This is a genomic window from Clostridiales bacterium, from assembly GCA_030016385.1.
Taxonomy (GTDB): domain Bacteria; phylum Bacillota; class Clostridia; order Clostridiales; family Oxobacteraceae; genus JASEJN01.
Map to the genome: position 1 here is coordinate 1 of JASEJN010000016.1, position 56,004 is coordinate 56,004.

Sequence of the window (56,004 nt, forward strand, 5' to 3'; positions counted from 1 at the left end):
TGGGGTTTTTCATTCGCAATTTTTACCAGTAAAAAAGCTAGCACAACGAGTTAAATTAATTAATGTATGTTGTAATATATAGCACTTATTCCATTAGTTAATTGCAATAGTATTTTTTATCAATATTGCCATTAATATTCATTTATTTTAAGAGGCCGTGAGATATGATGACATTACTTTTGCAAATACCGGTACGATATAAGCTTCTATAAGGCTTCCAGCTATTGAAACCAGTAAAAAAATTATGATTATCATACTATATGAAAAAAACTTTTGCCAGTAATTATGTGTCCACTTTTTTGTTATCTTGTTTTTTATCACCATGCGGGAAAAACTTATGGATACCACTCCAATTGCCACTATACACGGGATTATGATAAGATTTTGCGGGAGTATCGCAAGCGCCGAAAAAAGCACGCCCTTTATCCCCATGCTGTTTATTAAGAAGCTGACCGTGAACCCCAGTATGAATCCTCTAATTGCTACGATAATAAGAGTAAGAGGTATGCCCACAACGCTTATGCCAAAAATCCATATGAGAAACCCTGTAAGCATATTATTTTTGATTGATTGCCCTAAAACGCCGTAGCTGTCCACATCCTTTTTTAAAAGTACCTGAAAAAAATCCTGCATATATTCGATCAAAGACTGCCTCTGCGTTCCGTCTAATGCCTTCACTGAAAAAGCTCCCGTTGCAATGCCTATTGCAAAAAATGTGAATACCAGAAAATACAAGCCTATATTAGCGTTTATGTGCTTTATAATAGCTTCACGTATTCCATTTCTTTTTAACAATACATTTTCCCTCCTTAAATATTTTTTCATATGCTTCTAAGAAGATTTTATGCATAGGTAAAAAGCTATATGATTAAAAAATGAAACAAGCCCTGAAAGAAACTTAATAAATGAGGTAATTAATATAAATAAACCTACATATAATAACGTAAAAGCATGGCTTGTATTTTTTATATTTGAAGATAACAGGAGATGATGAAAGCATGATGAAGTTTGATAAAAACGGGATATATTATTATGGAACAAACAGGGAGTTTATCATGTCTTTAAAAAAAGTATCCTTCGTCGATATTACTATAAAGGAGCTGTTAAGAGCAAAATGCAAAACCGGCCTCCGCCAACGCCCCGAAATCGATATAAGCTATGGCAGGATTTGATATTATTGATCCAATGCGCTCGCGGTTTTAGTCATGAGAGGTTCAGAAGATATGACGCAAATACTGGAGCCGCACCGCATGACATGAAAAACTCTTTGTCCTCCTTAATGCTCCTGCCCATGGTAGTTGGGTTCATGTTATAGAACTTAAGGGCATCGAATACGATATCGGATTTTATATACTCTATCAGATGGTATCTGCATAGTTCTGCATCTTTAATCTGGGATAAAATATATTCCATATATTCTTGCTCAAGTATGGGAAACACAACATGTGCACTGGTGCAGCATACGTCCTTTAGTACCGTAATCGTATGGTGGCTTATGCCGAAATGGCGTTTTCTTTTGTCTTTGAAGCTTATCCTCGGTATAAATACGGATATGCCATTCAACTTGTTGACACAATCGATTATGCTTCCCTGCTCGATTCCGCTAAATCCATACTTCGTACCGGTTCCGACGGAGCCCGGACCCATCGTGACTATTGCTGCGTCTCCATGGAATACTTCCTTTGCAATTGCCAGTGCATCAAATATATTTACAGCTTCGGCGTCGCCTCCAAGTGCATTTCCATATGTAACAGCATATGAAATTATTTTTTTATCCTTCAATTCTCTTACGGTATGGCTGAATCCCGCCTCAAGGCACCCGCCGTCCGTCATGATGTATATGATCCTCATATCACTGTTCAAAAACTTTAATGTACATGCCGCAGGAGCCAGCATGCTGTGAAGTTCCCCTGAAATCACTATCATATTATCCAGACTTTTAAAACCCTTTATCATCTCGTGGTATTTGCTCTGCTGCTCAGATGTGCACATGCAGTTCACCTGATATGGAGTGTATCTTAGCTTCATGATATGCCCGGGCTCAGTTATTTCAATAATTTTCCTTGACGATTCGTTTATTATTATGAAATCGTACCCGCCCGTACCCAGATGAAGGTATCCGGCTGTTGTATTTATATATACGACGTCTCCCTTATTTATTCTGCCACTTAGCAAATTATAATTTACTGCCTTATGTATGGTACCATCATAGCAAACACGCGCTAACGCAATTGAATCATCTTCATATATTATATCCATTACTATACCTTTTCTTATCCTTATCATTTATACTTTTCTCCCCAGGCGATCTATATATTTTAATATGCTGCTTTTTTCTATCAGCGCGCTTATGGATTTTCTGTCTCCATAAAATTCTATTAACAGCAGCAGCAATAAAATTACAGTTTTTATTATAATATTGTCTGAAGATATCAAACTTAACCCCGCCAGCATGCCTATTGTATTCGATCCTGTATCGCCCATGATGCATATCTCTTTGAACTCATATGGCACATAAAATAAGAGCAGCAGCATGAAGCCGGAATTCACTCCCAGATAAAAGGCATCCGCCCTAAGGATAAGTAAAAATAAAAAAAAGACTCCATACACCTTTATAGCCCTTCCGGGCCGCAGATCCATCATATTGAAAAAATTCTGTGACAGGCACAAGAGCACAACGTTCAATATAAGGCTGATGCCCCTAAACCCTGAAAAGGCGCATATTGTAAATGAAATCAGGATGCAAAACATTGCCTTTAAAAACCCTGAAGTAACTTTGCCATTCAATGCAGCGCCAATATGCTGCCTTATACCTTTTCTTCCATCGGCAAAGCCATCATCGATATGCCCTGCAAGGGCTGCCGATAATGTTCCGGTACATATTACCAGGATACTTGCCTTTAAAGAGCGATAATCATACTTCATCATGGCTGCAAGCTCCAGCGCTGCGCTTGCGATCAATATGTATATGATGAATAAAATTCCGGCGGAATTTGATACGGTTCCACCCCTGTAATTTTTTGCGTGATTGGATTGGCTATTTATAAAATCGATTATTCCGGGCAAAATGACCAATGAGCAAAATATTGAAGAAACAAGGGGAATTATATATATCAACGGCTATCGCCTCCATAGAATATTTAAAAGAGTTATTATTATGTCGTAGAATTGCTTCGTTCTATGCATAAAACCCGATGCATTCACATATGTGTACCTGTGCGACAAATCGGCGTCTTTGACTTTTATGAAACAGCCCTTATTCAACAAATCGATGAGCATGCCGACTTCCAGGCCATATCCACGGTACCTTCCGCCTTTAAAGTCTTTTAACGCTTTTGCATTTATCACCCTTTGCCCCGAAAGAGGACATGGGAAATCCACCCCTGTAAAAAATTTGACACTGAAGCTTGCAAACGCCTTTAATAATCCAAAACCTCCCGTACCGGTCATGGTGGGTAATCTTGCTACGCAGGCATCGCATTCGTTTCCAATTACCATATCTATTAGGGGTTCAATGTTTGATGCGGAATATCCAAGGTCCCCGTCCAGAAATACATAAATATCGGCGTTTGATATCTTTAGTGCTTCCTCTACAGACTCCGCCTTACCCATATTTTTGGCGTGCTTTATTATATCTATTCCGCCGATTCCCTCTATTATATTCAGGGTATTATCCTTGGAACCATCATCTATAGCTATTATCCTGTTTATGGATTTTATCCTTTTGACAGAATTTATCGTATCATATGCATATTTTTCTTCATTATAAAAAGGAATTATCGCACATATTCTAACCATGATATCTTTTAATCAAAATTGAGAAATACTTTCAGTTCATCTATTATACTTCCCTTAAAAAGCCATGATACGATGATTAAAAAAATAAGGATTAAAAAAAGTGCGGACGATTTAACATATGCATCATCATATTTTAGCAGGCTGCTTATCCCCTTGAGGTCTATTATGTTCGATCCGTACAGCACCCTTATTATAGCCGTGCTTGACATCCCGGATCTTCCTTTTTCAGAGAATTCGTCTATACATGTATGGCTTCCAATTATATATATTTTCGATGCCCCTTTCATTTTCGCCGTGTAAAGTGCGGCATCCTCCGATGTACCCTTTAGCAAAACCTGTTTATAAGTGAGACCTAAATTCTTGATTCTTAATGCTCCCGGTGCATATCCGTTCGTATACGAATGAACAAGTATCTCACTGCAGTTTAAAAGGCTTTTATCGCTCACGCTATCCATATCGCCTATGATTATGTCGCATTTTATGCCGGCGTCGAATGCAGCGTCAGCCCCTCCGTCGACTCCCATTACGACAGGAGCGATGTTTTTTATGATATTTGAGACTGATTTCAAATCATCTATATAGCCTCGTCCCCTGCAAATTATGAGAACATCCCTTCCGCAAATAGGCGTCTTAAGCTCCGGCATGGGATGATTCCCTGTAAAATACCTGGATTCCCTTATCATAAATCCTGCGGTATTTTTTATGAACCTGTAATTATTATCTTCCATATATAAGTTTTCTATGTCTTTTTCGAAGATTTCGCGGCAGGATGAAACCATCGTGCCGTTTATATATATTTTATTGTCTGAAATTTCGGCCATGTCACCGTCTTTCACCCCATCGAAAAAATCTTCCTGCAATGCGTCAAAAATCCTGATGCCGCTCTTTAGCAGATATCCTATGCCCTCATTGCATCCATTTTTATCTATGGAATCGCAACAGTTTATAACGGCCTTTATTTTTTTATGCCTTAACTCTTCAGCTGCTACAAGATCCAGCGCCTTATGCCTTATTACAGCCATTCCCCTTTTATCTATTTTGTGAATAAGCCTTTTTGTATATGCATCCTTGAATACTTTGCCGTATATATTGCCTTTCAATAGTAACACATCCTCGTAATACATCTGCATTGTTTTTATAATACTATTTTGTGCAATTAGCGAAATATAATGTTATCAATCATATGCAAACGGCAAAAAGAAAACCGGCTTTTTAAAAGTCGGTTTTCTTTATCTCTTCGGCATATTTTATCAATATATCCTTTTTATTTAATTCCGGGTTTTCAATAACCTTATTGATAAGCGCATCTATCATCAATCCGATAGTCCTGCCGTCATTGACACCTATTTTCTTAATGTCATTTCCATCAATACACAGCATTTTTCTGTTGAAACATTCATTTTTGTTTAAAATATCCTGTACGATTTCTTTTATATTATCTATTTTTATAAGCTTTTCATGTTCATTATCTGCCCTTGCAAGAGCTTCCCGTACTGCCAGCAGATGTATAAAGCATTCTTCTCCTGTTTCTTTCAGTTCACTCTTAATGGATACCCTGTCCTCTTTTAGTTTGATGCCCCGAAAATGCAACGTTTTGTCCACATTGTCAATAATGCTGTTTTGGAACTTTAACCTTTTTAATATACCTGCTGCCAGGCTCGCAATTTCATAAAACATTATAGTTAACCTTACCACAAGATCTTTATCGGATTCATCAATGCATTTTATTAAATGCCCTTCGCCGCGGTACAGTTTAACATGATCGGAAAGCTCGGGTATAATATTATCCATAAGTCCTGCTTTAAACAAAAGGCTCAATTTCCCGGCATTATCCGAAAGAAGCATCTTGCAAAGCTCATCTTTTATCCTTTCACAGCTTATCTTTTTTATAAGCGCAGCATTTACAACGATAGAATCAAATGTATACTTATCGATTTCAAATCCAAGCTGTGCAGAAAACCTTATGGCCCTCATCATCCTCAAGGCATCCTCTTTGAACCTTGCATCGGCATCGCCCACGCATCGTATTATTCCATTGCATAAGTCTTCGTATCCCCCATACAAGTCCACAAGTCCTTCACGGGGATTGTATGCCATGGAATTTATCGTGAAATCCCTTCTGCTTAAATCCTCATCTATAGTTCCTATAAATTCCACATGGTCCGGGCGCCTGTAGTCCGAATATGCGCCTTCTTTTCTGAAGGTGGTAACCTCAAATGGCATATTATCGATAATTACCGTAACCGTGCCGTGTTTAAGCCCCGTGCTTAACAGTTTAAAATCTTTGAACATATCCATGACATCACAAGGCTGCGCATTTGAAGCTATATCGAAATCCGCAGGAACTTTACCAAGCAGGCTGTCTCTTACGCATCCGCCGACAATATAGCCTTTATAACCGCTGCTATAAAGCTTCTTTAAAATATATTTCGCACCTTCGGGCAATTTTATTTCCATTAACTTACCTTTTGTTTTAACCTTAGCTTATCGGCAACCATTGCAATAAACTCGCTATTGGTTGGCTTGCCCTTTCCATTGTGTATGGTATAGCCAAATATTTTGTTTATCGTTTCTATCTGTCCCCTGCTCCAGGCTACTTCGATAGCGTGTCGTATGGCTCGCTCTACGCGGCTTGCTGTAGTATTAAACTTTTTCGCTATAGAAGGATAGAGCTCTTTTGTAACTGCGCTTAAAAGCTCAACGTCATTTACAACCATAAAAATAGCTTCCCTTAAATACAGATAGCCTTTTATATGCGCAGGTACCCCTATTTCATGGATTATATTGGTAATTTCAGATTCAAGATTATTATTGAAGAAATTTGATGTCTGCTGCTCGCTATCGACCATATGTTTTCTTATTTCCTGCATACCCATGCTACTGTTGAACATTTGCCTGATCCTGCTTACGAATACATCAAGTTCGAATGGTTTTACGACATAATAATCAGCACCGAGGTTTATGGCTCTTTGCGTTATCTTATCCTGACCTACCGCCGACAGTACAATTATCTTCGGGACATTGTTAAGGTCAAGACTATTTATCCTCTCTAGAACCCCGAGCCCATCGAGGTGGGGCATTATAATGTCCAGTACCAGAACGTCAGGATTTTGGTCTGATATAAGCTTCAAAGCTTCAAGACCATCCTTTGCAATCCCTACGACTTCCATGTCGTTCTGCTTTGATAAATACTCGCTCAGAATACTGCAAAATTCCTTGTTATCGTCTGCAATTAAAACTTTTATTTTTTTTTCATCCATATTCTTTTTTCCTCCTATATAATAGCATTTCCATTTGTTAACAATTATTAATTCGACAAAGTGTTAAATATTCCTTCTAAAATAAGTAAAAATTGAAAAAAATTTTTAATATTAAATAAAATGTTCAAAACATGTGTAAAATAAAAAAATGCTGGTTAAAATGCAACCAGCAAAAAATACTTAATAGTTTCTATTTTTGACTTATACTGATGCCTGCTTCCTGCAGCATCCATTCAATATATATACCATAGCCCATATCGGGTCTGTTTATAAAAACATGTGTTACGGCTCCTACAAGTTTACCATTTTGTATGATCGGGCTGCCGCTCATGCCTTGCACGATTCCACCTGTTTTTTGCAAAAGCTCGGGATCTGTTATCCTTATTATCATGCTTTTGGGGTTCGGTTTAGCTTGATTTGTGAGTTTTTCAATAACAATATCATAGCTTTTCACGTCTGTCCCGTCAACTGTTGTAAGGATTTTTGCAGGTCCTTCTTTTATATCGCTCTGGAATGCAACTGAAATAGGTTCGGTGTAGATATTGTTTTCTATTTTTTTTGAAGCGACGCCATAGATTCCACAGGCGGTATTTTTGCTTATATTGCCAAGTTCATCCTCGCTCTCAATAAATAATCCCCTTAGTTCTCCGGGTTTACCTCTTACTCCGGGCTGAACGGATATTATTTTTGATGGCACTATTTTGCCTGAACTTACAGAGAGCATTTCCCCAGTATCGATATCCGTAATCGGATGTCCGATGGCGCCATATGCGCCATTTAAGGGACAGTAAAATGTCAATGTTCCCACGCCTGCGGTGGAATCCCTTATCCATGCGCCTATCTTATATTGCTGATCATCATTTGATTTTACAGGCGTTATCGATGCCTGTATTTCTTTCCCTTTTCTTATAATCGTCAGTTTGATGGGCTTCCCACCGGATGCGCCTACGAGTCTGGATACATGATCCCCATCTTCAACAGGTATATCATTTATTTTGAGTATCGAATCGCCTATCTCTATCCCGGCATCCAGTGAAGGGTTATAAATTTTCCCATCGCTGCCGTTTATCTGAGATACTCCGACTACCATTACTCCCTTTGTCATCATCTTGACACCAATCGATTGGCCGCCCGGTATGACTTTTATCTGAGGTACCACATTGACGGTTACCCTTTTGATCGGTATTACGCCAAATACCATTATATCAAAATCAACTTTGCCATTTCTGTTTGACTCTATCTTAAAAGGAGATAAAAGGTTTAAGTTTACTTTACTTCCATTAAGGTCGTTTCCATTTAATTTAACAACATCATTTTTTTTGAAATTCAAGCTGACATTTACAGGCAATTTTATATCGAAAAGATGCTGTTCCCCTTCCAATAACATTATCCTGTCAGGCATTTGAGAAATTTTCAATGTCACCAAGGAAAAAGAAATAATTGTACAGCAAACAATAAAAACAAGTAATTTGCTGAGCTTCATCCTGTACAATTCGATCACTCTCCCGTCATCCCATAGAAGCAACTTTCTCCTCAAAAAATAAATTAGCATATGTTTAAATTAACCTATTTAAAACTGTTTTATACTATAATAAAATTTTCATATCTGGCAATAAAAACTTCATGTGCTCATTTTGCCGCATAAAAAAATGGTGATAAATTGTCACCATTTTTTTATGCATTTATTGCAAAATAATTTAATCGGCCCGGATTCGGACCGATTAAATTATTTTAGCAATCATGTTATACGGCTTTTTTAGTCTTTAATTCATTTGCCATCGTTAGCATTTCTTCTGCATTCCTTAAAGTGAGTTCAGTAATCTTCGCACCGCCGAACATTCTTGCGATTTCTTTTATTTGACCGCTCCTCTCAAGTTTTTCAACCTTTGTCCTTGTTTTCCCCTCGTTTACATTTTTACTTATATAAAAGTGAGTATCAGCCATGGAGGCTATTTGAGGCAGATGTGTCACACATATGACCTGGTGGGATTTTGAAATTTGTCCCAGCTTTTCAGCAACTGCCTGGGCTGCTTTTCCGCTTATTCCTGTATCTATTTCATCGAATATCAAACATGGTATTTTATCCGCATCAGCCATAACTGTCTTTATTGCGAGCATTATCCGCGACGACTCGCCACCTGATGCAATTTTACTCAGCGGTTTCAAGGGCTCTCCAGGATTTGCGGATATTAAAAAATATACAATATCAATACCGTTTTCTGAAAAATCAACTTGTCCATTCTTTTTCAAAACATCGAAATGCACTTCAAACTTAGTCTTATCCATCCGTAGAAATTTCAATTCATCCATGATATTTTTTTCAAGTTTTTTTGCGACACTTTTTCTTAGGTTGGAAAGCTTCTGGCTCAAATCATAGAGCAGGGCAGATTTTTGATCAATCTGCTTTTTTAATTTATCTATTATTTCATCGCTGTTTTTTATGTCTTCTGCTTCTTTATATATTTTATCCCTGTACTTAAGTATTTCGCCTGTATCTTTGCCATATTTCATCTTTAATCTGTTTATCATATCCAATCTTGATTCAACTTCATTTATAAGCTCAGGATTAAAATCTATCTTTTCTTTATATTCCCTGATATCCTCAACGGCACCTTCAACCGTAAAATAGGCATTTTCCAGGGAATTTGCCACTGCGTTTATCCTGTCGTCTATTCCGCAGATGCTTTTTAGCTGAGTCAATACGCGTCCCAAGCTATCATAAACGGGACTTATGTTCTCACTGCTTTCATATAAAAGCGAATAGCATGACGAAAGTACCGAGTACAGCTTTTCTGAATTATTCAGTATGGTTTTCTGTTTAATAAGATCTTCTTCTTCTCCCGGTTTTAATTTTGCATTGTCGATTTCCTGTATCTGATAGTTCAAAAAACCAAGTTTGCTTTCACGATCGTAATCGTCTCCCACGATGTTCTTAAGCTTGGATTTTATGGCCTTTATTTCCTCATATGCTTCCCTTACCTTATCTTTTATATTTATAAGCTCATTCCCTCCGAATAAATCCAGTATCCCTATGTGACGCCTCTCATCCAGCAGCGACTGGTGCTCGTGCTGACCGTGAATATCAATTAGATAGTTGCCGATGGATTTAAGAATGCTCGTTGTGACCAATTTTCCGTTTACCCTGCATATGCTTCTGCCCTGGATGTTCATTTCCCTTGACAGTATTAGAACGTCATCGGTTCCGATTCCATAATACTGCATTTCATCTTTAAACTCGGGACTGTCTATCCAATCAAATACAGCCGACACTTCAGTTTTTTCATAACCGGTACTTATTACATCCTTCGATGAGCGTTCACCCAATACAAAATTGACAGAGTCTATGATTATCGACTTGCCCGCACCCGTTTCTCCTGTCATTATATTAAGGCCCTTTGAAAATTCAATATTAAGATTTTCAATCAATGCAAAATTTCGTATAGACAATTGAAGGAGCATTTTAATGCCTCCTATTCGTTTACAAGTCTTTTTAACCTGCTTACAATTTCCTCCGCCTTTTCATTTGTCCTCGTAAGTATGAAAATCGTATTATCACCTGCAAGCGTCCCAACGATGCCATCGAAATTCAGAGAATCGATGGCCTCCGCAGCAGCCGGGGCAGAACCGGATATCGTTCTGATGGAAATAATATTATTTACATAATCGATTGTTAAAACTGTCTGGGTAAAAATAGTAACCAATTTATCTGAAAGCATATTTTCTGTAGGTGCAATAGATGCATATTTATACCTGCCGCTGCCTGAAAGCACTTTTATCAATTTCAATTCCTTTATGTCCCTTGAAACTGTAGCCTGTGTCACATTGATACCCGCTTTTTTCAACTCATCCGCAAGTTCCTCCTGAGTTTCAATATCTTTATTGTTGACGATCTCAAGTATTTTAGCATGCCTGGCTATTTTCATAAAATTTTCCCCTTTCGTTTAGCCCGTTAATATTTATTTTTCAGTAAGTTTTGTTCTTAAAACATTGTAAAAAGTTTTGCCCAAAAGTTTTACAAAGCTTGTTTTATATTTTGATTTCTTTATGATTGCATATTTCTCTTCATCGCCGCTTAATTTATATCCTACCTGCCCGTCAACCATCAAATATGCATCGCCGCGATTATTTAATAAATCTATCTTTACCTCATCATCTTCAGAGACTGCTATTGATGCCCTGTTTGATAAAGAATGAGGGCAAATAGGAGTTATGACAATAGCAGGCAACTGCGGGCTTACAATAGGGCCTCCGGCAGATAATGAATAAGCTGTAGAGCCTGTAGGAGTAGAGATTATCAAGCCATCACCATTTGTCGAAGCAACATATTCTCCATTTATGTATATATTCAAAGTAATCAAATGCGAAAGTGTACCTCTTGTAATTACAATATCGTTCAGCGCATGAAATTCTTTAGAACTATCTTTTTCGATAATAGAGGCACTAAGCATCATTCTCTTTTCAATATTCAATCCATCTTTAAAAATTGCCCTTAATGAATCGAAAAGGTCTTTTACCTCGACTTCCGCCAGAAATCCAAGGTGCCCGAGGTTTACACCCAATATGGGCACTTCGGATTTGTAAGTTTCCCTTGCTACACTCAGTATCGTGCCGTCGCCTCCCAGCACGATTATGAAGTCGGAATCATTGTATATATCATCCTCAGTGCATGCATATTTATGCTTCAACAATCCATTTGATATTTCTTCGGTTAAAAGCGGGCATCCTTCATTCTTTTCAAGAAAATCTACTATAGAACTTGTTATGGCCAAATCTTTATCTTTGCTTGCGTTTACTATTATACCAACTTTATGCATATGTTTACACTCCATAATATACTATATGTGAACTGCCGCCGCTCATACAAACAGCGGCTTCCTGCCAAAGGTATGCTATCACACCAGTATCAACAAGCTATCCCCCATGTCCCATAGGTTCTATTTTGCAATTCATCCCGCCGTCTATAAAAGCGGGAGAATTCTTGCTAAGTCAGGTTAATATGCAACTGCCGGTATCATTTAGTTATCATATTACCCAAAATTTATCAATTGCATACATAAATTACCTTCGATTCGTAATATGAGCTTGTGTTATTTCGAGCACTCATTCGTCGCTTAAAATAACACAAGCCTATTTATACCTGATTACGAATTGAAGATAAATTACCTTTTATACGTCAGACTCATGTTTTTTGAACATTTAATCTTTCGGATTCAAACTTCGCAATATATTGCATCTATAATATCTCATGAGATTCATCAACAACGTTCGCAATTAATTCGTCAATATTCAATACTTTATTTCTGCCAGGTTTGTTTAAAATGTATAATAAATATTCTATATTGCCCTCCGGGCCTTTAATAGGGGAAAATGAAAGGCCTCCTATACTGAATTCATTATACATGCTAAAATCGATTATCCCTTTAATAACTTCCTTGTGAGTCGCAGGATCCCTTACGACACCTTTTTTGCCGACTTTTTCTCTCCCTGCTTCAAATTGCGGTTTCACCAGGCATACGATTTCCCCGCCTTCCTTTACTAATTTTTTAATCACTGGAAGGACAAGCTTTAAAGATATAAACGAAACATCTATGGTGCATATATCGCTCAAATAGCCTATATCACTTAAAGAGACATATCTTATGTTAGTCCTTTCCATAAGAGTGACCCTTTTATCGGTCCTGAGTTTCCAGGCAAACTGCCCATAGCCTACATCTATCGCCACTACTTTATCCGCACCGTTTTTAAGAAGGCAGTCGGTAAAGCCTCCCGTCGATGCTCCTACATCTATTGCTGTCTTATGAAGCGCATTTATTTTAAACTCCGACAATGCCTTTTCAAGTTTCAATCCCCCCCTGCTCACATATGGCAGGGCATTTCCCTTGACACTGATAGGCAAATCAGGGTCAATCATTTCACCTGCTTTATCTATCCTTACATTGTTTACAAATACCAATCCGGCCATAATGTTTTGTTTTGCCTTTTCCCTTGTTTCAAAAAAACCTCTGGCCACTAAAACTTTGTCCAGTCTCTCTTTTGACATATATATCCCCTTATAAATTCCATATATTTGATACTGCATAAAATCATATCATTTTTAATATGGTTTCGACGATACCTTCAGCATCAAGTTTGTATTTTTTAAAAAGTATATTCACATTCCCATGCTCAATAAATTTATCAGGGAAACCCATGACTTTTATCTTTTTATCGTAAATTCCCCTTTTGCTTAATAGCTCAAGAACACCTGAACCAAAACCTCCGCATGATACATTATCTTCTACCGTAACGATGTATTCGTATTTCGATATTTCACCGATAAGTCCATCTTCGTCGAGAGGTTTCATGAACCTTGCATTTATAAGACCAGCATTTATACCCATGTTTTTTAATTTAAGCACCGCTTTATACGCATGTCCTACCATTCTTCCAACCGCTATTATCAGAATATCCTTCCCGTCATTTATTTTTTCGATTTTAAATGGTTCAAAACCCCTGTCCTGAAACTTTATGTTTTCCATGTCCGAACCCCTGGGATACCTAATTGCAACAGGAAAATCCGTCTTGAAAGCAAACTCTATCATGTTTTTAAATTCATTTATACACTTGGGCGCCATAATTACAATATTTGGTATGTTTCTTAAATACGATATATCAAATACTCCCTGATGGGTTTCTCCATCCTCTCCTACAATCCCTCCTCTGTCTATGGCAAACACTACAGGCAGTTTCTGCATGCACACGTCATGTAAAACTTGATCATATGCTCTCTGTAGAAATGTAGAATAGACCGCAAAAACAGGATGCATACCATTTGCTGCAAGACCGGCCGCTAATGTTACGGCATGCTCTTCGGCAATTCCCACGTCGAAAAATCTTTCGGGAAATACCCTTGAAAAATTATAAAGCCCGGTACCTTCACGCATCGCAGCAGTAATGGCGACGATTTTATCGTCTTTCTTTGCCAGTTTCACAATTTCGTCACCGAAAACATCCGAATATGTCACCTTTTTTTTACCTATTGGTTCACCTGTATCAATATCAAATTCACCTATGCCGTGAAATTTGTCAGGGTTATCTTCAGCTAATTCATAACCCTTTCCCTTTTTTGTTATCACATGGATGAGTATCGGTCCCTTTATCTTTTTGGATCTCTCCATTACATCCTTTAAAGTTGCTATATCGTGACCGTCTATTGGACCTAAATATGTGAAACCAAGGTCTTCAAAGAGCATCCCAGGCACAATTAAATATTTCAGGCTTCCTTTAAGCTTATCCAACAATTTGGAAACATTATACCCTAATGAAGGTATTTTTTTCAACATATTTTCAACATCTTTTTTTAACTTGAAATACATGGGGTCCGTCCTTATCCTGCTGAGATAAGTTGCAAGGCTTCCTACATTTTTTGATATCGACATCTGGTTATCATTTAATATGACAGTCATGTTTGTCTTGCTTCCTCCGGCGTCGTTTAACGCTTCAAAAGCCATACCGCCTGTCATAGCCCCATCTCCTATGACTGCCACGACATTATATTTTTCACCTTTCATATCCCTTGCCCTGCTCATCCCTAATGCAGCCGAGATGGATGTACTGCTGTGACCTGTCTCAAAAATATCATATATGCTTTCGCTGCGCTTAGGAAATCCACTTAAGCCGCCGTAACTTCTTAATGTGTTAAAATAATTTTTCCTTCCCGTAAGAATTTTATACACATATGTTTGATGCCCCACATCCCATATCACTTTATCATAGGGAACTTTATATACGCAAAGAATGGCTATTGTAAGCTCTACCACACCTAAATTGGATGCAAGATGACCTCCTGTTTTTGAAACGTTTTTTATGATAAATTTTCTGATCTCTTCCGCTAAATTCTGCAATGTTTTGCAATCAAGACTTCTTATATCTTCAGGATAATTGATCCTGTCTAATAAATTACCCATATATAATCCGATGCCCTTTCACAAAGTAAGTCATACTTAAGTAAGTCGTACTTTCAGCCTGTACACAAATCCAAATTATTTATGAAATATTCTTTTCGGTTTTTCAATTATATAACCTATTTTATACACTATATTATTGCAATTGGTTATTGCAAACTTTTTTCCTGCCGCTTTACCCCCAACGGTAAGCGCGGCGATCACTGCGCTAAACGCAATTGAGACAATGGTTTTTATGCCTTCTGAATTCGTGAGTATTATTTTTGCCGATATTAATGCACCCGTTGCCCCGCTTATGATACTGCATATATCGCCTATTACGTCATTGCATATGTTCGAAATCTGGGTGGCATTTCTGATAAGCCACACCGCTCTCCTCGCACCCAATACTTTTCTGGAAGACATGGAATGAAAGGGAGTCTCATCAGCCGCTGTAACAGCAACGCCTATTATATCAGAAAGAATGCCGGTCAATATAATTACTATCAATATAATAAATGCCACTAATATTTTAACATTACTTAGCAGCACCGAAGATACAAAAGAAAAACTGGCTGAAATAAAAAAAGTCAAAAAAATAATCTTTATAACCCATGTATTGATGTTGGCCTTTTTACCTCCAGTTATTTTCTTATTGAATTTAACTTTTTTTTTCATTAAGGGGAATTGCCCTCCCGTCCTTGGTATAACCCTTCTATATGTATAAAAGGTGGTAACATATTGAGTAAAGTTTGCGGCTTAGGTCCAGCAGGATTTCCCGCATTTAGTGCTAAAATGTCGCCATTTCAGCGGTTTCCCTTTAAACACATGCCTGATGTGTCGCCACTTTCAGCGCTGAATCACCACTCAGTCCACACTGCAATCCCCAATATGTTTTCGATGAACAGCCTAGGAGATTTCCTCAACAATTTTATTCACCCATAGCCTCTTTTGCAAAACATGTTTCTGGCAGCGATAACTCACATATATAATGGCCGCTTATACAGGAGAATGAACTGCTTCCCCATATTCCACTCAAGGCAGGCTACACTGCATATAGCATCTGAATCTGTACCACATTGCAGGTTTAGCCCCAAACCGTAAAAAACTCTACGGATTTAGGTCTCCACGAAAGCAGGGTCGAAAACTACATGCCATTGTAATTTGCCCTATCTTTCTTAACTCTCAGCACCAACCCCTGACTGGGCGTCAAAAGCTGACACAAAGAACTTCATCGATATGCCCTTTAGCGGATTTTTAGCCCCGCCCTCAAAGTGAATAAAATCGACTAGGATACTGCACCACCTTTATGCAAGATTAATTATAACATATAGATATGCATCATTCAATCTAACAAGTTACTGCACATATTTTATATTTGAAGAATATTATTCCAATCGATAAGCTCCAATGCTCTCTTCATAATATTGTTTAAATAATTTTAACGAATCTGTTGCTAATAATTCCTGCTTAATAAAAGATCTGCAACACCTTTCAGAAATTCCGCCTTTTGGCCAAAATAATCGATATCTTCCATGGCTTTTTCAGATAAAAACCTTGCCATTTTCATTGATTCTTTAATGCCATGCATCGAGACATATGTAGCTTTTTTATTTACCTCATCGCTACCTGTTTCTTTGCCCATTGTTTTCCTGTCTCCGATGACATCCAATATATCATCCACGATCTGAAACGCAAATCCGAGATTTTCACCATACCTTGTAAGCTTTTCAATGTCATCTTCACCGGCGCCTGCAATTATCGCCCCGGATCTTATTGCCGCCTTTATAAGGGCACCTGTTTTATTATTATACATATACTTTAAAATATCTTCCGATATTTTTTTGTTTTCGCATTCAAGATCGACAACCTGTCCGCCTATCATTCCATATATGCCGGCAGCTCTCGATATCTCAAAAGCCGCTCTTACGTACTTTCTTTGGTTTTTTTGATATGCATATTCCACCATGTTCTCAAATGCAAAATTTAAAAGAGCATCACCTGTAAGAATCGCCATGCCTTCTCCGAAAACCTTATGATTGGAAAGCTTTCCCCTTCTGTAGTCGTCATTATCCATAGCCGGAAGATCATCGTGTATAAGCGAATATGTGTGTATCATCTCTATGGAAGCTGCAAAAGGCATCACATCGGCTGCGGGGCATCCGAATAGCTCGCTGCTTCCTATCATGAGTACAGGCCTTAATCTTTTGCCGCCGGCAAAAGTGCTGTATCTCATCGAATTTAAAATCGTATTTATATACTTATGCTCCGATGGAATAATCTTTTTAAGATAGTCGCCTACGCTGTTTGAAATCTCAATTATCCTTTTGTTTATATCCATATCTATTTTGCACTCTCACAATCGAAGGGCACTTCTTTTTGGGTGCCGTTGCTTTCCTTTATCAGCATTTTCACTTTTGTTTCGGCATTATCTAATTTCTCGCTGCAAATCTTAACAAGCTCGATACCCTCCTGAAAAGCTTCCATCGACTTCTCCAGGCTCAAATTGCCATCCTGCAGGCTTTTTATTATCTCTTCCAGCCTTTCCAATGCATCTTCAAATTTGATATTATTTGTTTTTTTCTCTGCCATTTACATTACCCTCTTTTAATTCATTGATAGTACAGTCTAAATAACCATTTTTTACTAATATATTGATATTATCTCCAACTTTTACTTTTTTTATATCATCTACCACATCGAGTTCCTCAGTGTAAGTTATGGAATAACCTCTTGATATTATCGACAGCGGACTTAATATATTCAGGTTTGTACAATATTTTTTTATAAGTTCATTGTATAAATCTATCTTATATTTAATACTCGATACCAATTTGCTGTTCAGTGAATCTATATACTGCCTCTTCTGATTGATGAAAAGCGCGGGATTAAAAGCCTTTATCATTTCCCTACATTGATTTAAAGCACTTTTCTTTTCATCTATATATGTAAGCATGATATTAAATAGGGAATTAAGGCAGATATTAAGTTTATATATAATGTCATTTTTATCAGGAACACATAATTCGGCGGCTGCCGACGGCGTAGGTGCCCTGAGATCAGCTGCAAAATCGGCTATGGTAAAATCCGTCTCATGTCCTACGGCAGATATGACAGGTATCCTGCTTTCATATATCGCCCTTGCGGTAGCCTCTTCGTTAAAAGCCCACAATTCCTCTATGGATCCCCCGCCTCTCCCGACTATGATGACATCGATGTCATTTCTTTTATTTAGCTCTTCGATCGCTTCCGAAATCTCGTATGCCGCTCCATCGCCCTGAACGAGTACCGGTACGATCAGTATTTCAATGCCCGGATAGCGCCTTGATAATATATTTATTATATCCCTTACAGCAGCACCGGTCGAAGACGTTACCACCCCTACTTTTGATGGAAACTTCGGTATCGGCTTTTTATGCTGCCTGTCAAAAATCCCTTCCGCCTCTAATTTCTTTTTTAATTGTTCATATGCGATATATAAAGCCCCGATACCGTCCGGCTGCATGTTCTCAACATATATCTGGTATTGCCCATCCCTTTCATACAGGGAAATATTTCCGCTTACTATTACGCTCATCCCATCTTCAGGCATGAATTTAAGATTACTGCAGTAATTCTTAAACATCACGCATTTTATTTTCGCTCCGTCATCCTTTAAAGTAAAATACATATGTCCGGAATAGTGAAGCTTGAAATTGGAGATCTCACCTTTTACGGAAACGTGGTTTAATATTGCATCCGCATTGAACATCTTCTTTATATAGCTATTTATTTGCGTCACTGTAAATATTTTTAAAAACAACTATTTCACCGCCGCTTCCAGAGTATTTTCGAGAAGCATGGCACATGTAACAGGACCGACCCCTCCAGGTACCGGAGTAATCCAAGACGCCTTACGGCATGCCTCTTCAAATTCAACATCGCCTGTAAGTTTTCCATCCCTTATGCTCGTCCCTGCATCGATTACAATTGCCCCTTCTTTTATCATATCGTGTTTTATAAGGCTTGGAACGCCTGCTGCCGATACGATAATATCCGCATTTACCATATAGCCTTTTAGATTCCGCGTTTTCGAATGGCAAATAGTAACGGTGGCATCTTCTTTTAAAAGAAGTGCTGCTGCAGGTTTGCCCACTATATTGCTTCTTCCTATTACAACTGCATGCTTTCCGCTGATGCTTATGCCCGTATATTTTACAAGATATAAAATGCTTTTTGCGGTACAGGGAATGTAGCACTTTAAACCGCGGTAAAAATTACCCGCATTTTTAACAGTTATTCCGTCGATATCTTTATCAGGATCTACTGCATTGCATACGGCAAATTCATCGATGTCACTTAAAAGAGGAAATTCAACAAGTATTCCGTCTGTATTTTTATCTTCATTCAATCTTCCTATAATAGATAAAACATATTTGGTGTCTGCACTTTCATCCAGAAGAAAGCTTTGCATTTGCATTCCTATTTTACCGCATGCATTCTCAATACCTTTAACATATGACAGCTGCGATCGATTATTACCCGCTGCGATTAACGCAAGCTGCGGTCTGCGGCCGCTATCGTCAAAAAAATGTTCTGTTTTAATCTTCAGTTGCCGCATTATGCATTTCGATATTTCCCTGCCGCTTATTATCTTAGACTCCATGATATTCCCCTTTAATTCTTATCTTTCAAAACGGCTGACAGAACACCGTTTATAAACGATCCGGATTTATCAGTACTGTACTTTTTCGCAATTTCAACTGCTTCGTTTATAGCTATCTCATATGGCATATCGGTAAACTTAAGTTCATATATCGCCAGCCTCAATATTGCAAGATCGACTTTAGCTATCCTGTTTTTCTTCCAGCCCCTTGAGTATTTCTCAATTTCACTGTCAATACTTTCTATATTTGATACAGTGCCCTTTACAGTATCATTTATATAGCGAATATCATTTGCATCAATATTTTTGCCACTGTCAAAACCCTTCAATATATCTTCATATTCTCCAGGATTGTAATTAATCTGGAAAATAAGCTTCATTGCCGCTTCACGTGCGGATCTTCTGCTCAATATATCTCCTCCTGTCACCATTTGTATGTTATGAATTATGCATCCGCTTCTATTCCATCGAAATCCTTCAAATAATCGAGATGCACTCAACTCATATTCGCTTGCTCCAATTGGAAGGCAATATTTTATCAAATAAAGCAGTTAAATCTTCTTTATTATCTATTTTCCTTCCGATATAATAGCCCAAAAAAACAAACACTACAATTAAAAGAGTTTTAAAAAAACCTATCATGAGCATTATTACAGCCAGTATGAGACCTATTATAGCGCCTGTTATTTTACCTGTGTTTTTTTGAAAAAGGTCCAGCAGATATTTTCTTAGCATCAGCTTTCACTCCCCTTACTGTACGCGTGCAACAGTTACCGAAGCAATATTGTCAACATCTACTACGACATCTTTTACGCCAACTTCTGTTAATGACTCTATGTATTCCTTTATTTTGTCTTGAGCTTCCTGCACTATATTCGGTATATTGATGTCAGGCATAATAAGCAATTTGACAAGCACGCTTATTCCATCTTCCCTCAATAAAACCCTGACCTTTACATCCCTTATACCCGAAATCTGCTTGACCGCCCTTAAGGCCAAAGACTCAAATGTTTCAACAGATATTTTTATATCTCCGTTTTCCGCAGGTTTAATAATACCTCTTGATGAATGATTTCCACCCTTCGTCATCGAAAGCAGCAATTCAACGCTGACAGCCAAAAGCAGCAGCCCTATTAGTGAGATATACCAATTATTATATATATTTCCACCAATATAGTTACTTATGCTTCTAATTGGAATCAGGTTGAATGGAAGCAAAACAATACAGATAGAAACAAATATCATAACAAGCATATAAATCGATAATATGATTCTACTGAATATATTCATATGTTCACCTTCTTGAGTATTTAAATTAACCCTCTGAAATATCAGAGGGTTTATTATATTATGTTTATTTTACCTTGGGTGTTTCCTCTTCTTTAGGCTCTTTTCCAAAATCTACTCCCTGTACATTTATATTAACTTCAACAACCTTAAGCCCCGTCATAGTCTCAACGGCTTTTTTTACATTTTCCTGAACCTTCCATGCAACATCCGGTATCTTTGCGCCGTATTCTACATTTATATATAGGTCTATGGCGGTTTCCTTTTCACCTACAACAGCTTTTATACCCTTTGGAGTATTCTTCATGCCAAGCTTTTCGGCTATCCCACCGACAAAGCCGCCGCTCATGCTTGCAACGCCTTTTATTTCGGAAGCCGCAAGACTGGCTATTATACTGACTACTTCTTCGGATATTACAACGGTACCGAATTTATCATCTTCCGCACTTACATTTATGTTCGCATTTTCGTCCAACAATTTCACCCCGCAATTAAATATAATATATATTATCCAATAATAATGCACCTTTATTTATATATATTATATCAGAGGCAGGATAAATTTACAAACAACTTATTCTTTTACCTGCACAGATATTTTTGATGCAGGATATCCGGACTGTCTGACCACTATATTTTTAATTTCATTTACTTTGTCGCCGCTTACGTTCTTCCCCTTGACCGTTACATTTACATTGTTATCACCTATAAGCACCAGAGCATCCTCGTAGCCCTTTGATTTTATAAGGGACTCCGAAATCATTTCCTTCTCGGAATTATTGACCAGCGTCTCCAGCCTTTTCTCGGCAGTAGCCTTGGCCTCCTTTGACGTATTGCTGCTATCTATGATGCTCTTTAAATCCTGTTTGCTTGCGGTTCTTTCATTCTCCTTTGCGATCTTTACATCTACAAAAAGACTGGAAGCAGCCTGGTTGCTGTTTGTAAGTATATCCGACGCGGCATCGGATGTTTTACCTGTATCATCCTTATTAACCTTTATAGCCCTTCCATACTTTGAACTTAAGTATGCCGCAGCCGCAATCAAAAGTACAAGAGTAACTATTATTACTGTTCTCTTTCTCAGCTCCATCATAAAAATACCTCCTCAATAAATATTGGATACCTAAAAGAAATATATGTACATTTTATATATTTTATATCTAATAAAATATTATTTTTTTTTCATTGGATAAATATTAATCTTATATTCCTCAATATTGAAAACAGTTTTTACGGCTTCATACAGCCTGTATTTTACATTTGGATCATTCGCCCCTTCGGCTGTCACTATAACTCCGCTTATTTTAGGGTTTACCTCCTTTATTATATATGGTTTATTGACTCCGTTATCATTTGTAGTAACTATGGTTGTTTGGCTGTCGTCTTCATTCGTGATCCTTTTACCGCCGTTTCCATCTGTTTCCTCAGTGACTTTTTTGGTATTGTTTGAATTATAAGCAGGCACCGATTCAGTCCCCGTTTCCAAATAAATCATAACCTTTACATTTCCCGCCCCCTGAATATTATTCAGTATGCCTGTAAGTTCCTCCTCCAGCTCATCTTTATAGCTTGGGGATTTGTTTTGCACGGCTAAGGCCGCCTCCGCTTTTTTGTCATTGACACTTTTATTATTGGACACGAGTATATTCGCTGCAAATATAAGTATCAGCCCAATCAAGAAGAAGACGGTAAGATCCTGTATATTCTTTTTCATCCCCCTCTTTAAAATATATTCCTTAAGTTTGTTGAAGTATTCCATTGTATTACCTCCAATATGAAAATTAATCAAGATGCTGCATACACCCTGACTTTGTCAGCATCGATATTATAAATAGCGGAAATATGCTTCTTAAGCTCTTTAAAGCTCTCCGATCCGCCTTTATCGGCCTTGCCGGACTCGTCGTCATTTATTACAACTTTATCGACCTGCTTTATAAGCTTTCCTATATGTATCGTTATATTATCAAGTGCCAGATAATTTTTATTTTTTTCATCATCGATAATCCCGACCTCGACAGTTATATCCCTATCACTTCCTATCTCTTTTTTTACCTGATCCCCTATCTCCTTCTCCAGATTCTGTTTGTATAACTTTACAACCTCCAAGGACTGCTTTGTGCTATAATTTTCCGTCTGATTTTTCATGTATTCATTGCTTAGCTGGCTTTCATACTTAGAACTATCGAGGGAAAACGAATAATTCTTATTCATTATTTTCAATACCGGCTGAAGTATTACAGACATTATGAGCAATCCAAGGACCAGCCTTGTATATTTTTTCATGGATGAATTCGGCATCAATATATCTAAAAAAGCTGCAAGGATCATTATAACTACGATCGTATATATCCATTTATTCAGAATATCCATAAATACCGCCTTCCTTCTATCTGGAAACAAAGTATATTCAAATATAAATATGTATTCTATGAAACGGCCATCTTCCCTGTCGATGCCATAACAGTTATCATTATAAAAAACATTATCGCAACGCAAAGCACCGATGCGAAGATAAGCGTCAGTGAATCGCCAACGCTGTTTAAGCATTCGATTATCCTTTTGTCCGATATGGGTTGTATGAGAGCACCTGTAACTTTAAAGATCAATACCAATGTTATAATCTTAATCAAGGGAAATATGCATAATATTACAAGCGCGATTAAACCAAATGTACTTATGGCGTCTTTTAGAACAAGGGAATATCCTGCAATAGTGCTTATTGCATCGGACAGGCATTTTCCGACTACGGGTATGAAGTTATCTATTGCAAACTTTGCAGTCTTTACAGTAACCTGATCCAAGCTCTTGACGGCAGTTCCCCTTATTGTAATTATCCCCACGAAAACAGTAAGCATGAAGCCGAGTCCCCATTTTACAATCTGCTTTAGCAAATCCGCCAATTTTGTTACCTGAAATGTATCCGAGATGTTATTCACAATAGATAATATTACATTCAGGAATATCAACGGGATGATGATATTCTTGACTGCAGTGCTTATTATCTGTACCATTATCATTATCAGCGGATCGAAGATGGATGCCGATGCAAACCCACCCACCGATGTCAATAGGGATATCAAAACCGGAAGCATCGCCGTCATAAAGTCCACCATTTTATTTATTGTGTCTCTGCCTATTCCAACTGCCAGTGTGAAACTTTTTACAATGATTATTATGAGCACGAGATAGCATGCATAATATGCAAGATTCGATATATTTTCACTGCTGAATGCATTTTCAAGGTTCTTCAATATTGCACATATTATAGAAAGTATCACAAGCTGGGATAAAAGCTTTGCATTGAGAAGTACATCATTAAAAAAGTATTTCAGCATCCCGTTCAATAAGCCGGTAAGGCTATAGCCTCCTCCTTCAGATTTAAACATGCTTATGAAGCTTTTTAAATTCAATGGGGGAAGATAACTCTCCGTTTCGCGGTTTAACTGGTCTATGAATTTTTCTATATTCTGTGTATCTATCGAATTTACCTGAGCGTCGTATGTATCACCCTTTTGCATATCACCTGTACTGTCGGCATATACGGTTACCGGCGATAGTAATATAAGTATAAATATTATACAAATTATCTTTTTCATCATAAACTCCACCTTAAGGTATAATCTTAAGAATCGTATCAAGCACAGCCATCAATATGGGTATGGCAAGTAACATTATAAGTATTTTCCCGGCGAATTCCACTTTTGAAGCTATGGCATTTTCACCTGCATCCCTGCATATTTCCGCCCCAAAAGTGGTTATGTATGCTATGCCTATTATTTTTAAAATTGTGGATAGGTATACAAAATCCATATTCACTCTCTTTGACAAATCCTGAAGCAGCGTCAAAACGGCAGACAGTTTAAATACAACAAAGAAAAATATCATTAAGCCTGTTGCTATACTGATGAAGAGAGATATTTCCGGTTTTTGTTTTTTTAAAAGTACTGACAACGCTGCGGCGACTATAGCAAGTCCAACTATTTGGAATATCTCCAATGCAATCACATCCCCGGTTTAGTATAGCTGGAATAAAGTCCTGACGGTATTAAACAGCTTACTTACAAGATTTATTACCAAAAGCATTACGACGACCAGGCCTGCAAGAGTTGTCATCATTGCCTGCTCCTCCCTTCCGGCCCTCCTTAAAATCTGATCCAGCACTGCAATCAATATTCCGATTGCCGCTATCTTAAAAATCAAACTCACATCAAGTTCCATTTTTATCTCCCCTTTAAATAAAAATTATCGCTATTGCAAGACCTGATAAAAAACCCAAATTCTTGTACATCTTTTCATTTTTATTCTGTGCATCGTGGGCCTTGCCTTCCTGTATATCAAGCTGGCTCAAAAGCATTTTAAAATTCTTTTCCTGACTTTTTGTATCCGAACTTCCAAGAGTATGTCCAAAGTTTACGAGTATTTCCATATCCTCTCTTGCAATTGAAAGCATGTCTTCCATATCGCCCAGGGACTTTTTAAAAGCATCGCCCGCTGTAGTATAAAGCCTTTGGTTTAGATAATCCCCTGTCCTTTTAAAAAGAGCATTTACAGGATAACCGATCTTTTTACTTACGCTTTCAAATGCCTCCGGAAGAGGAGTGCTTGAATATATTATCTCGTTTTCGAGCATCTGAAACGATGCCATAAGAAGCTTGATTTCCCGTACTCTTTTGCCGAATCTGCCCCCAAGAATATATCCCAGCCCGGAACTTGACAATATAATAAGCAGGCATCCTATTAATTTGATCACAAAATCCCTCCTTCATCATTACGTTTAATCTATAATGCTTTTAAGGTCCCTGCCGTCTATTACATCCTCTATGGTGCCAGGACCATGCTTTGAGCTTAGAATTATTATCCTTTCAAAAATCCTGTTTTTTATTACGTCATCTATGTACGGCCTTTTCAATACGTCATCGATCCCATCGCCATGTATTGTAGTCACCATGCGTATTCCGGCATTCATCGCTTCATATATAGCCTTTATGTCATCAATGCTCCCTATTTCATCTGTTGCGAGCACCTGCGGGGACATGGATCTTATCATCATTATGAGACCAGCCGATTTAGGGCATGCATCGAGTATATCCGTTCTTATTCCCACATCATTCTGGGGGATGCCCAAGTAACACCCTGCCACCTCCGACCTTTCATCCACGAGGGAAACCTTAAGACCCTTGATTCCAGCTTTTTCATTGCCGGAACTTATCTGCCTTATCATATCCCTTAAAAGAGTGGTCTTCCCGCACTGCGGAGGTGAAATAATAATCGTGTTGTATATGTCATCTTTTTTCATTATATATTTCATGACGGAATCCGCCGCACCTATAACCTGCCTGGCAATCCTTATATTAAATCCCGATATATTTTTTAATGCTTTAATTTTGCCACCCTCAATGATACCCTTGCCTGCAATCCCCACCCTATGTCCTCCCTGCAGCGTTATATAGCCGCATTTAAGCTCTTCTTCAAGGGAATATACCGAATAGTTGCTCAAAAGCTGTATAGTCCTTTCGCAGTCGTCCTTTGAAACTATGTATGCATCCTTAATACTCCCTGGGATTCGGCCCTTAGGGGACAGCATATAATCGGATCTTCCACAATTTATCATCAGGGGTTTACCGAGTCTGATCCTTATCTCTTCTAACTTATTTATATATTCTATGGGGGCGCTCATTATTATTTCCCCTATCCTCGGTGAAATGCTTGTAAGTATCTCATCTTTAAGTACTTTTACTATTTTGTTCCCTCTCATGCCATCCAAAACAACATGTCCTCCTTTCTTAATATAAATAATATTTATCCGGCAGGTATAATATGCAGGAAATAAAATAATTTAATCGGCCAGGATTTTACAGGCAGTCAAATCCTGACCGATTAAATTATTTTGTATAAAAAAATTCCATTATTGATCGATCAATAATGGAATTTTTTTATGCAAGCAAACATATTCGCTTGTTTTTATTTTATTCTTCGATATCTTCGCCTTCACTGGTGTCGCCACAACATTCACATTCAAAATGAATCGGCTCATGGCAATTCGGACATATTATTTCTTCATCCTCATCTTCAAACAGCTCGCCATCAAGGTAAACTTTTTCATGGCAGTTGGGGCATTCTACCTCTATAAACCCGCTGTCGTCATCTTCCTTTTCCCTGCCGTTTACCTTATCTTCCACATCGGAAAGGTCCTGGTCCATGGCGTTTACGTATTCATTCAGCTCGGACTGTGCGCTTTCCAGATCATCGATGGCTTCGGCAATATCCCCGAGTACATCGACTATGGACCTCAGTACTTTTCCTTCCTTTGTATCTTCCTTAATATCCAGTCCGTCTGCTAATCCTCTGACATATGATACTTTTTGTCCTATTGTTTGCATATTACACCTCCGTTTAAATCATGCTCTTTCCATATATTCTCCAGTTCTTGTATCTATTCTTATCTTATCGCCTGTATTTACGAACAAAGGCACCATTATTTCAGCACCGGTTTCAACGGTTGCGGGCTTTAGCGTATTGGTAGCTGTATCTCCCCTTACGCCGGGTTCCGTATGAGTTACCTCAAGCACAACAAAATTAGGCGGTTCTACCGAAAATGCCTCGCCTTTATAGAACCTTATAATTGCATTGTCATTTTCTTTGAGAAATTTTACAGCATCTTCGACTGTGCTTTTGTTTAAAGGTATTTGTTCGTATGTATCAAGGTCCATGAAGTAATAAAGATTTCCGTCATTGTAAAGATACTGCATCTCTTTCCTTTCGATAACTGCTTCCTGAAATTTCTCTGTTGGATTGAAAGTTTTCTCAAGTACGGCGCCGTTTATGACATTTTTAACCTTCGTCCTTACAAAAGCCGCACCCTTGCCCGGTTTTACATGCTGAAAATCGACGATGACGTATACCTGCCCATCCAGCTCAAATGTAGTCCCTTTTCTAAATTCTCCTGCTGATATCATTTATATTATTCCCTCCATAAAACTCATGTTTATATTAAAAATATCACATTAATATTTTACCTTAATTTATTATTATAATTCTGATATTCGAAACTATATTTTATTCAACCGATGCTCAATCAAGTTCAATAAGCTTTTTATCAGACTTTGATATTACATCGCAGCCATCTTCAGTTACAAGCACAAGATCTTCTATCCTGACTCCGCCAAAATCCGGCAGGTATATGCCAGGTTCGTCCGTTATAACCATTCCGGCCCTTAATGTTTCATTTCCTGTTTTAGATACCCTTGGAAGTTCGTGTATCTCCATTCCCACACCATGTCCAAGTCCATGGCCGAAATTCTTTCCATAACCGTGATCCCCAATAATGTCCCTTGCAACCTTATCAAGGTCCGATGTTAAAATACCAGGTTTAACATCTTTTAAAACCTCTTCATTGGCATGCAAAACTATATCGTATATTTCCTTCTGCTTTTGAGAAGCCTTTCCTATTACTATAGTCCTCGTCATATCCGAACAATATCCATTGTATATACATCCATAATCGAGAGTCAGAAAATCTCCTGCATTAATAATCTTTTGAGTTGCAGTACCATGCGGAAGCGACGATCTCTTTCCGGATGCTACTATCGATGGGAACGAAAGGGCCGATGCGCCTTCCTTTCTCATGAAAAACTCGAGCTCAATGCCTACATCATATTCAGACATGCCTGCTTTTATAAACTTAAGCATATGTAAAAATGCATCATCTGCAATTTTTGCCGCACTTCTGATATTTTCGATCTCATTTTCGTCTTTAATCTGCCTTTGCTTTTCAATAACGCGATTTAATGGCACAAACTCAACTTCAGGCATCAAAGAGCGAAGCTTATCATACATGTTGTATGTCATATAGTTTTCCTCAAAACCAAGCTTCTTTATTCTAAGAGATGCTACAGCATCTTTTATGAAACTGTAAATATCCGTCCTGTACTCTTTCACTTCAAAATCTTCAACCTGCATTTTCGCCTGTTCCGTGTACCTCGAATCTGTAATGAACAATGCATTTTCATAAGTTATGATCGCGTAGCTTTCATTCCCTGTGAAATAGCTCAAATAGTTCCTGTTCGCATCGTTATATACAAGGGCACCGTCTATGCCCATCGATTTTAGTGTTTCCTTAAACTTTTCCAGCCTTTTATTTTTCACTATATTACCTCCATATAATAAAATGTCCAAATGTTATTTTACCAGAACCCATATGCATTTATCAATCATTTTTTATGCAGCATGCTTTCATAAATTGTTTTTAATTTCAAAGCATCTTCAGCCATAGTTTTCATGGATTCGCATATGATTACGGAGCACATATCGTATTCGATTAAAAGTTCCGCAAGAGGATCGAATTCAGGTCCAAACTGGGTATCTGCAAGTGTCCAGTGCTTTTTTTCGCCTGCTTTGGTATATTCTATCCTGCTGAAATGGCAGTGTATGTTTTTTAACCTGTATTCCCCAAGCCTGTCTTTTATTGTATCGAGAACTCTCCTGTAATCATCCTTATTTTTAAGGCATCCCTGGCCTAAAGCGTTTACATGCCCGAAATCTATTGTGGGAATAATCCTTTCATCTATACTGCAAAGCTCCATTATCTCATCCATGCTGCCAAGCTGATTTTTCTTGCCCATAGTTTCAGGGCATACGAGCACATCGTCCAATTGCATCTCTTTCAGCGCATCCAAAGCCCTTCTTAATGTTTTTTTGGCAGTATCCATTGCAAGGGATCTGTCAATTTTAGCGCAGGACCCCGGGTGGACAACAACTACCTTTGCCCCCATCCATTGCGCAACTTTAGCGGAATTAACTATATAATCAATAGAGTTTTCTAATTTTTGCTTCTCCTGACTTGCCAGGTTTATATAATAAGGAGCATGTATGCTCACTTCTATATTGAACTTTTTTGCGTTCCTTCCTATTTCCTTAGCCCTTTCCTCGCCTATGTTTACGCCTCTGCTGCAAGGGTATTCATATGCATCAAGCCCCATGTTATGGATCCACTCCGGTGCTTCGGACGAAGACTTATGTCCCTGCCTGTAAAACAAATCGGAATTACCCGCAGGGCCGAATTTAACTGACATAAAAGCACCCCTTTCAAAACAAATTTAGCCTGGCTTTTCACCAGACCTTGGCCAAACCGGTATTATGAATCATGTCCAAATAAATAATACCATACAGCCCCCTATATGTACAGACTTAAAAAAACAACAGGGTACATATTTTATATTCGAATAATATATACCTTACTTCGATCCGTAAATATGAGCTTAGGTTATTTTGAACACTCATTTGCTAGATTCAGTTGAATAAATCTTTTTTACCAGTGTTTATCCCCATAAAAGGATATTTAACCGGCTCGTAAGGATTGCCCTGCTTGAGATACGGGCATGAAATATCAAAATCGGCAATAATACTGCTGGTATTCCGATCTTTATTCATCACAACCTTATCGATAGACAGCTTTCTTTCATTATTCTCAATCTTGCCCATAAGAAATATCATATCATCATAGGTGCCTGATACTGAAAAATTTACAGGTGCAAAGAGCACCTTTGACGTCTTGTTCTGAATTTTATTGTTTCTGTCAGTCTGATTATTCTCTTCTGTAAAACTTATCTTTACTATTCTGCAGTTTGAGGACAAAATAATACTATTTATATCCATAATTATTTCAGGATATCTTACAGTATCAGGTATAATATTTTGCGATTCAGAATTTTTTTTTGTTAATTCATCCACCTGATTTTTGAGCTTTGCAATATTTTTTTGCTGGCTTTTTAGGGTAAGCAGATTATCCATATCATTTTTATATGTTTTTAAAGCATCATTATATCTTTTAATCTGTGGTCCTGTCCCATATTTACATATTAAGAAGAATGACGCAAAAGCGGCCAATATTATAAGCAAAATTTTCTCTCTTAAAGATAAACTGTTCAATTACCGCACCACTCTTTCCGCCTTTATCAATTTTACTTTGATACCAAATCTGTAATCCTGTGAAGTATCTTCCAAAGGCACGATGTCGTCTATCTTTAATATATCAAAATATCCCGAACCTTCAATATTGGCAATGAATACAGCTATTGCCTCAGGATTTTTTGAAGTACACTGCATTATAATCGCATCGTCTGAAAGTTCCAGGGAATTAACGGATACATAAGTAGGAAGCATAGATGACAATTTTTTCATGACATCTGTCCATTTTATCTGCCCCTTTAAATAACTGCCTACAATACTATCATGGGTCACAAGAACATTTTTTTCTTCATTGAGCTTTTTTATTTCGTCAGATATATATGAGAGATTCGAAATCTCCCCTTCGATTTTTTTATTCTTCGCATATTGCTTTAATGTAAGGTACATCGGTATATATATAGTTCCGGCTATTATAAGTAAAACGCATGAAAAACAAAATAAGGCAATAAGCATGTTCTTCCTTTTTCTTTTAGCTATCTTAAACTCTTGAGGGATTAAATTAAGATTATTCATTTTGTCAATTCCTCCTTAAAAGCAAGCTTATGCAGTTGATATATAGATAGAGCTTTTCTTTAAGCCCTTCATCGATTCCTCTTATACCATGGAGAAGTTCCGGACCAAGTAGCTTTACATCTGATCTTGTGTTTCTTTTAATATAATCTGCCATGCCTTTTATGCCCGCGCCTTCGCCATACAAATATATAGAATCAATTTTCCTGTTATAACTGTTTGAAATATAAAAATTGATAACCTTCATCATGTTATCTATCAATTGGTCTGCCAAATATTTAGCACTGCAATCGGCGGTGTAGGTGCCAAAATCACCTGTATCGATCTGCCTTTCAAGAAATAGGTTCCCATTTTGTATAAGTGTAACTGATATTGAATTATAACCCATATCTGCCGTGGCAATTGTTTTATTTTCAGCAAATTCCCCGCTGCCCGCAAAAATTCTTGATATGCTGTCCGCAAAAAGATCTATGAACTTAAGTTTAAGGCCAAGGCCTTTTGCAAGCGCCATATATCCTTCGACCTTTTTCTTGGGTACTGCAGCGACTAAAACATCGAGCATCTTACCGTTTGATGTTTCGCCCTTTTCAATTGTTTTGGAATCTATTGCGTATTCATCGGTATTTATCGGAAGATATTGCTGTATCTCGAGTCTTGCTGCTTTTTTGACCTGTTTTTCAGTCATATGAGGAAGTTCAATATGTCTGGTCACAATATCCTTTCCGCCTATGCCTGTAATCATACTGTTTGCCTTTATACTTTTTCCCTTCATAAAACCCGAAATTACTTCGGTAATGCTTTTTATATCGTTAATGCATCCATCATATACCGCAGCCCTCGGGGTACCAAGCATGGCATATTCTTTAACGTCAGCCCCGCTTTTTAAACTGCTGCCATATACGGCTTTTATAAATTTGCTTCCTATATCCAGTGCAAGAACATTTTTCCCAAACAACAAAACCACTCCTTAGTTTTCATCCCATTTAATGCTTTTCATGAAGGTTAAAAAATCGGATGTTCCTCTATTCTCAATGGATGGATATGGCATTTAAAGAATATTCATCAAGATCGATATAAGGATTCAAATCTGCATCGAATTTCAATATATCATTTAATTCGGGAATTTTATATGATGCATTTATCTTCTTGACCGATTTCCCATAGTATCCTTTCGATGATACATTTATTTTTTTATCCTGATAGATAGTATTTGGATTATTTATGGTAATTTTATAATACGTCTTGATCTTGTTCCGCAATGTAAAATCGTATGCATCTGTGCCGCTACTTTCAGTATCGCTTTCTGAATCAATCTGCTCTTTGAAGTCTCCCTGTATATAATTCTGCATTATATTTGCTAAAATACCATCAGCTTCATTTGCATCGATGTATGAATAAATACTGTCTTTTATTGCCTCCTCCGAATCGGCATCTGAAGATGAGGCACTTTGTATGGCATTGTTTATGACCTTCCTTAAAATAGAGTTTTCGTCATTTAAAGAATCATGGATTATCTCTTTAATCCCATGCTCAAGCATTGGTACAGCCCTTTCCATACCGGCTTCGGCGATATATGAGGCAGCTTTGGAATCCTGATATATTCTAGACATTAAGACCTCACTCAAAGTTACGCCTGTGAGGGAAACCGCGAGTATTGTTATTACGGACATCAGTATTAAAACAAGTATGAGGGCAGAACCCTTGTTATTTTTCAAATATATTCGCTTCCTTTTTAAAAACCGTATGCCATATTTATATTTGAAGAATATTATATATACACTTTCATATGCCTGGTACCCTTCTGCGAATCAATTTTCAAGCCTTGGATATACAGCCTGGAGCATATTAAAGCTCGTACCTGCATCATCATCTTTTGTTCTGATGTTTATGGTCAGGATGCTGTCTCCCGTTTCCGGATATTTATATTCGAACAAAATATCGTCGATATTATTTATTATTTTATTTCTTCCTTTTTCATATTTTGAAACCAATTTGCCTTTATTATCATATGTCTCGCTATATTTGATTCTGCTTAATATTTTTTTGCTCTGTGAATCATATACCCATTTCACAGTCACACATGTATATTCGGTATTCGATTCCTTTTTTCTTATTTCAAGTATGGATTTCTGCAACCCGTCCTCTTTTAAATCGACGACACTCACCATATCGGGGCTTGACATCTTTACTTCCATTTGTATTTCATCCATGGCATGCCGCGCATCCTGCTGTATCCGCCAGTTCGAGTTATCCTTTTTATATGAGTTTATAGAGCTTGAAAAAATACCTTCAACAGTAACGCCCACTATGGCCATTATGGCAAGGGCAACTATTAATTCTATAAGTGTGAAACCTCTGTTTGTTTTCATATATTAGCTGCCGCTCCTCAATGAAATAAAATTTACCTTGCCTGCGTCTTTGTCTACCCTGTTCCAAACCATAACGTTAATCTCTACAACCTCATCATGCTCTTTTAAATCTAAAACTATCTTTATTGCATAATTATATTTTTTATCAGCGTACGAATTTACCGCCGCAAAATCTTCATCTACATAACGGTTGATTTTTCGGACAGCATTATCAGGCTTCAAGCAATCGATTAAGTTTGTCCCATCGTGTGAATTATAATAAAAGTAAAATACCGTCGTATAGCCATTCTGTCCGGGAGTCACATCTTTTGATTCAACTGCACCTATACCCTTATCGCTTTTGTAAATTTCCATGGCGCTTTCGGCGATCGATACGGTTTCAGTCCGCCTCTTCGCGATCATGTTATTGTTGAAGGAAACAGAAAAAAGCCCCATCAAAGGCACTGCTATAATTCCGAGTATAGCTATAGAAACCACAAGTTCTATCAATGTAAACCCCTTATTAAACGATTTCAATAATATCACCTATTCATTTTTAATGCCTATATAATCTGTCGCTATGGCTATCGTAATGCTCCGGTGCTGTCCGAAACTATTTTTCAATGTGATGGTACACGGATGTGGAAGAGGTTTGCCGATAGCATTGAATGATATTTTATTATTCCTGTAAGACGATTTCGATTTATCAAAATTTATTCCATTGGGCAATTTTTTAATCTTAACTATACAATTATTCATATCTTTATAACTGTATATCATGTAATCTTTATTTACACTGTCAAAAAAAATATGGTATATGCTGTCCTCATCCATCGCCTTCTGGCGGCACAACCTTATGTCCGACAATAATTCAATTGTGGATAAATCAAGGCTGGATCTTTGCATGCTGCCTATGCAGGGCACAGCCATTGCCGATAGAACCCCGATGATTGCAATGCATACCGTAAGCTCAATCAATGTGACGCCTTTTTTCATAACAATCTCCTTAGAGCAAGGATAAATACCAGTTAACCATTCCTTCCCCCAAGAAAACAGATATAAAAGCCGCTATTGAAATCCACGGCCCAAAAGGTATATAATCCCTGCGTGTTTTTTTCTTGAGTATTATAAGCACGATGCCTGCTGCAGCCCCTGTTACAAATGAAAGGAGAAGGGTAAGCAAAGTTAGCCTTAGCCCTAAGTAAATGCCTATAGCTGCCATGAGCTGTACGTCTCCTCCGCCCATGGCTCCGGTTATTAGTACTATTAAGAATATTAGTCCTCCTCCTAAAATAAACCCATATAAAAAGTTCAGCAGGCTTGTATTTGATTTATACCCCAGTATATCTAAAATTATTCCAACAATACCTAAAAAAATAATAAGCTTGCCTGGAATAACGCTGTATTCGAAGTCGATAAATGAAACTATAATAAGCACTGATAACAAGAATATGCTCTTTATAAAAATAACCGAAAAACCGAACTTTAAGAAGCAAATCAAAAATACGACTCCTGACGCAAACTCCACCAAGGGATACTGTAGAGGTATTTTCCCACCGCATTTTCTGCATCTTCCATTCAATATGATAAAACTTACAACAGGGAAAAGATCATACCACGCTATTTTGCCGCCACATCTCATACAGTGCGAAGGAGGAAAGATAAGAGATTCATTCATTGGAATCCTGTATATGCAGACATTCAGAAAGCTGCCTGTGATAAGACCGAACAAAAAAACAAAAACATATAGAAGTAACATAATTCCCTCTCATATACTGCGAAGCTGAAAAATATAAAATTGTATTATTGTTATTGCTCAAAAAAAGCTACACTATCTTTAATATCGACCTTTGATGGGTTTCCTTCCATAATTTGCTTAATAGTTTTTGCTGACCATTCGTCAGGTATTTTGTCTATGTATGGTCCGTATCCATCTTCTTTTTTTGTCGTCAATACACTTTTAACATTATAGCTGCCAAGCATATCATCATCTGTTAAAGCTATGTCATGCTCTGCATTGTATCTCTCTATGGCATTCTTTACAGTCGCAAGATCGGCCTTTGCCCTGGTTACATTTGCATTTTTCCCATAGTTCGATACTTTTGGTACTATGACAAGCGCAAGTATTCCAAGTATTGCCATTACAGCAATAAGTTCAATCAGAGTAAAACCCTTTTGATTTTTTAATCTTTTAAACATTTTAATATACCACCTTGGAGAATTTATTTAACGATCTTCGATTCGCAATATGAGTTTATGTTATTTTGAACACTCATTCGTTGATCAAAATAACATAATTCTATTTATAGCTGATTTCAAATTACGAATTGAAGTTAACGATTAACTTTCTAGTATTGATTATTAAATATTTATCGAGCAATTAGTTTTTTACTTTCTTCATACTGACATATATTTGTACATGTCAAACATAGGGATAACCATGCCTATTATAATAAATCCAACTACAATCGCCAGCAACACTATTATGAAGGGCTCTATAAGAGTTGTCAGAGAAGATACACAAGCGTCCACCTCTTCATCATAATAATCCGCCGTCTTCTGGAGCATGCTATCGAGGGAACCCGACTCCTCACCGACATTTATCATCTGTATGAGCATCTCAGGAAAAATCCCTACCGTAAGAAGCGGTTTCGCTACACCTATGCCCCTTTTCATACATTCTTTGCACTTTTCTATTCCATTTTCTATTACGGCATTAGTTATGGCCTTGCCTACGATATCCATAGCCTGAATAACAGGTATACCACTCGATAAAAGTATTGAAAGAGTCCTCGCAAATCTCGCCGTTATTATCTTTTTTTCTATTTTACCGAAAACGGGTATTTCCAGTTTAAGCTTGTGGTATACATACCTTCCCTTTTTGGAACTTGAGTACCATCTTACGAAGTACGCCAAAGATACTATTGAAATAAGAATAATCATCCAGTAATGAGATATCCCGTAACTGACAGCAAGAAGCAGCCGCGTCGGCATTGGAAGCTGAGCATTAAAACTGCTGTACATGGATGAAAAAGTAGGCAGTACCTTTGTTACAAGAAAGGCAACTACACATATTGCAACTGCAGACACAACAGATGGGTACGACATGGCTGATTTTACTTTTTGCCTTAGATTGTTTTCTTTTTCGTAATATACAGCCATCCTGTCCAATATCCTGTCTAATTGCCCTGAAGCCTCGCCTGCTTCAACCATATTTATCAAAAGCTGCGGAAATTCCTTATGCTCTGCCATCGATTCGGATAGAATCTTGCCCTTTTGAACCTGTTCCAGTGTATCTTTTATAACCTGCTTCAATTTCTTCTTTCCTGTCTGCCTGTAAAGTATGTCAAGGGATGATACTACTGTAAGCCCTGCGGATATCATAGTAGCAAACTGTCTGCAAAATATCGCGATATCTCTCATGCCAACTTTTGAAAAAATGGCAATTTTTATATCCTTTGAAGCATAAGCCTTATTCACTTCCACGGGATAATAGCCATTTCTTTTAAGGCACTGTATGACAAACATCTCGTCAGAACCATCCATATTTCCCTTTATAAGTTTTCCCGCAGGACTCTGCGCTTTATATACAAATTCAGGCATTGAAACACTCCTTTAAATATTAATCAATCTTGAAGCCATTTCTTTATCAACACAGTATGAAAGGACGGAATCTTTGCTTATCAGCCCTTTTCTGTAAAGTTCCACCAAAGACATGTCCATGGATTTCATGCCGTATTTCGAACCTGTCTGCACCATCGAATCTATCTGGTGTGTCTTGCCTTCCCTTATAAGGTTTCTTACCGCCGCCGTTGCTATCAATATTTCAAGCGCGGCCACCCTTCCGCTTTTATCGGCCTTTTCAATAAGCTGTTGTGAAATAATTCCCTCGAGCACAGCGGAAAGCTGTATTTTTATCTGCTGCTGCTGATACGGTGGGAATACATCCACAATCCTGTCTATAGTCTTAGACGCACCGACAGTATGCAGAGTTGAAAGCACAAGGTGCCCTGTTTCTGCCGCAGTAACAGCGATGGATATCGTTTCTAAATCCCTCATTTCTCCTACGAGTATTACGTCCGGGTCCTCCCGCAGAGCCGCACGAAGCGCATTTGCATAACTCTTCGTGTCATGTCCTATCTCTCTTTGATTGATTATGCTTTTCCCGTGTTTATGCAAATATTCTATAGGATCCTCAAGGGTTATAATATGTGCAGTCCTGCTCCTGTTTATTTCATCGATCATCGCAGCAAGTGTCGTAGACTTACCACTGCCTGTAGGCCCGGTAACAAGTATAAGTCCCTTGTTTCTTGTTGTCAGTTCGCTTACAATAGAAGGATGTCCAAGTTCCTCGAGAGTTGGAATTTTAAGTCCAACGGCCCTCAATGCCAGAGCATCCGAACCTCTTTGACGGTATACATTTACCCTGAACCTGCCTACTCCGGGCAGTGAATATGAAGCATCGATCTCTCCAATTGATCTGTACTTATTAAATTGCTCTTCGTTTAAGATAGTTCTTGCAAATGCTTCCGTATCTTTCGGCATCAATTTTTCATAATCTAATTGCTCAAGGTTCCCATTCACCCTGACTGTCGGCGGTATGCCAACCGTAAGGTGCAAATCGGAAGCCTTTAAATCCATAGTTTTCATAAGAAGATCATCTAAATCCATTTATAATTCTCCCGCCTTATTCATTTATATATGTTGTCTTCAGTAACTCGTCTATTGTAGTAATACCGCTTAAAACCAGCCTCCTGCAGCTTTTAAAAAGCGTCTTCATTCCTGCATCGATACTGATATTTCTAAGGTCGTCTAAACTTTTACCTGTATCTATAGCATTCCTTTGTATCCTGGTGAATTCCATTATCTCAAATACACCACAACGCTGATAATAACCTGTATGGTTGCATATACCGCATCCTTTTCCTCTATGTAGCATCAATTTTTCCCCGGCATCCACTCCCAGTACTCTTTTTTCTGTTTCATTTGCTTCATATTCATATTTGCAGTTATTGCAAATCTTCCTAACCAGCCTTTGAGCTATTATTCCTATAAGCGATGAAGATACTAAAAAAGATTGTATGCCCATATCTATAAGCCTTGTAACCGAGCTTGGCGCATCATTTGTGTGAAGTGTCGCAAGTACCAAATGCCCCGTTATTGCAGCTCTTATAGCTATTTCAGCAGTCTCGTTGTCTCTTATTTCACCTATCATAATTACATCGGGATCCTGCCTCAGTATGGACCTTAATCCGGAGGCAAATGTAAGACCTGCTTTCGTATTCACATTGATCTGGTTTATACCTTCCATCATATATTCGACAGGGTCCTCTATTGTAACGATATTCCTGCCAACAGTATTAAGTTCATTAATCAGAGCATACATCGTCGTACTTTTGCCGCTTCCCGTAGGTCCTGTTATGAGCAAAATACCATACGGCCTTTTTATCATGGACTCCACTTTCTTTAAATCGTCATCGCTAAATCCGAGATTCGTTTTGGGAACCAGAAAATTTGTCCTGTTTAAAAGCCTCATCACCGCTTTTTCGCCAAATACCGTAGGAAGTATCGATATCCTCACATCCATATCCTTGCCGTCGATGTTAAGCATTATTCTGCCATCTTGAGGAATACGCCTTTCAGCTATGTTCAGGCTGGACATTATTTTTATCCGTGTTATCACGGCCGACTGAACATTCTTTGCAACTCTCATAACCTCCCGAAGTTCTCCGTCAATTCTGAACCGTATTTTTACATATTTTTCAAATGGCTCAATATGTATGTCCGATGCCCGGTCTTTAATAGCCTGGGATATTATAGAATTAACAAGCCTTACGGCAGGAGCGTTATTGATCGCATTTTTGTCTTCCAAATCCGCAGCATCTTTTCTCATGCCGGTAAATTCCATTTTTAGATCCTCGGCTGCCTTTTCAGCGCTTTGCTTTATATAGATTTTATCGAGTTGCTTTTTTATTTCAGCCTTCGATGCTATAACCGGTTCGACTTCATAACCTGTTGCAAATTTTACGTCATCAATAGCGAATAAATTTAAAGGATTGGACATTGCAACCACTATTTTATCTTTTTTTATATTCAGAGGTATTAAATTATATTTATTCGCAAGGGCATAAGGGATACTTTTTGCGATATCGGCATCTATCGAAATTTTCTCAAGCTCTACATGTTTTATACCAAGGGAACCCCCCAATATCTCAAGCATTTCCTCTTCGGATATTTTGTTTTTTTTAACTAATATTTCTTCAAACCTTTTTCCGGTTTTTGCCTGCTCATCAAGGGCATTTTTTAAATCGTCCCGTGTTATTCTGCCCGACTCTATGAGCAGCCTTTCCAGACTCTCTTTTGCAAATTTTCTTGCCAAATTTATCTCCTACACCTTCAATAATAAATCTTTATTCTACAAAACAATAAAAAATCCTTCTTATATTATAATTATTGCCATATAAATAAACAATTTTAACCAGAATTTAAAGAAAAAATATATTTATATTCCTATAAATATAAAATATACCCTCGCGTGTACATGCACATTTCTCCTTGCATGAGCATATAATTTAAAATAGCCAGTCATGGGGGTGAATCATGTGCTTATTGAATTTCTGGCCTCGCTTTTATTTGCATCGGACAAAATTGTCCTTTTGCTTTCATATGTTACAAATAGCAATTCATTCCCAAAACCTCTTACAGAAGAAGAGGAAAAAATGTATATTGAAAAGTTCAAAGAAGGGGATGAAGAGGCACGGAATATACTTGTCGAACGGAACCTTAGATTGGTTGCGCATATTGTAAAAAAATACAACTATACCGGGAAAGAAGTTGACGATTTAATATCGGTAGGTACTATTGGCCTTATCAAAGCCATAAGTACATTCGATAACAGCAAGGGCACCAGGCTCGCAACCTATGCAGCGAGATGCATAGAAAACGAGATCTTAATGATTATTCGTTCTAACAAGAAATGCAAATCGGAAGTATTCCTTCAAGACCCCATAGGAGTCGATAAGGAGGGAAATGAAATATCGCTTATGGATGTACTTGGAACCGACAGCGATACTGTAGTCGATGAAGTTGAAAACAAGATTCAGACAAAAAAACTATACACCAAGATGGCTTCTACGCTAAAGGGAAGAGAAAAAATAATACTCGAGCTGAGATATGGCCTTATAAGCGGGAAGAGCAAAACCCAGAGGGAGATTGCACAAATGCTCGGAATATCAAGATCATATGTATCAAGAATAGAGAAAAGAGCTTTAAAAAAACTCGGAAAAGAGTTAAACCCCGAGAGCTGTAAATAAATACAGCTCTTTTTTGGTACTTTCATGCTTGCATATAGGTTATGAAAGTATTATCCTTATCATCTCATGGTAAGGCCAAATGTTATGACCTTTAGTCTTCGCTCTTTGGCCTTATCAGCATATCCAAAGGTCTCAGGCATTTTTCACAGCGTATATAATATTTCATCTGCGGGTGGGGCGCCACATCTATTTCATTTCCGTCTTCGTCAATCATTTTTTCTATTTTTAATTTGAAACCATCCATGTGATGGCTGAAAACTTCCACCGTTTCACCTTTGTATAATCTGTTTCTCTGTTCAATCTCGGCTATATGCCTCTTGGCATCATATCCTTTTACAATCCCGACTATATCATAATCCCTTATATATGAACTGTTTTCATATATCTGACCAGGATTTTTAAAATAAAAGCCTGTTGAAAATTCCCTGTGGCTGGATTTATTGAGAGCATCCATCCATGCAGGATTGAGCCTGAAATCTTTTCCCTCAAGTAAGTATTCATCGATAGCCTCTCTGTAAGCCTTAACCGTTGTGGCAACATAAAAAGAGCTTTTCATCCTGCCTTCTATTTTGAAGCTTGTTATACCTGCCTCGGCTAATTCGGGGATATGCTCTATCATACAGAGATCCTTTGAATTCATTATATATGTTCCTTTATCATCCTCAAAAACAGGCATATACTGTCCCGGTCTCTTCTCTTCCATCAAGTAATATTTGTACCTGCATGGATGGGCGCATTCGCCCATGTTTGAATCTCTTCCGGTCATATAGCTGCTTAAAAGGCATCGTCCTGAATACGAAATACACATCGCACCGTGGACAAAGGCTTCAAGTTCCAGCGCTTTCGGCGTATGCTGGCGTATCTCTTTTATTTCATCTAATGAAAGTTCTCTTGCAAGCACTACCCTTTTAACTCCAAGATTATACCAAAATATGGCAGATTTATAGTTTACATTATTCGCCTGTGTGCTTAAATGTATTTCCATATCCGGTACTGTTTCCCTTGCGATCTCAAAGACGCCCGGGTCAGAAACTAATATGGCATCCACCTTTGAATCCTCCAAAAACTTCAGATAGCTATCCAATCCTTTCAAATCTTCATTATGCGGAAATATATTGACTGTAATATAGGCCTTCTTCCCTCTTTCATGGCAATAGGAAACTGCAGATGCTATCTCATCATCCGTAAAATTTCCGGCGAATGCACGCAGGCCATACGATGAACCGCCGAAATAAACGGCATCAGCCCCGTATTCTATCGCAACTTTTAGTTTTTCCATATTTCCCGCTGGTGCAAGGAGTTCTAACTTTTCCATAATTTATCATCCAATCTTGCGGCTTATTAAAATGCCATCGCTAACAGGCAGTATAAGCGTATCATAATCTTTATTCAAAGACATAAAGTCCAAAAACTTCCTCATCCTCTTGACTATGGTTATTTTTCTTCTTATCAAAAGATCATTGTTTGCAACCATTCCTCTGAAAAGAACATTATCTGCAATTATTAAGCCACCGTTTTTCAACATGTTATTGCAGTAGGGAAAAAGATGAATATAATGCCCTTTTGATGCATCCAAAAAAATCAAATCGAATTTCCCATCAAGTTTTTTCAATACATCCTCTGCTTCGCCCTGTATCACACTGATATATTTACCAAAACCGGACTTTTCTATATTATCCTCTGCTTTATGCACCATATCCTGGTCCCTCTCAATGGTGGTTACAGTGCATCCATTATTTGCCTTTGCCATCACTATTGCAGAATACCCTATGGCGGTGCCTACCTCGAGTATTTTTTCTATGCCATTTGTTTTTATAATAAATGATAAAAGTTTCGAAACTTCCGGATGTATTACAGGTATATGGTTCAAAAGAGCATATCTCCTCATTTCATTCAGAAATTCGTCCCCTTCTTTATAGTGATCCCTAATATAATCTTCTATATAATCATATACGATATTGCTCAACTTTTCCTCCAAATCATTTGTTCGCGGACACGGCTTTCATATGCTCGCTGTATGTATTTGAAAAAACGTGCTCACCGTTTCCGCCTTTTTTTAAAACATAATACAAGTAATTGACATTTTCGGGATTCAATGCGGCGACCAGTGAAGATTTTCCCGGGTTTGAAATAGGTCCTACAGGAAGACCGGCATATTTATATGTATTATATGGAGAATCAACTTTAAGATCTTTTAAAAACACCTTATCTTTCCACTTTCCAAGAGCATACAAAACTGTTGCGTCCACTTGCAGGGGCATCTTCTTCTTCAACCTGTTATAATATACAGCCGCCATAATAGGCCTTTCGTTTTCTACCTTTGCTTCCCTTTCAATTATGGATGCTACAATTACAACCTGATCTATCGACATATTTTTAGCTTTTGCCTGGCTTCTCATATCTTCATCGAATATTTGATCAAACCTGCCCAGCATTTTTTTTATTACAGTTTCAGGATCTGCCTTTTTAGAAAGCACATATGTATCGGGAAATAAGTAACCTTCAAGCTTCCACAATCTCTTTTGAGCCGGATAATTTAAAAAGTCGAAATCAAAATTCGTATTCTGGGCTGCATCCAGAAATTCTTGAGCACTAAAAAGCCCGGCGTCCTGCAAAACGTCGGCAACTTTCTTTACAGTATACCCTTCCGGTATGACTACCTTTACAGTATCATCTTTAACCTGGCCTTTTACCATTTTATCCACTATCTGTGCCGTGCTCATACCCGTATTAAAATCGTACTTTCCTGCTTTAAGCTTATCGTAGAAATGATGGTATCGTACATAAACCTTAAAGGAGATTTTGCTTTTTATAAGTCCGGCATCATATAATGAATTAGGTATATCATTAGATGCCGAACCTTTTATATCAAGCTCCACATTCTTAATATTGCCTTTTTTATCAGCAGGCATATAAATATTATCATGATAATATTTATAAATAAAACAAACTGACAAAAAAATCAGAATCAATACACTCATGATTATAGTCGATGCAATCAGTTTTTTCCTTTTCAAATTGAACATACGGGCACCTTCTTTCTTATCATATTAATTATACAATCTATACCATAATATAACAAGTTTTGTTAGTGCCGGATAGGTGTATATATATTATTCGAATATAAAATATGCACCCATGTCAAATGTATATCCAGGCTGGTTTATGACTCCTGCTCGGCTACCTTTCTTCTTGCTGCGTCCTTTGCCCTTAATTCCCCGTTTAATATCTTCTTCCTCATCCTGATGCTCTTTGGCGTAACTTCGACAAGTTCATCCGTTGCAATAAATTCAAGGCACTGTTCAAGACTCAAAACAGTATGCGGCGTGAGCTTTAATGCTTCATCGGATCCTGCCGCCCTCATATTTGAAACATGCTTCTTTTTGCAGACATTGACATCCATATCTTCCGGCCTTGAATTTTCTCCAACTATCATTCCTTCATATACCTTGACACCAGGTCCTATAAACAATGTTCCCCTGTCCTGAGCATTATAGAGCCCGTATGTTATGCTTTCACCGGTTTCAAATGCTACGAGAGAACCCCTTGATCTTTCAGGTATGTCGCCCTTATATTCCTCATATGCATAAAATACATGGTTCATAACGCCATTTCCCTTCGTATCAGTCAAAAACTCGCTTCTAAAACCTATAAGACCTCTTGCTGGTATCTTGAATTCCAACCTGCTGAACCCGTTTATGGCAGAATGCATATTCACCATTTCCGCTTTTCTAGGACCCAACTTTTCCATAACAACACCCATAAATTCTTCAGGCACATCTATCGTCAGGTACTCAATAGGTTCACATTTTTTACTATTTATTGTCTTATATATAACAGTGGGCTTTGAAACCTGGAATTCGTATCCTTCACGCCTCATCGTCTCAATCAGTATCGAAAGGTGAAGCTCTCCCCTTCCTGAAACCTTGAACGCATCAGGAGAATCAGTCTCCTCCACCCTCAAGCTTACATTCGTTTCAAGTTCCTTAAACAGCCTATCCCTTAAATGCCTTGATGTTACATATTGGCCTTCCATCCCTGCAAATGGGCTGTCGTTTACTCTGAACGTCATAGTAATTGTCGGTTCATCAATAGCAACGAACGGTAAAGCCTCCGGTTTATCCACATCTGATAGGGTATCCCCTATGTTAATATTCGGTATTCCGGAAACAGCTACAATATCCCCGAGATAAGCCTCATCAACTTCCAGTTTTTTAAGGCCTGAAAACACATAAAGATTACTTACCTTGACATTCTCTATTTTCCTTTTCTTATCTATAAGCGCAACCTGCATGCCCTTTTTTACTCTTCCTCTTGCTATTTTGCCTACAGCTATCCTTCCGACATAATCATTTGCATCAATAGATGTTACGAGCATCTGAAATGGCCCGTCGACATCACCCGAAGGAGGTTCAACTTTTTCAATAATCGTATCGAACAGCGGTTTTAAATTTTTCGAATCATCTTCCATATTGTATTTTGCAATGCCGTCTCTTGCCGATGCGTATATTATCGGAAAATCCAATTGCTCATCATTTGCTCCAAGCTCGATAAAGAGTTCAAATACTTCGTCAACTACTTCTTTAACCCTCGCATCCGGCCTGTCGATTTTATTTATCACGACTATCGGTTTTAACTTTAGTTCCAAGGCTTTTTTTAATACAAACTTTGTCTGCGGCATTGGTCCTTCGAAGGCATCTACCAGCAAAAGGACGCTGTCTACCATTTCAAGAACACGCTCGACTTCTCCACCGAAATCAGCATGCCCGGGAGTATCCACTATGTTTATCTTGATACCCTTATAATTTACTGCTGTATTCTTGGAAAGTATTGTTATCCCTCTTTCCCTTTCAAGTTCATTTGAATCCATGACACGCTCTTGTACATATTCATTGGCTCTGAATATGCCGCTCTGCTTAAGCATACCGTCAACAAGTGTAGTCTTGCCGTGGTCTACATGAGCAATAATAGCTACATTCCTTATATCTTTTCTACAAAACATAAACTGCATCTCCTTTAATATAACCATAGAACGAACCTTGATAAAAAAATACTGCATATCCGGCCGTCTATAACAAAAAATAAGGATACATAAGTATCCTGTTTATCTGTGTGAACATCATCTATACAAATCAATAAGTTCAATATCAGACTGCACAATAAAATATATTCAACACAATTAATACATACCAACATTATATTTTAATAAATAAAACCGAAATTGTCAATTTTTTTGTTAAAAAACCTTCGATTCGCAATATGAACTTATGTTATTTTGAACGCTCATTCGTTGCTCAAAATAACATAATCCTATTTATGCCTGATTTCATATTACGAATTGAAGTTAGGGATAATCAAAAAAATTTTAGGTAAACTAAAAAAGGGTAATTTTCACTAGCCAAATTTGCAATAATATAAATGTGCGTCATGTATATGGGTATCACAATATCATTTAATAATACCCAAATTTCTCACATGTTTCATATATTGCGTTGACATTTTCCAAAGGGGTACCTGGTGCAAGAGCATTTGCCTCTCTGAGTATAAATTTTTTACTTTTTTCCATGACCCCTGATTGGAGTATTCTTTTTACTTCATCTTCGACCTGGTCCTTTGTGCCATTTTTAAGCAACATTATATTAGGTCCTCCCAATATTTGAGTATCAGAAGATAGTTCATTATAAAGCTTATCAAAAGCTATGGGATAGCCAGTATCAAAGCTCTTTACATTTAATTCTTTTTCAAGAATAGGGAAAAAGCGCTGAGCATCTCCGCACAGATGAATAGACCTTTTTCCTTCTTTTATGCTGAATTCATCATATATACGTTTGATGTATGGTAATACTATTTCTTTAAATAGTGAAGGGGAAAGTAATACTATGGAGTCATCCGCATAGCCGAAATCCATGCTTTTTTGCTCCTTGCCAAGATACTTCCTCACTTTCTTCATTCTTTCTATAATGGCTGTTGTTATAAAATCAAGGAGTTCATGGGCATAATCAGGGTCATCAATTATGTCCATTATAAAATTGGATGCTCCCCTTATCCCGCAAGCGGTTGTAAATATGCCGTCTGTGCCATAAAAATTATATGGCATAGATACATTTTTTACAGGTATCCCTTTATAAGTATAGTTTTTGGCCCTTTCCTGAAAATATTCATAGTACTCCTTCACTTTAGAGCCGAATCCTCCAAACGCATCCGGTATTCCTTTATCGAATATGGAACGTTTGTTTTCGTCATTCAAAAAAGGCATAATATGTGGTTCTATCCCGTATCCTACTCTTCCGCCAAACCATGCAAGTTCTGTAAAGTTTTCAAAATCAACAATTACAGACCAGCCTTCTTCTTCAGGGTAACCCATTTGACCATCGGATAATATGTTAAGCCTTATCCATTTCTGGGCAAGAATCTGTGAGTCAAACATTATATTTTTATCCTTAATATAATCATTTAATGTTATCCCATTTATATTTTCTTCTTTCTCATATAACCAGTTTCTAACATCAGCATAAATAACTACCGGAACTTTGACCGGATTACCGGAATTATAAGCATTCCATACTTTCTCTGCCTTTAAATTGTGTGATTTAAAATCTATATTGAGCATTTCGCACTCCCCCTTTAAAATTAATCTGCAAGAATAGGCATAAACATGCCGATTCTTATCTCTCTTTTGCTAATTCTTCATCTGCGCATTTAGCTATATAGTTTATTTCATCCAGTTTTCTCTTGTCGATTACCGGTTCAGGAGATTTATAACCGGATGTAACTGCTTCTACAAATTCATGAGCCTTGTCCAATAAAGTTGGAGAATTTTTATATTTCCATGACTCCCAACTATCTCTGTTAAATAGTTTGGAAAACCAATAACTTGTCCTAAAATTCATGGCAGTATGTTCTTCAGCCACAAAATTTCCTCCTATCCCTACTCTCTCAATCAGATCTTCCGCTATAGTATCTTCATTCACTTCAAAACCTTTTATTACATAATTGTATGCGCTGAGCCATTCATTATCAATAACAAGCTGTTCGAGGCTGACACCCTGATCTGCTCCGACTATACCCTGGCATCCGATGCCAACTGTACCTGCCAGGCAGCTAAAAATGGCATTCATAGCCTTTTCAAAACCTCCCTGAAAATCAGGCAGCAAAGCATCCGTAAGAGCAGAGTTGCTTCCGGATTTCATACCATAGAACTTTCCCAGTTGCGCTGAAGCCATGCCCAGTAAAGCCTGATTTGGCGATCCAAAAGAGCAAAGCATTGTCCCCATATCTGTTGAATGAGTTCCGTGCCCATAGAATCCAACGAGCTTGTTTGTTAACGCATATATTAAAAATATACTGCCTAAAATTTCAGTGTTCATCAGAGTTACAGTACCCGCAATGGTTACCGGCCCTGTGGTCCCTCCTACAACCATGGGAGCAATATAAAGAGGCTTATCTTGTTTTGCAAACACCAGAGCCATCTCAAGGCTTTCTTTCCTAAATTGAAGGGGGCTGACAGTCTCTAATAAATAACCGACATCCTGTCCTACAACATTTGCCATTTGAATTATATATTTAGCAGACGTCGGGGAAAGTATATAAGTACCTCCTGGCTTTTTGGAATAGCTATATATCATTTGATGCGATACCACATCTGTCATATTATAAGGTACGTCCGACGGCACAGTTACAGCACTGCATGATGGAATATTATCAAGATGCTGAACTAACGCTATGCCTTTCATTACATCATCAAGTAAACCGTATCTTCTTTCCTGTGTCTTATAATCAGTTATAAATATCTGGGTTGAAATATTGCCTATTATCTTTTGCGGTATATTCTCCTCATCTTCATCATATCCCGCAGCCCTGATATCAGAAAGCATTCTTTCCATTACCGATGCCGGTATCCTTACGACCTGTGAATTTCTGTCTACTTTAGCGCCTGCCTTTTCACATAAGATAAGGCACTCGACATTTGGAACCCTTAGCCCCACATTTTCAAGTATCTTTAATGTACTTTTATGTATTGCTTCTATTTCAGATTGAGTAAGTACCTCAATCTTGGCATGTATATTTTTCATAATTACTTTTCCCCTCCTTAAATTAAAAACAGATTTTGGCAAGAAACTTGACTTTCCCGAATTTATTTTATGCAGAAGAATAAACTATACTAATACTCTAGCAACTTTTATGCTTTCAATTCGAATTCTGCAGACTGCAAATCCTTTGAATTTTTACCTATATAGACTTTGAATCTACCAGCCTCAGCCGCGAATCCATTTTCCAATGTATTAAACTTAAGCATCTCCTCAGTAATCTTAAACTGAACCGGTGCTTCTTCACCTGGTTTGAGAGTTATCCTCTCGAATCCTTTAAGTTCAAGTACAGGTCTAGACATACTGCCTGCAATATCACGTATATACATCTGGACAGTTTCGGTTCCGGATTTCCCTCCTGTATTTTTAATATTTACTTTTACAGTAATTGATGAATCAGGTGTTATTATTTCCGATGATAGACTGATTTTTCCATAGCTGAAATCAGCATATGTCAATCCATATCCAAAAGGATACAACGGTGCGTTTGGAATATCCCTATACCTTGACACAAATCTTTCCGGATTGTTATCATCTCCTTTTGGACGTCCGGTCGGCAATGCATTATAATAAACAGGCACCTGACCAATGGTAAATGGGAAAGACATGGTAAGCCTACCAGACGGATATATATCACCTACCAGTATATCTGCAATCGCATTTCCGCCTTCCGTGCCAGGAAACCATGCTTCCAGAATTGCATCAGCCTTCTTTGCTATTTCACCCAATTCTAACGGCCTGCCATTGATTAATACGATGACAACAGGTTTTCCCGTTTCAAATATTCTACTTGCCAGCTGTCTTTGAACCCTCGGCAGCGTTAAATATCCACGGCTTCCTGCTTCCGCACTCATATCGGGATGCTCACCAAGAGCTAAAATGATTAAATCTGACTTCTCGGCTACTTCTAATGCATGCTGCATTTCTTCATTCGTACCCTCACGGATACCACAACCTCTGGCAGTTAGAAAATCAAGTTTCTGTCCAAGACCTTCTGATATGGAGACTACTTCATCTTCCCTGCCTTCACATTTCCATATGTCAAGCAGTTCCTTCGATTCAGCATATGGGCCAATGAGCGCAACATTTTTTTGCTTTTTAGAGATGGGCAGTATATTCCCGCTATTTTTGAGGAGTACCAATGACCTGGCAGCTGCCCTTCTTGCGGCTTCTCTGTGCTTTTTGCATAAAAGTATCTCCTTTTCCTTTGCTTCATCCGCATCTTTATAAGGATTTTTAAACAATCCAAGTTCTTCCTTTAGCCTTAAAATGCGAAGCACTGCTTCATCGATCTGTTTCATTGTAATTTTACTGCTTTCAATATTCGCTTTCCCATTTTCATAATAGGTTGTAGATACCATTTCTATATCTATGCCAGCATTGATGGCCTTGGCGCACGCTTCTGCTGAATTTTCCGCAAATCCGTGCGGTACCAGTTCATAAATCGCTGTACAGTCAGATATTATAACTCCATCAAATCCCCATTTATCCCTTAAAGTATTATTTAATAGCTTTTTATTTCCCGTACAGGGAATTCCGTTTAGTGAATTGAATGCTGTCATGACCATTTTGCATCCCGCATCAACAGCAGCACGGTAGGCAGGTAAATAATACTCTTTAAGTGAATATTGGCTTATTTCAGTTGTATTATATTCTCTGCCCGCCTCACATGCCCCATATCCAGCAAAATGCTTTACACAAGCCGCTATCTTGAATTTATCTCTTATACTGTTCCCCTGATATCCTTTAACAAAGGCTTTTGCATAAAGGCAATTCAGATAAGGGTCTTCCCCGGTCGATTCAATTACTCTCCCCCATCGCGGGTCACGCACCAAATCGACCATAGGCGAAAAAGTCACATGTATTCCGGAAACAGCAGCCTCTTTTGCAGATATTGAGGCCACTTCCTCGATAAGACCCGTGTCCCATGTACAAGCAAGCCCCAGAGGCGATGGGAAAATTGTTCGGAACCCATGAACTACATCCTGCATAAACATTAAAGGAATTTTATGCCTGCTTCTTTTAAGATATTCATCCTGCACATGTTTAAGCTTTGCCGCTCCGGTCAATCCTAATATGGACCCAATATTCCATGCCATCTTCTCAGATACATCAAAGCCATATGAAAGCCCCATAAGTTTTCCATAATCATCTGAAACATAATAATTCCCAAGAAGCTGCGTCATCTGTGCCAATTTTTCGCCAAGTGTCATATCATCAATTAGTTTTGTAAAATCCATTGAAATCATTCCCCCACACTATTCAAGCATTTAAATCAACCATTAATACATGTTTCCATTTTTTTTATAGCATCATTTATCATTTCGCGGGTATTTAGAAGCCAACTACTGTCTCTTTCGTATTCCGTGAATGTGAGTGGACCTGTACGCTCAAGTATTCCCATTACGTAATCCTTTCCTGCAGTACTTTCGAGAAGTTCAAGGGCACAGATATCCTGCATAGCTTCACGCATTAATTTTAGCCTTATGGAGGTGATAGGTCCATCATCCCCCGGATATACCAGAAAAGCATCGCCAGAAGGGAATGCATGTCCAGCATCTGTTACTTTAAATGGATCTATCCTGTACAATGATTTCTGAGAATACCAGTGGTTAAAACCCCAGTGTAAAAATCCATTTATGCCATATTTGTAAAGCTGCATGCCAATTATCCTCGTCCTTGCTGACGGCATGTTAAAAAATCTGTTGGACAGCTTCTTGTACTCACAGCAGCAATAATAAGCCCATAGGCTTTTGACATGATTGTCTATAAACGTTCCTATATGCTCCGTCGAAGCTACAGGACAATCTACAAGGCCTTTCTTGTAAAATTCATAATCCGATAGTGCATCCATAACGGGAAAATCGGATGATACCAGTTCTCTTGCCTTTTTATAATTTCCTATATCGTCAAGTCCCGGCTCATCTGAAATATGAAAATATACACATGATTCAAGTCCCCGTGCTCTAATAAATCCCTTAAGTGCTGACATAAATTGGAGTAAAAAGTTGCTGTATTCCTCACCTGTGGCGTCTGTCTCCCAACCGAAAACCTGTTCCACTTTTCCATCGACCTCTGACATAACCTTAGGTGCATGTTTTGCTCCCCACTGAGTGAACAGATGACAAAATTCAAAGTATTTTATCCCCCTCCCCAGGCAAAGTTTAACCCACCTGTCCAGAAGCGAGAAATCGAAGCTGTAATTATCTTCTCTTTTTATAACCTTTACAAGCTGCGTTGTCGGCCGTTCCTTACCCACCTCCGTCTCAAGAGGCGGAGTAAACAAAGGCGTAAGTATCATATTCATTCCATGTTCCACATAGCATTCAATATATTTTTCTATTATTTTAAAATGCTCATCTGAAAAGGCTTCAACATTATACCATGTAGCAAGGCAATCCGTATAAAACCATTCAGTATGAATAAGCTTTTGCTCTGGAAGAACAGCATCGATTATTTCCAGTTTAAAAATCCGCGAGTTTAAATATTTTCCTTCCTCGTCGCAAAAAATAATTTTGATCTTATGGACTCCTGGGATAATATCACGAGGAACCTTTACCGTAACCCAGAGAGCCTGCCACTGTTTCGGCTGTGCTGAAACATATTCCTTCACAGGATATAATGGATCAGGATAAAGTCCAGGCTCGGTCCGAAGCAAGAATTCATCGTGGTCTGGATAACACGGAAGTCCCGAGGGAACAAGGCCAACACTGTAAAGTGATATATTTTCCTTCAGATCCGACTCAATGGATAATAATACTTTTTTTATAAGTTTCTTTGATCGGTAAGCTATCTGAAACGAAAAATACTCGCCTTTTATAGCTGAAGCCTGAATATGTTCTTCCTGAGGTTCAACATCCGGAAAGACCTTGAACAGAGAACTCAATATTTTTGTATCGAGATTATCTGACGCTGCAGAAAGGAGCATATTTCTAGAGGCCTCAAAATGTTCTATATTCTCATCTGCATGGTTAAAGTCCTTCAGGCACCTGGCTGCTATCTCATCAGATAGCTGTTTATTTTTACTCTCTAAAATCTTTAGCAGCTCATAATCCTCGATGCCAGCTCTCATAGCTTCAAGACGCATGCTGCCCCATGGTCCGTCATTGCCTGGGTAGGTAATATGCGTATCACCGGGAGGAAAAACGAGATTTTTCTGGTTGAACGGGTCCTGATCATTGTCACAGAAATTAAATCCCCAGTGCAGGTAACCTTTCAGATTATAGATATAATTTCCCCAATGTAAATATCTCGTTCTGATTAACGGCATATCCAAAAGGCGATTCAAATAATAGCCGCCAGGAATACAGCAGGTATAAAACCAAAGTTCATCACCATTTACACGTTTCCTTTCAAACTCGTCCCTATTCTCCTGATAGTATGCGTTCTTAGGAATCCAGATGTCAACAGAGCCATCCAGGTCACAATATTCAACAGCATCCATAAGCCTTACACCGGGCATGAATTTACGCACTATGCCGGAAATGATACGATACTCCGTTGCGCATGCTTTCGTAGGCTCGTCTGCTACATGCTGTACGGTAATATTAAGCCAACCGTTGTTATTCAAAAGTTTTCTCCATGCGGTAAGATACTGTGAAATATATTCGTAACCTTCACTTGAAAGAGCCCGTACTGCCTTGCCACAGTAATCGGCAACAAAATATGAATCATTAAAATCACGCCTGTATGCGACCGGATTTCCTTCTATATATTTAAATCCAAGGCTCAAATATAACTCGATCAAGCGTTTTGCTCTGTCAAAATTAAAAATATATCTACCATCTTGAGCCTTTTCTGCAGAAATTACCTCCTTTGGAATCAGGAAATGTGTCTGCCTTATCCTCCGCATAAGCAGCCCATATTGCCGTATCATTTTCCAGTGATCTTCAGACCATTTCTTTAAACCATGCTGGGCTGCCATATTGTCAATACTAAACCAGTTGGAAATGTTGAGACTCTCTTTTTCAGGGATTACTACATCGAATACTTCTATTGAAACAGGGATTTGAGCAATTTTCTCTCCTATTTTTAATTTAAGAACCGATCTATAAATTCCTTCTTTTAAATCCCTTCCTACCTTAAATGCAATATATAATGCTTCAGTACCTTTCCCTGTTTTTTCATCATCACCAAAAGGTTTCAGCGCATCATAGACCCTGAAAGGTGCAGAACGTGTTGTATATCCTTTAACAGACTCACCTTCTTCAGCGCAAAAACCAGCCACTCCTGTATTTTTCTCTACATATATATCTATCAAGCGATACATTTCACATTTAATATTTTCAGGACAGTTTATTTCATATTCTATTTTTTTATTAAGTTCAAGCCCATTGAATAAAATCTGACATGATGCATGTCCGGCTTTTGCAGAAGATAACTTTATTTTGTTTTGCCCAATATTGCTAACAATGCTGTCCGGATACAGCCATTCATTAGCGCTTTTTACTTCAAATTTCATAAAACAACCCCCTCAGGAATATTATGTATCTCACATAAAAAGAATATATATAAACCTCCATACATATTTATAACCGGATTTCTTTTAGCATATCAATTGCATCTTTTATTTGCTTCAGTATGGCAGGCTTTGTTTCTACCGTTTGCAAGGATGCATAGATTTTCTGGGCATAGGCAATTGCAGCTTTCAAATTGACTGGTTTAGGAAATTTTGAATTTAGAACCTTCATGTAATTATTTTTATATATTTTTTGACACACATCTGCGGGCAAAGCAAGTCCCCTTACTTTTATACCACTCCATTCATTAAAAACATCGTCCGTTTCATAAAACGCACGCATTATTGCTACGGTGTTATAAGCACTTATAACTTTTTCGGCTGGTGACAAATCATCGCCCCACCCATTATCAGTTCCGAATATTATCCTATCCTGGTAATGAATAAAAAAGTCATGCCAATTATAACGGTTGGCGCTGAAATTGGCAATCATCTCTCTGCCGGGTGTGATATCAAAATAAGCAGATGAATGCTTATCCATAAATGCTGCTGCACGCTCAATATCTGTTGACAGAAAATAAAAATGTGCAAAAACAGCTTTTATATTTGGAAACCTATTTAGAACATTATCTACTTCTGAATATAACTGTTCAAGAGAAACATAGCTGCTATCTGCATAGCACCATCCCGCCTGTATAACATATTCAGAACATTTTTCTTTAATCCAATTATCCTCCGGATCACCAACATGCCAGAGCATTGGAATTCCATTTTCTTCTATGTACTTATAATAATCATCATATAATGGGGAATCAAGCGGAATATCTATCAATTTTCTTGCAGATGGTTTCCCTTCAATACTTTTAATGCCATCAAAACCCATATCCATAAGTTCCATTGCCTGGCTCAAAAATGCATGTTTATCTTTTTTAAGACCTGGATAATAATAATCTAATCCCCCATAAGCATAATTGCCTGGATTAAGCGCTTTAAAAAGAATACATAATACATTCTGTCCTACGCTATCAGGATCCCACTGAGGAATTGCTGCAACATTAATTGCATCCATGCCGAGCTGTTCCTTAATCGCTGATATGCCTTGAAATGTTTGTTTAATACCTGCATTATCAACTCCACGTATATGTATATGGCTATCAATAAACTGGAATTTATTATTTGAGTCCATTCTTTCTATTCCTCCAAAAACTTAATATCTGCGGTCTTTTCCGACAACTCATCATAATCTTTAAAAACATTTATATTCATAATATCCTTCCTTATATGTAATTCTTATTTAATTAAGTTCATTAAATAATTATATATTATAATTAATACTTGTTAGTCTATCAGCATCTCATTTAACCTTTTATCCGTTACGATAGATGCCGTCCCTACTATTCCCGGTTCGGG

Annotated in this window: 57 protein-coding genes; 2 read left to right on the forward strand and 55 right to left on the reverse strand. The window is 37.9% G+C overall.

The genetic code is table 11. The features are described 5' to 3' along the window. Nucleotides 1-147: 147 nt before the first annotated feature. Complete coding sequence (gene spoIIM, locus QME45_05535) at nucleotides 148-795, reverse strand: stage II sporulation protein M (GenBank protein MDI6618125.1); 648 nt, start codon at nucleotides 793-795, stop codon at nucleotides 148-150. 203 nt (nucleotides 796-998) lie between these two features. On the opposite strand from spoIIM, the gene QME45_05540 reads away from it, so the two are divergent. Continuing rightward, entirely contained in the window at nucleotides 999-1,172 is a 174-nt protein-coding gene (locus QME45_05540) for a hypothetical protein (GenBank protein ID MDI6618126.1), read from the forward strand. 31 nt (nucleotides 1,173-1,203) lie between these two features. On the opposite strand, the gene QME45_05545 is transcribed toward QME45_05540, so the two are convergent. The 45 genes from QME45_05545 to QME45_05765 form a co-directional block, all read right to left on the reverse strand. Then, entirely contained in the window at nucleotides 1,204-2,286 is a 1,083-nt protein-coding gene (locus tag QME45_05545; GenBank protein MDI6618127.1) for a DUF3866 family protein, read from the reverse strand. Beyond that, complete coding sequence (locus tag QME45_05550) at nucleotides 2,287-3,117, reverse strand: hypothetical protein (GenBank protein ID MDI6618128.1); 831 nt, start codon at nucleotides 3,115-3,117, stop codon at nucleotides 2,287-2,289. It abuts the gene before it with no gap. A gap of 3 nt (nucleotides 3,118-3,120) precedes the next feature. Further along, complete coding sequence (locus QME45_05555) at nucleotides 3,121-3,798, reverse strand: glycosyltransferase (GenBank protein ID MDI6618129.1); 678 nt, start codon at nucleotides 3,796-3,798, stop codon at nucleotides 3,121-3,123. 8 nt (nucleotides 3,799-3,806) lie between these two features. Then, nucleotides 3,807-4,898: a putative cytokinetic ring protein SteA gene (gene steA / locus QME45_05560; protein ID MDI6618130.1), complete on the reverse strand. Its 1,092-nt coding sequence runs from the start codon at nucleotides 4,896-4,898 to the stop codon at nucleotides 3,807-3,809. 112 nt (nucleotides 4,899-5,010) lie between these two features. After that, the gene (locus tag QME45_05565; GenBank protein ID MDI6618131.1) at nucleotides 5,011-6,255 is read right to left on the reverse strand and encodes a CCA tRNA nucleotidyltransferase; all 1,245 of its coding nucleotides are present in this window, start codon (nucleotides 6,253-6,255) and stop codon (nucleotides 5,011-5,013) included. Then, nucleotides 6,255-7,058: a sporulation transcription factor Spo0A gene (spo0A, locus tag QME45_05570; GenBank protein ID MDI6618132.1), complete on the reverse strand. Its 804-nt coding sequence runs from the start codon at nucleotides 7,056-7,058 to the stop codon at nucleotides 6,255-6,257. Before spo0A ends, QME45_05565 begins: the two co-directional genes overlap by 1 nt. A 190-nt stretch (nucleotides 7,059-7,248) precedes the next feature. Next, the gene (gene spoIVB, locus QME45_05575) at nucleotides 7,249-8,583 is read right to left on the reverse strand and encodes a SpoIVB peptidase (protein ID MDI6618133.1); all 1,335 of its coding nucleotides are present in this window, start codon (nucleotides 8,581-8,583) and stop codon (nucleotides 7,249-7,251) included. Between the two features lie 218 nt (nucleotides 8,584-8,801). Then, nucleotides 8,802-10,517, reverse strand: a complete 1,716-nt coding sequence (gene recN / locus QME45_05580; GenBank protein MDI6618134.1) for a DNA repair protein RecN — start codon at nucleotides 10,515-10,517, stop codon at nucleotides 8,802-8,804. Between the two features lie 11 nt (nucleotides 10,518-10,528). Further along, nucleotides 10,529-10,981 (reverse strand): arginine repressor, encoded by a 453-nt coding sequence (locus QME45_05585; GenBank protein MDI6618135.1) that lies wholly within the window; start codon nucleotides 10,979-10,981, stop codon nucleotides 10,529-10,531. A gap of 33 nt (nucleotides 10,982-11,014) precedes the next feature. Continuing rightward, nucleotides 11,015-11,872, reverse strand: coding sequence for an NAD(+)/NADH kinase (locus QME45_05590; protein ID MDI6618136.1), 858 nt, complete (start codon nucleotides 11,870-11,872; stop codon nucleotides 11,015-11,017). Between the two features lie 419 nt (nucleotides 11,873-12,291). After that, nucleotides 12,292-13,098, reverse strand: a complete 807-nt coding sequence (locus tag QME45_05595; protein MDI6618137.1) for a TlyA family RNA methyltransferase — start codon at nucleotides 13,096-13,098, stop codon at nucleotides 12,292-12,294. A 43-nt stretch (nucleotides 13,099-13,141) separates the two neighbouring features. Further along, complete coding sequence (dxs, locus tag QME45_05600; GenBank protein ID MDI6618138.1) at nucleotides 13,142-15,004, reverse strand: 1-deoxy-D-xylulose-5-phosphate synthase; 1,863 nt, start codon at nucleotides 15,002-15,004, stop codon at nucleotides 13,142-13,144. Nucleotides 15,005-15,079: 75 nt separating this feature from the next. Continuing rightward, nucleotides 15,080-15,658 carry a hypothetical protein gene (locus tag QME45_05605; protein MDI6618139.1) on the reverse strand — a complete coding sequence of 193 codons (579 nt, stop codon included), beginning with the start codon at nucleotides 15,656-15,658 and terminating at the stop codon, nucleotides 15,080-15,082. A gap of 778 nt (nucleotides 15,659-16,436) precedes the next feature. Continuing rightward, nucleotides 16,437-17,321, reverse strand: a complete 885-nt coding sequence (locus QME45_05610; GenBank protein MDI6618140.1) for a polyprenyl synthetase family protein — start codon at nucleotides 17,319-17,321, stop codon at nucleotides 16,437-16,439. A 2-nt stretch (nucleotides 17,322-17,323) separates the two neighbouring features. Further along, complete coding sequence (locus QME45_05615; GenBank protein ID MDI6618141.1) at nucleotides 17,324-17,572, reverse strand: exodeoxyribonuclease VII small subunit; 249 nt, start codon at nucleotides 17,570-17,572, stop codon at nucleotides 17,324-17,326. Continuing rightward, nucleotides 17,550-18,782, reverse strand: a complete 1,233-nt coding sequence (gene xseA, locus QME45_05620; protein MDI6618142.1) for an exodeoxyribonuclease VII large subunit — start codon at nucleotides 18,780-18,782, stop codon at nucleotides 17,550-17,552. Before xseA ends, QME45_05615 begins: the two co-directional genes overlap by 23 nt. Continuing rightward, entirely contained in the window at nucleotides 18,783-19,625 is an 843-nt protein-coding gene (locus QME45_05625; GenBank protein MDI6618143.1) for a bifunctional 5,10-methylenetetrahydrofolate dehydrogenase/5,10-methenyltetrahydrofolate cyclohydrolase, read from the reverse strand. An 11-nt stretch (nucleotides 19,626-19,636) separates the two neighbouring features. Continuing rightward, nucleotides 19,637-20,035 carry a transcription antitermination factor NusB gene (gene nusB / locus QME45_05630; protein MDI6618144.1) on the reverse strand — a complete coding sequence of 133 codons (399 nt, stop codon included), beginning with the start codon at nucleotides 20,033-20,035 and terminating at the stop codon, nucleotides 19,637-19,639. A gap of 91 nt (nucleotides 20,036-20,126) precedes the next feature. Continuing rightward, entirely contained in the window at nucleotides 20,127-20,360 is a 234-nt protein-coding gene (locus tag QME45_05635) for a DUF2273 domain-containing protein (protein ID MDI6618145.1), read from the reverse strand. Between the two features lie 15 nt (nucleotides 20,361-20,375). After that, nucleotides 20,376-20,915: an alkaline shock response membrane anchor protein AmaP gene (gene amaP / locus QME45_05640; protein MDI6618146.1), complete on the reverse strand. Its 540-nt coding sequence runs from the start codon at nucleotides 20,913-20,915 to the stop codon at nucleotides 20,376-20,378. Nucleotides 20,916-20,979: 64 nt separating this feature from the next. Beyond that, nucleotides 20,980-21,387 (reverse strand): Asp23/Gls24 family envelope stress response protein, encoded by a 408-nt coding sequence (locus QME45_05645; GenBank protein MDI6618147.1) that lies wholly within the window; start codon nucleotides 21,385-21,387, stop codon nucleotides 20,980-20,982. A gap of 99 nt (nucleotides 21,388-21,486) precedes the next feature. Next, nucleotides 21,487-22,005 carry a SpoIIIAH-like family protein gene (locus QME45_05650; protein MDI6618148.1) on the reverse strand — a complete coding sequence of 173 codons (519 nt, stop codon included), beginning with the start codon at nucleotides 22,003-22,005 and terminating at the stop codon, nucleotides 21,487-21,489. Between the two features lie 78 nt (nucleotides 22,006-22,083). Beyond that, the gene (gene spoIIIAG / locus QME45_05655) at nucleotides 22,084-22,671 is read right to left on the reverse strand and encodes a stage III sporulation protein AG (protein MDI6618149.1); all 588 of its coding nucleotides are present in this window, start codon (nucleotides 22,669-22,671) and stop codon (nucleotides 22,084-22,086) included. 26 nt (nucleotides 22,672-22,697) lie between these two features. After that, on the reverse strand, nucleotides 22,698-23,282 hold the full coding sequence (gene spoIIIAF / locus QME45_05660) for a stage III sporulation protein AF (protein MDI6618150.1): 585 nt from the start codon (nucleotides 23,280-23,282) through the stop codon (nucleotides 22,698-22,700). A 56-nt stretch (nucleotides 23,283-23,338) separates the two neighbouring features. Continuing rightward, on the reverse strand, nucleotides 23,339-24,511 hold the full coding sequence (gene spoIIIAE, locus QME45_05665) for a stage III sporulation protein AE (GenBank protein MDI6618151.1): 1,173 nt from the start codon (nucleotides 24,509-24,511) through the stop codon (nucleotides 23,339-23,341). Between the two features lie 10 nt (nucleotides 24,512-24,521). Beyond that, nucleotides 24,522-24,908, reverse strand: a complete 387-nt coding sequence (spoIIIAD, locus tag QME45_05670) for a stage III sporulation protein AD (protein MDI6618152.1) — start codon at nucleotides 24,906-24,908, stop codon at nucleotides 24,522-24,524. A gap of 18 nt (nucleotides 24,909-24,926) precedes the next feature. Then, a complete protein-coding gene (gene spoIIIAC / locus QME45_05675; GenBank protein ID MDI6618153.1) occupies nucleotides 24,927-25,130 on the reverse strand; it encodes a stage III sporulation protein AC in 204 nt (67 codons plus the stop codon). A gap of 13 nt (nucleotides 25,131-25,143) precedes the next feature. Further along, nucleotides 25,144-25,662: a stage III sporulation protein SpoIIIAB gene (gene spoIIIAB, locus QME45_05680; protein MDI6618154.1), complete on the reverse strand. Its 519-nt coding sequence runs from the start codon at nucleotides 25,660-25,662 to the stop codon at nucleotides 25,144-25,146. A gap of 24 nt (nucleotides 25,663-25,686) precedes the next feature. Further along, the gene (gene spoIIIAA / locus QME45_05685; protein MDI6618155.1) at nucleotides 25,687-26,667 is read right to left on the reverse strand and encodes a stage III sporulation protein AA; all 981 of its coding nucleotides are present in this window, start codon (nucleotides 26,665-26,667) and stop codon (nucleotides 25,687-25,689) included. A 211-nt stretch (nucleotides 26,668-26,878) separates the two neighbouring features. Then, a complete protein-coding gene (locus tag QME45_05690; protein MDI6618156.1) occupies nucleotides 26,879-27,292 on the reverse strand; it encodes a hypothetical protein in 414 nt (137 codons plus the stop codon). An 18-nt stretch (nucleotides 27,293-27,310) separates the two neighbouring features. Further along, nucleotides 27,311-27,868, reverse strand: coding sequence for an elongation factor P (gene efp / locus QME45_05695; protein MDI6618157.1), 558 nt, complete (start codon nucleotides 27,866-27,868; stop codon nucleotides 27,311-27,313). A 115-nt stretch (nucleotides 27,869-27,983) separates the two neighbouring features. Continuing rightward, nucleotides 27,984-29,057 carry a Xaa-Pro peptidase family protein gene (locus tag QME45_05700; GenBank protein ID MDI6618158.1) on the reverse strand — a complete coding sequence of 358 codons (1,074 nt, stop codon included), beginning with the start codon at nucleotides 29,055-29,057 and terminating at the stop codon, nucleotides 27,984-27,986. 65 nt (nucleotides 29,058-29,122) lie between these two features. Beyond that, complete coding sequence (locus QME45_05705) at nucleotides 29,123-29,983, reverse strand: TIM barrel protein (GenBank protein ID MDI6618159.1); 861 nt, start codon at nucleotides 29,981-29,983, stop codon at nucleotides 29,123-29,125. Nucleotides 29,984-30,200: 217 nt separating this feature from the next. Continuing rightward, the gene (gene pilO, locus QME45_05710) at nucleotides 30,201-30,809 is read right to left on the reverse strand and encodes a type 4a pilus biogenesis protein PilO (GenBank protein MDI6618160.1); all 609 of its coding nucleotides are present in this window, start codon (nucleotides 30,807-30,809) and stop codon (nucleotides 30,201-30,203) included. A 30-nt stretch (nucleotides 30,810-30,839) separates the two neighbouring features. Further along, on the reverse strand, nucleotides 30,840-31,391 hold the full coding sequence (locus QME45_05715) for a PilN domain-containing protein (protein ID MDI6618161.1): 552 nt from the start codon (nucleotides 31,389-31,391) through the stop codon (nucleotides 30,840-30,842). Between the two features lie 4 nt (nucleotides 31,392-31,395). After that, on the reverse strand, nucleotides 31,396-32,343 hold the full coding sequence (gene pilM / locus QME45_05720; GenBank protein ID MDI6618162.1) for a pilus assembly protein PilM: 948 nt from the start codon (nucleotides 32,341-32,343) through the stop codon (nucleotides 31,396-31,398). A gap of 73 nt (nucleotides 32,344-32,416) precedes the next feature. Then, nucleotides 32,417-33,103 (reverse strand): pilus assembly PilX N-terminal domain-containing protein, encoded by a 687-nt coding sequence (locus QME45_05725; protein MDI6618163.1) that lies wholly within the window; start codon nucleotides 33,101-33,103, stop codon nucleotides 32,417-32,419. Between the two features lie 93 nt (nucleotides 33,104-33,196). Then, on the reverse strand, nucleotides 33,197-33,757 hold the full coding sequence (locus QME45_05730; protein MDI6618164.1) for a type II secretion system protein: 561 nt from the start codon (nucleotides 33,755-33,757) through the stop codon (nucleotides 33,197-33,199). A 3-nt stretch (nucleotides 33,758-33,760) separates the two neighbouring features. Next, complete coding sequence (locus QME45_05735) at nucleotides 33,761-34,273, reverse strand: type II secretion system protein (protein ID MDI6618165.1); 513 nt, start codon at nucleotides 34,271-34,273, stop codon at nucleotides 33,761-33,763. A gap of 9 nt (nucleotides 34,274-34,282) precedes the next feature. After that, on the reverse strand, nucleotides 34,283-34,732 hold the full coding sequence (locus tag QME45_05740) for a prepilin-type N-terminal cleavage/methylation domain-containing protein (protein ID MDI6618166.1): 450 nt from the start codon (nucleotides 34,730-34,732) through the stop codon (nucleotides 34,283-34,285). Nucleotides 34,733-34,742: 10 nt separating this feature from the next. Further along, nucleotides 34,743-35,495, reverse strand: a complete 753-nt coding sequence (locus QME45_05745; protein MDI6618167.1) for a prepilin peptidase — start codon at nucleotides 35,493-35,495, stop codon at nucleotides 34,743-34,745. A 50-nt stretch (nucleotides 35,496-35,545) separates the two neighbouring features. Continuing rightward, nucleotides 35,546-35,935, reverse strand: coding sequence for a prepilin-type N-terminal cleavage/methylation domain-containing protein (locus QME45_05750; protein MDI6618168.1), 390 nt, complete (start codon nucleotides 35,933-35,935; stop codon nucleotides 35,546-35,548). Between the two features lie 198 nt (nucleotides 35,936-36,133). Next, nucleotides 36,134-37,339, reverse strand: coding sequence for a type II secretion system F family protein (locus tag QME45_05755; protein MDI6618169.1), 1,206 nt, complete (start codon nucleotides 37,337-37,339; stop codon nucleotides 36,134-36,136). 12 nt (nucleotides 37,340-37,351) lie between these two features. Continuing rightward, complete coding sequence (locus tag QME45_05760; GenBank protein ID MDI6618170.1) at nucleotides 37,352-38,407, reverse strand: type IV pilus twitching motility protein PilT; 1,056 nt, start codon at nucleotides 38,405-38,407, stop codon at nucleotides 37,352-37,354. A 16-nt stretch (nucleotides 38,408-38,423) separates the two neighbouring features. Next, a complete protein-coding gene (locus tag QME45_05765) occupies nucleotides 38,424-40,115 on the reverse strand; it encodes an ATPase, T2SS/T4P/T4SS family (protein ID MDI6618171.1) in 1,692 nt (563 codons plus the stop codon). Nucleotides 40,116-40,323: 208 nt separating this feature from the next. On the opposite strand from QME45_05765, the gene sigK reads away from it, so the two are divergent. Then, a complete protein-coding gene (sigK, locus tag QME45_05770) occupies nucleotides 40,324-41,049 on the forward strand; it encodes an RNA polymerase sporulation sigma factor SigK (GenBank protein ID MDI6618172.1) in 726 nt (241 codons plus the stop codon). 91 nt (nucleotides 41,050-41,140) lie between these two features. Here the strand turns inward: sigK and QME45_05775 are convergent, their stop codons facing one another. From QME45_05775 to QME45_05815, 9 genes are all read right to left on the reverse strand, one after another. Beyond that, nucleotides 41,141-42,364, reverse strand: a complete 1,224-nt coding sequence (locus QME45_05775) for a U32 family peptidase (protein ID MDI6618173.1) — start codon at nucleotides 42,362-42,364, stop codon at nucleotides 41,141-41,143. A 6-nt stretch (nucleotides 42,365-42,370) separates the two neighbouring features. Next, the gene (locus QME45_05780) at nucleotides 42,371-43,015 is read right to left on the reverse strand and encodes an O-methyltransferase (protein MDI6618174.1); all 645 of its coding nucleotides are present in this window, start codon (nucleotides 43,013-43,015) and stop codon (nucleotides 42,371-42,373) included. Between the two features lie 13 nt (nucleotides 43,016-43,028). Continuing rightward, nucleotides 43,029-44,075, reverse strand: a complete 1,047-nt coding sequence (mltG, locus tag QME45_05785; GenBank protein ID MDI6618175.1) for an endolytic transglycosylase MltG — start codon at nucleotides 44,073-44,075, stop codon at nucleotides 43,029-43,031. A gap of 137 nt (nucleotides 44,076-44,212) precedes the next feature. Further along, nucleotides 44,213-46,051: a translational GTPase TypA gene (typA, locus tag QME45_05790; GenBank protein MDI6618176.1), complete on the reverse strand. Its 1,839-nt coding sequence runs from the start codon at nucleotides 46,049-46,051 to the stop codon at nucleotides 44,213-44,215. Nucleotides 46,052-46,501: 450 nt separating this feature from the next. Then, nucleotides 46,502-47,659 carry a uroporphyrinogen decarboxylase family protein gene (locus QME45_05795; protein ID MDI6618177.1) on the reverse strand — a complete coding sequence of 386 codons (1,158 nt, stop codon included), beginning with the start codon at nucleotides 47,657-47,659 and terminating at the stop codon, nucleotides 46,502-46,504. A gap of 55 nt (nucleotides 47,660-47,714) precedes the next feature. Further along, nucleotides 47,715-49,121, reverse strand: a complete 1,407-nt coding sequence (locus tag QME45_05800) for a trimethylamine methyltransferase family protein (GenBank protein MDI6618178.1) — start codon at nucleotides 49,119-49,121, stop codon at nucleotides 47,715-47,717. Nucleotides 49,122-49,228: 107 nt separating this feature from the next. Then, nucleotides 49,229-51,376 (reverse strand): glycoside hydrolase family 3 N-terminal domain-containing protein, encoded by a 2,148-nt coding sequence (locus tag QME45_05805; GenBank protein MDI6618179.1) that lies wholly within the window; start codon nucleotides 51,374-51,376, stop codon nucleotides 49,229-49,231. 35 nt (nucleotides 51,377-51,411) lie between these two features. Beyond that, entirely contained in the window at nucleotides 51,412-54,597 is a 3,186-nt protein-coding gene (locus QME45_05810) for a DUF4091 domain-containing protein (protein MDI6618180.1), read from the reverse strand. A gap of 67 nt (nucleotides 54,598-54,664) precedes the next feature. Continuing rightward, complete coding sequence (locus QME45_05815) at nucleotides 54,665-55,780, reverse strand: amidohydrolase family protein (GenBank protein MDI6618181.1); 1,116 nt, start codon at nucleotides 55,778-55,780, stop codon at nucleotides 54,665-54,667. Between the last annotated feature and the right edge of the window lie 224 nt (nucleotides 55,781-56,004).

Excerpts from the sequence above, each read along its gene's own strand:
- spoIIIAC (MDI6618153.1), bottom strand. The coding sequence starts at position 25,130 with ATGGAACTTGATGTGAGTTTGATTTTTAAGATAGCGGCAATCGGAATA.
- QME45_05610 (MDI6618140.1), bottom strand. The coding sequence starts at position 17,321 with ATGGATATAAACAAAAGGATAATTGAGATTTCAAACAGCGTAGGCGAC.
- sigK (MDI6618172.1), top strand. The coding sequence starts at position 40,324 with ATGGGGGTGAATCATGTGCTTATTGAATTTCTGGCCTCGCTTTTATTT.
- spoIIIAE (MDI6618151.1), bottom strand. The coding sequence starts at position 24,511 with ATGATGAAAAAGATAATTTGTATAATATTTATACTTATATTACTATCG.
- amaP (MDI6618146.1), bottom strand. The coding sequence starts at position 20,915 with ATGAATATATTCAGTAGAATCATATTATCGATTTATATGCTTGTTATG.
- QME45_05775 (MDI6618173.1), bottom strand. The coding sequence starts at position 42,364 with ATGGAAAAGTTAGAACTCCTTGCACCAGCGGGAAATATGGAAAAACTA.
- QME45_05715 (MDI6618161.1), bottom strand. The coding sequence starts at position 31,391 with ATGAATAATCTTAATTTAATCCCTCAAGAGTTTAAGATAGCTAAAAGA.
- QME45_05760 (MDI6618170.1), bottom strand. The coding sequence starts at position 38,407 with ATGGATTTAGATGATCTTCTTATGAAAACTATGGATTTAAAGGCTTCC.
- spoIIIAA (MDI6618155.1), bottom strand. The coding sequence starts at position 26,667 with ATGAGAGGGAACAAAATAGTAAAAGTACTTAAAGATGAGATACTTACA.
- QME45_05540 (MDI6618126.1), top strand. The coding sequence starts at position 999 with ATGATGAAGTTTGATAAAAACGGGATATATTATTATGGAACAAACAGG.
- QME45_05805 (MDI6618179.1), bottom strand. The coding sequence starts at position 51,376 with ATGGATTTTACAAAACTAATTGATGATATGACACTTGGCGAAAAATTG.
- QME45_05595 (MDI6618137.1), bottom strand. The coding sequence starts at position 13,098 with ATGTCAAAAGAGAGACTGGACAAAGTTTTAGTGGCCAGAGGTTTTTTT.
- QME45_05705 (MDI6618159.1), bottom strand. The coding sequence starts at position 29,983 with ATGTCAGTTAAATTCGGCCCTGCGGGTAATTCCGATTTGTTTTACAGG.
- mltG (MDI6618175.1), bottom strand. The coding sequence starts at position 44,075 with ATGTTCAATTTGAAAAGGAAAAAACTGATTGCATCGACTATAATCATG.
- recN (MDI6618134.1), bottom strand. The coding sequence starts at position 10,517 with ATGCTCCTTCAATTGTCTATACGAAATTTTGCATTGATTGAAAATCTT.
- QME45_05755 (MDI6618169.1), bottom strand. The coding sequence starts at position 37,339 with ATGCCTGAATTTGTATATAAAGCGCAGAGTCCTGCGGGAAAACTTATA.
- QME45_05815 (MDI6618181.1), bottom strand. The coding sequence starts at position 55,780 with ATGGACTCAAATAATAAATTCCAGTTTATTGATAGCCATATACATATA.
- QME45_05555 (MDI6618129.1), bottom strand. The coding sequence starts at position 3,798 with ATGGTTAGAATATGTGCGATAATTCCTTTTTATAATGAAGAAAAATAT.
- QME45_05625 (MDI6618143.1), bottom strand. The coding sequence starts at position 19,625 with ATGGAGTCTAAGATAATAAGCGGCAGGGAAATATCGAAATGCATAATG.
- QME45_05810 (MDI6618180.1), bottom strand. The coding sequence starts at position 54,597 with ATGAAATTTGAAGTAAAAAGCGCTAATGAATGGCTGTATCCGGACAGC.
- QME45_05565 (MDI6618131.1), bottom strand. The coding sequence starts at position 6,255 with ATGGAAATAAAATTGCCCGAAGGTGCGAAATATATTTTAAAGAAGCTT.
- QME45_05750 (MDI6618168.1), bottom strand. The coding sequence starts at position 35,935 with ATGTTTAAAAGATTAAAAAATCAAAAGGGTTTTACTCTGATTGAACTT.
- QME45_05635 (MDI6618145.1), bottom strand. The coding sequence starts at position 20,360 with ATGCTAAGAAAATATCTGCTGGACCTTTTTCAAAAAAACACAGGTAAA.
- QME45_05650 (MDI6618148.1), bottom strand. The coding sequence starts at position 22,005 with ATGATGGAGCTGAGAAAGAGAACAGTAATAATAGTTACTCTTGTACTT.
- efp (MDI6618157.1), bottom strand. The coding sequence starts at position 27,868 with ATGATATCAGCAGGAGAATTTAGAAAAGGGACTACATTTGAGCTGGAT.
- QME45_05585 (MDI6618135.1), bottom strand. The coding sequence starts at position 10,981 with ATGAAAATAGCCAGGCATGCTAAAATACTTGAGATCGTCAACAATAAA.
- spoIIIAG (MDI6618149.1), bottom strand. The coding sequence starts at position 22,671 with ATGGAATACTTCAACAAACTTAAGGAATATATTTTAAAGAGGGGGATG.
- QME45_05690 (MDI6618156.1), bottom strand. The coding sequence starts at position 27,292 with ATGCAAACAATAGGACAAAAAGTATCATATGTCAGAGGATTAGCAGAC.
- QME45_05745 (MDI6618167.1), bottom strand. The coding sequence starts at position 35,495 with ATGTTACTTCTATATGTTTTTGTTTTTTTGTTCGGTCTTATCACAGGC.
- spoIIIAF (MDI6618150.1), bottom strand. The coding sequence starts at position 23,282 with ATGGATATTCTGAATAAATGGATATATACGATCGTAGTTATAATGATC.
- QME45_05740 (MDI6618166.1), bottom strand. The coding sequence starts at position 34,732 with ATGAAAAAAGGCGTCACATTGATTGAGCTTACGGTATGCATTGCAATC.
- spo0A (MDI6618132.1), bottom strand. The coding sequence starts at position 7,058 with ATGGATGAAAAAAAAATAAAAGTTTTAATTGCAGACGATAACAAGGAA.
- dxs (MDI6618138.1), bottom strand. The coding sequence starts at position 15,004 with ATGGGTAATTTATTAGACAGGATCAATTATCCTGAAGATATAAGAAGT.
- QME45_05545 (MDI6618127.1), bottom strand. The coding sequence starts at position 2,286 with ATGATAAGGATAAGAAAAGGTATAGTAATGGATATAATATATGAAGAT.
- QME45_05795 (MDI6618177.1), bottom strand. The coding sequence starts at position 47,659 with ATGCTCAATATAGATTTTAAATCACACAATTTAAAGGCAGAGAAAGTA.
- typA (MDI6618176.1), bottom strand. The coding sequence starts at position 46,051 with ATGTTTTGTAGAAAAGATATAAGGAATGTAGCTATTATTGCTCATGTA.
- QME45_05590 (MDI6618136.1), bottom strand. The coding sequence starts at position 11,872 with ATGCATAAAGTTGGTATAATAGTAAACGCAAGCAAAGATAAAGATTTG.
- QME45_05800 (MDI6618178.1), bottom strand. The coding sequence starts at position 49,121 with ATGAAAAATATACATGCCAAGATTGAGGTACTTACTCAATCTGAAATA.
- QME45_05615 (MDI6618141.1), bottom strand. The coding sequence starts at position 17,572 with ATGGCAGAGAAAAAAACAAATAATATCAAATTTGAAGATGCATTGGAA.
- QME45_05730 (MDI6618164.1), bottom strand. The coding sequence starts at position 33,757 with ATGAAAACAAACAGAGGTTTCACACTTATAGAATTAATAGTTGCCCTT.
- QME45_05605 (MDI6618139.1), bottom strand. The coding sequence starts at position 15,658 with ATGAAAAAAAAAGTTAAATTCAATAAGAAAATAACTGGAGGTAAAAAG.